44 protein-coding genes, 2 tRNA genes, 1 pseudogene, 1 riboswitch and 1 other annotated feature (1 of these 49 running past the window's edge) are annotated in these 57,671 nt (G+C 32.4%); of the genes and pseudogenes, 39 read left to right on the plus strand and 8 right to left on the minus strand.

Annotated elements, in window-relative coordinates:
• The 6 genes from dnaA to gyrA all read left to right on the plus strand — a co-directional run bounded on the left by dnaA (position 1) and on the right by gyrA (position 9,237).
• Positions 1 to 1,359 (plus strand): chromosomal replication initiator protein DnaA, encoded by a 1,359-nt coding sequence (gene dnaA, locus PYW31_RS00005; protein ID WP_046837919.1) that lies wholly within the window; start codon positions 1 to 3, stop codon positions 1,357 to 1,359.
• Between the two features lie 241 nt (positions 1,360 to 1,600).
• Positions 1,601 to 2,734, plus strand: a complete 1,134-nt coding sequence (dnaN, locus tag PYW31_RS00010; RefSeq protein WP_082104729.1) for a DNA polymerase III subunit beta — start codon at positions 1,601 to 1,603, stop codon at positions 2,732 to 2,734.
• Between the two features lie 502 nt (positions 2,735 to 3,236).
• Positions 3,237 to 3,470 (plus strand): S4 domain-containing protein YaaA, encoded by a 234-nt coding sequence (yaaA, locus tag PYW31_RS00015; protein ID WP_176721603.1) that lies wholly within the window; start codon positions 3,237 to 3,239, stop codon positions 3,468 to 3,470.
• A complete protein-coding gene (gene recF / locus PYW31_RS00020; protein WP_046837922.1) occupies positions 3,467 to 4,582 on the plus strand; it encodes a DNA replication/repair protein RecF in 1,116 nt (371 codons plus the stop codon). Before yaaA ends, recF begins: the two co-directional genes overlap by 4 nt.
• Positions 4,583 to 4,594: 12 nt before the next feature.
• Complete coding sequence (gyrB, locus tag PYW31_RS00025) at positions 4,595 to 6,526, plus strand: DNA topoisomerase (ATP-hydrolyzing) subunit B (protein WP_177165123.1); 1,932 nt, start codon at positions 4,595 to 4,597, stop codon at positions 6,524 to 6,526.
• 35 nt (positions 6,527 to 6,561) lie between these two features.
• Complete coding sequence (gyrA, locus tag PYW31_RS00030) at positions 6,562 to 9,237, plus strand: DNA gyrase subunit A (protein ID WP_063410218.1); 2,676 nt, start codon at positions 6,562 to 6,564, stop codon at positions 9,235 to 9,237.
• Between the two features lie 71 nt (positions 9,238 to 9,308).
• Here gyrA and PYW31_RS00035 read toward each other — a convergent pair whose 3' ends face one another.
• Entirely contained in the window at positions 9,309 to 10,121 is an 813-nt protein-coding gene (locus tag PYW31_RS00035; RefSeq protein WP_046837671.1) for an NAD(P)H-hydrate dehydratase, read from the minus strand.
• A 534-nt stretch (positions 10,122 to 10,655) separates the two neighbouring features.
• Here PYW31_RS00035 and hutH point away from each other — a divergent pair.
• From hutH to PYW31_RS00085, 10 genes are all read left to right on the plus strand, one after another.
• Positions 10,656 to 12,164: a histidine ammonia-lyase gene (gene hutH, locus PYW31_RS00040; protein WP_046837670.1), complete on the plus strand. Its 1,509-nt coding sequence runs from the start codon at positions 10,656 to 10,658 to the stop codon at positions 12,162 to 12,164.
• Positions 12,165 to 12,232: 68 nt separating this feature from the next.
• Positions 12,233 to 12,422: a binding site (T-box leader), on the plus strand.
• A 68-nt stretch (positions 12,423 to 12,490) separates the two neighbouring features.
• Positions 12,491 to 13,765, plus strand: coding sequence for a serine--tRNA ligase (serS, locus tag PYW31_RS00045; protein WP_046837669.1), 1,275 nt, complete (start codon positions 12,491 to 12,493; stop codon positions 13,763 to 13,765).
• Between the two features lie 351 nt (positions 13,766 to 14,116).
• Entirely contained in the window at positions 14,117 to 14,812 is a 696-nt protein-coding gene (locus tag PYW31_RS00050) for an AzlC family ABC transporter permease (protein ID WP_046837668.1), read from the plus strand.
• Entirely contained in the window at positions 14,809 to 15,138 is a 330-nt protein-coding gene (locus PYW31_RS00055) for an AzlD domain-containing protein (RefSeq protein ID WP_046837667.1), read from the plus strand. The genes PYW31_RS00050 and PYW31_RS00055 overlap by 4 nt, the downstream gene beginning before the upstream one ends.
• 127 nt (positions 15,139 to 15,265) lie before the next feature.
• Positions 15,266 to 15,366, plus strand: a riboswitch (SAM riboswitch).
• Between the two features lie 57 nt (positions 15,367 to 15,423).
• Positions 15,424 to 16,392 (plus strand): homoserine O-acetyltransferase MetX, encoded by a 969-nt coding sequence (gene metX / locus PYW31_RS00060; protein WP_046837666.1) that lies wholly within the window; start codon positions 15,424 to 15,426, stop codon positions 16,390 to 16,392.
• A 237-nt stretch (positions 16,393 to 16,629) separates the two neighbouring features.
• Positions 16,630 to 17,541: a DUF2232 domain-containing protein gene (locus PYW31_RS00065; protein ID WP_046837665.1), complete on the plus strand. Its 912-nt coding sequence runs from the start codon at positions 16,630 to 16,632 to the stop codon at positions 17,539 to 17,541.
• 14 nt (positions 17,542 to 17,555) lie between these two features.
• The gene (locus PYW31_RS00070) at positions 17,556 to 19,523 is read left to right on the plus strand and encodes a DHH family phosphoesterase (protein ID WP_046837664.1); all 1,968 of its coding nucleotides are present in this window, start codon (positions 17,556 to 17,558) and stop codon (positions 19,521 to 19,523) included.
• Positions 19,520 to 19,966, plus strand: coding sequence for a 50S ribosomal protein L9 (rplI, locus tag PYW31_RS00075; protein ID WP_046837663.1), 447 nt, complete (start codon positions 19,520 to 19,522; stop codon positions 19,964 to 19,966). The genes PYW31_RS00070 and rplI overlap by 4 nt, the downstream gene beginning before the upstream one ends.
• A 31-nt stretch (positions 19,967 to 19,997) precedes the next feature.
• Positions 19,998 to 21,395 carry a replicative DNA helicase gene (dnaB, locus tag PYW31_RS00080; protein WP_046837662.1) on the plus strand — a complete coding sequence of 466 codons (1,398 nt, stop codon included), beginning with the start codon at positions 19,998 to 20,000 and terminating at the stop codon, positions 21,393 to 21,395.
• Between the two features lie 289 nt (positions 21,396 to 21,684).
• A complete protein-coding gene (locus tag PYW31_RS00085; protein WP_046837661.1) occupies positions 21,685 to 22,974 on the plus strand; it encodes an adenylosuccinate synthase in 1,290 nt (429 codons plus the stop codon).
• Positions 22,975 to 23,078: 104 nt separating this feature from the next.
• On the opposite strand, the gene PYW31_RS00090 is transcribed toward PYW31_RS00085, so the two are convergent.
• Complete coding sequence (locus PYW31_RS00090; RefSeq protein ID WP_046837660.1) at positions 23,079 to 24,287, minus strand: macrolide family glycosyltransferase; 1,209 nt, start codon at positions 24,285 to 24,287, stop codon at positions 23,079 to 23,081.
• A gap of 331 nt (positions 24,288 to 24,618) precedes the next feature.
• On the opposite strand from PYW31_RS00090, the gene PYW31_RS00095 reads away from it, so the two are divergent.
• From PYW31_RS00095 to PYW31_RS00160, 14 genes are all read left to right on the plus strand, one after another.
• A tRNA-Glu gene (locus PYW31_RS00095) sits at positions 24,619 to 24,693 on the plus strand.
• Positions 24,694 to 24,700: 7 nt separating this feature from the next.
• Positions 24,701 to 24,773, plus strand: a tRNA-Asp gene (locus PYW31_RS00100).
• Between the two features lie 153 nt (positions 24,774 to 24,926).
• Positions 24,927 to 25,388: a MarR family winged helix-turn-helix transcriptional regulator gene (locus PYW31_RS00105; protein ID WP_046837659.1), complete on the plus strand. Its 462-nt coding sequence runs from the start codon at positions 24,927 to 24,929 to the stop codon at positions 25,386 to 25,388.
• Positions 25,389 to 25,830: 442 nt separating this feature from the next.
• Positions 25,831 to 27,237 (plus strand): DHA2 family efflux MFS transporter permease subunit, encoded by a 1,407-nt coding sequence (locus PYW31_RS00110; protein WP_046837658.1) that lies wholly within the window; start codon positions 25,831 to 25,833, stop codon positions 27,235 to 27,237.
• 336 nt (positions 27,238 to 27,573) lie between these two features.
• Positions 27,574 to 28,275: a response regulator YycF gene (yycF, locus tag PYW31_RS00115; protein ID WP_046837657.1), complete on the plus strand. Its 702-nt coding sequence runs from the start codon at positions 27,574 to 27,576 to the stop codon at positions 28,273 to 28,275.
• A 13-nt stretch (positions 28,276 to 28,288) separates the two neighbouring features.
• The gene (gene walK / locus PYW31_RS00120; protein WP_046837656.1) at positions 28,289 to 30,121 is read left to right on the plus strand and encodes a cell wall metabolism sensor histidine kinase WalK; all 1,833 of its coding nucleotides are present in this window, start codon (positions 28,289 to 28,291) and stop codon (positions 30,119 to 30,121) included.
• Complete coding sequence (locus PYW31_RS00125) at positions 30,111 to 31,448, plus strand: YycH family regulatory protein (protein ID WP_046837655.1); 1,338 nt, start codon at positions 30,111 to 30,113, stop codon at positions 31,446 to 31,448. The genes walK and PYW31_RS00125 overlap by 11 nt, the downstream gene beginning before the upstream one ends.
• Positions 31,449 to 32,231, plus strand: coding sequence for a two-component system regulatory protein YycI (locus PYW31_RS00130; protein WP_046837654.1), 783 nt, complete (start codon positions 31,449 to 31,451; stop codon positions 32,229 to 32,231).
• 202 nt (positions 32,232 to 32,433) lie between these two features.
• On the plus strand, positions 32,434 to 33,873 hold the full coding sequence (locus tag PYW31_RS00135) for an MFS transporter (RefSeq protein WP_235602255.1): 1,440 nt from the start codon (positions 32,434 to 32,436) through the stop codon (positions 33,871 to 33,873).
• Positions 33,874 to 33,888: 15 nt separating this feature from the next.
• Positions 33,889 to 35,817: a right-handed parallel beta-helix repeat-containing protein gene (locus tag PYW31_RS00140; RefSeq protein ID WP_046837653.1), complete on the plus strand. Its 1,929-nt coding sequence runs from the start codon at positions 33,889 to 33,891 to the stop codon at positions 35,815 to 35,817.
• A 411-nt stretch (positions 35,818 to 36,228) separates the two neighbouring features.
• On the plus strand, positions 36,229 to 37,029 hold the full coding sequence (locus tag PYW31_RS00145; RefSeq protein WP_101117797.1) for an MBL fold metallo-hydrolase: 801 nt from the start codon (positions 36,229 to 36,231) through the stop codon (positions 37,027 to 37,029).
• A gap of 749 nt (positions 37,030 to 37,778) precedes the next feature.
• The gene (rlmH, locus tag PYW31_RS00150; protein ID WP_046837651.1) at positions 37,779 to 38,258 is read left to right on the plus strand and encodes a 23S rRNA (pseudouridine(1915)-N(3))-methyltransferase RlmH; all 480 of its coding nucleotides are present in this window, start codon (positions 37,779 to 37,781) and stop codon (positions 38,256 to 38,258) included.
• 53 nt (positions 38,259 to 38,311) lie between these two features.
• Positions 38,312 to 40,474 carry an AAA family ATPase gene (locus tag PYW31_RS00155; RefSeq protein WP_082104726.1) on the plus strand — a complete coding sequence of 721 codons (2,163 nt, stop codon included), beginning with the start codon at positions 38,312 to 38,314 and terminating at the stop codon, positions 40,472 to 40,474.
• A gap of 694 nt (positions 40,475 to 41,168) precedes the next feature.
• Positions 41,169 to 41,483 carry a hypothetical protein gene (locus tag PYW31_RS00160; protein ID WP_235602256.1) on the plus strand — a complete coding sequence of 105 codons (315 nt, stop codon included), beginning with the start codon at positions 41,169 to 41,171 and terminating at the stop codon, positions 41,481 to 41,483.
• 825 nt (positions 41,484 to 42,308) lie between these two features.
• On the opposite strand, the gene PYW31_RS00165 is transcribed toward PYW31_RS00160, so the two are convergent.
• Complete coding sequence (locus PYW31_RS00165) at positions 42,309 to 42,899, minus strand: hypothetical protein (protein WP_046837650.1); 591 nt, start codon at positions 42,897 to 42,899, stop codon at positions 42,309 to 42,311.
• Positions 42,900 to 43,102: 203 nt separating this feature from the next.
• On the opposite strand from PYW31_RS00165, the gene PYW31_RS00170 reads away from it, so the two are divergent.
• The 8 genes and pseudogenes from PYW31_RS00170 (at position 43,103) to yidC (ending at position 51,958) form a co-directional block, all read left to right on the plus strand.
• On the plus strand, positions 43,103 to 45,889 hold the full coding sequence (locus PYW31_RS00170; RefSeq protein ID WP_046837649.1) for a type I restriction endonuclease subunit R: 2,787 nt from the start codon (positions 43,103 to 43,105) through the stop codon (positions 45,887 to 45,889).
• A 97-nt stretch (positions 45,890 to 45,986) separates the two neighbouring features.
• Entirely contained in the window at positions 45,987 to 46,562 is a 576-nt protein-coding gene (locus tag PYW31_RS00175) for a restriction endonuclease subunit S (protein ID WP_046837648.1), read from the plus strand.
• Entirely contained in the window at positions 46,563 to 48,119 is a 1,557-nt protein-coding gene (locus PYW31_RS00180) for a type I restriction-modification system subunit M (protein ID WP_046837647.1), read from the plus strand.
• Positions 48,112 to 48,811: pseudogene (locus PYW31_RS13725) on the plus strand (restriction endonuclease subunit S); the annotation flags it as partial. The gene PYW31_RS00180 and the pseudogene PYW31_RS13725, both read left to right, overlap by 8 nt.
• A gap of 20 nt (positions 48,812 to 48,831) precedes the next feature.
• Positions 48,832 to 49,362 (plus strand): restriction endonuclease subunit S, encoded by a 531-nt coding sequence (locus tag PYW31_RS13730; protein ID WP_412548984.1) that lies wholly within the window; start codon positions 48,832 to 48,834, stop codon positions 49,360 to 49,362.
• Positions 49,363 to 49,412: 50 nt separating this feature from the next.
• On the plus strand, positions 49,413 to 49,790 hold the full coding sequence (locus PYW31_RS00190; protein WP_046837645.1) for a hypothetical protein: 378 nt from the start codon (positions 49,413 to 49,415) through the stop codon (positions 49,788 to 49,790).
• A 213-nt stretch (positions 49,791 to 50,003) separates the two neighbouring features.
• Positions 50,004 to 51,107: a helix-turn-helix domain-containing protein gene (locus PYW31_RS00195; protein WP_046837644.1), complete on the plus strand. Its 1,104-nt coding sequence runs from the start codon at positions 50,004 to 50,006 to the stop codon at positions 51,105 to 51,107.
• On the plus strand, positions 51,107 to 51,958 hold the full coding sequence (gene yidC, locus PYW31_RS00200; protein WP_046837679.1) for a membrane protein insertase YidC: 852 nt from the start codon (positions 51,107 to 51,109) through the stop codon (positions 51,956 to 51,958). Before PYW31_RS00195 ends, yidC begins: the two co-directional genes overlap by 1 nt.
• Before the next feature lie 140 nt (positions 51,959 to 52,098).
• On the opposite strand, the gene PYW31_RS00205 is transcribed toward yidC, so the two are convergent.
• On the minus strand, positions 52,099 to 54,111 hold the full coding sequence (locus tag PYW31_RS00205) for a P-loop NTPase fold protein (RefSeq protein WP_046837643.1): 2,013 nt from the start codon (positions 54,109 to 54,111) through the stop codon (positions 52,099 to 52,101).
• Between the two features lie 666 nt (positions 54,112 to 54,777).
• Between PYW31_RS00205 and PYW31_RS00210 the strand changes: the two genes are divergently transcribed.
• Positions 54,778 to 55,074: a hypothetical protein gene (locus tag PYW31_RS00210; protein WP_046837642.1), complete on the plus strand. Its 297-nt coding sequence runs from the start codon at positions 54,778 to 54,780 to the stop codon at positions 55,072 to 55,074.
• A gap of 226 nt (positions 55,075 to 55,300) precedes the next feature.
• Here the strand turns inward: PYW31_RS00210 and PYW31_RS00215 are convergent, their stop codons facing one another.
• From PYW31_RS00215 to PYW31_RS00230, 4 genes are all read right to left on the minus strand, one after another.
• Positions 55,301 to 56,002 (minus strand): hypothetical protein, encoded by a 702-nt coding sequence (locus PYW31_RS00215; protein ID WP_053042485.1) that lies wholly within the window; start codon positions 56,000 to 56,002, stop codon positions 55,301 to 55,303.
• A gap of 5 nt (positions 56,003 to 56,007) precedes the next feature.
• Positions 56,008 to 56,181, minus strand: a complete 174-nt coding sequence (locus PYW31_RS00220) for a hypothetical protein (protein ID WP_017723552.1) — start codon at positions 56,179 to 56,181, stop codon at positions 56,008 to 56,010.
• Between the two features lie 590 nt (positions 56,182 to 56,771).
• On the minus strand, positions 56,772 to 57,026 hold the full coding sequence (locus PYW31_RS00225) for a class I SAM-dependent methyltransferase (RefSeq protein ID WP_046837641.1): 255 nt from the start codon (positions 57,024 to 57,026) through the stop codon (positions 56,772 to 56,774).
• A 20-nt stretch (positions 57,027 to 57,046) separates the two neighbouring features.
• A protein-coding gene (locus PYW31_RS00230) for an MFS transporter (protein WP_046837640.1) crosses the window boundary here: on the minus strand, positions 57,047 to 57,671 show its 3' portion. It continues 497 nt past the right edge of the window; only the last 625 of its 1,122 coding nucleotides appear in the window; its start codon lies beyond the right edge, outside the window; it ends in the stop codon at positions 57,047 to 57,049.

Below are 57,671 nucleotides of genomic sequence, written 5' to 3' on the forward strand. Positions count from 1 at the left end.
ATGTCTGAACAAGAAATTTGGGAAAAAGTCCTTACCTTGGCTCAAGAAAAAGTGAGTTATCCTAGCTATCAAACTTTTCTTAAAGATACAACGCTACATTCATTACAAAATGATGAGGCAGTTATTGTTATCGATGATCCTTTTGTTGCCAATTGGTTAAAAACGCATTACGTTGAAATTATTCAAACCGCATTATACGAGGCAATTGGTCATGAAATCATGCCCGTTTTCTATTCTGAGGATCAATTAGAAAGTGTTACATCTGGAGAAGATCAAAATGCTAATCAAGCTAAAAAAGCTTATACTCCAGGCGTTGATGAAGCTGTTATTGGTGGCGAACAATTCAATACACATAATACTTTTGAAACATTTGTCATAGGACCTGGCAATAGGTTTCCTCATGCTGCAAGTCTTGCAGTAGCGGAAGCACCTGCACAAGCATACAATCCATTATTCATTTATGGTGGCGTAGGATTAGGTAAAACACATCTTATGCATGCAATTGGTCACTATGTATTAGCAAATAATCCTGATGCAAAAGTAATTTATACATCAAGTGAAAAGTTCACGAACGAATTTATTAAATCAATTCGTGACAACAAAACTGAAAAATTCAGAGAGAAGTATCGTAATATTGATGTGCTCCTTATTGATGATATTCAATTCATACAGAATAAAGAGCAAACACAAGAGGAATTCTTCCATACCTTTAATGAATTGCATCAAGCAAATAAACAAATTGTAATTTCTAGTGATAGACCTCCTAAAGAAATCGCAAAGTTAGAAGATCGTTTACGTTCTCGCTTTGAATGGGGACTAATCGTTGATATTACACCACCTGATTATGAAACAAGAATGGCAATTTTACAGAAGAAGATTGAAGAAGAGAACTTAAATATTCCAACTGAAGCGTTAACTTATATCGCCAATCAAATTCAATCAAATATCCGTGAACTTGAAGGCGCATTGACTCGTGTTTTAGCATTTTCAAAACTCCAAGGACAACCTATCACTACTGAATTGACGGCGGCTGCGCTCAAAGATATCATTCAAGCACCTAAGTCTAAAAAGATAACAATTCAAGATATCCAGAAAATTGTTGGTCAGTATTATAGTGTCCGCATTGAAGATTTTACTGCTAAAAAACGCACAAAATCGATTGCTTATCCAAGACAAATAGCAATGTATCTATCGCGTGAACTTACTGATTTCTCTTTACCAAAAATTGGTGAAGAGTTTGGTGGCCGTGACCATACTACAGTTATTCATGCACACGAAAAAATTATAAAAGATATTAAAAATGATCCAACGTTTAAACAAGAAGTTGAAAATCTAGAAAAAGAAATTAGAAATCAATAAAAATTCTGTACTACAACAGATTAATCGTCAGTAAATGAGGATATAATGATACAAGGGATATTTTCAATATTGTGGATAATGTGCAAAAGTAATACACACTACACACAAGTTATACACAGCCATTAAATATTGTGGTGCTTGAGCTTTTTTGAGTTATCCCCTAATCCACAAGCCCTACTACTATTACTACGATTTTAAAACCTATATAATTTATATATAAACGACTGGAAGGAGTTTAAAAATGATGGAATTCACAATAAGAAGAGATTATTTCATTAATCAATTAAATGACACACTTAAAGCCATCTCACCAAGAACAACATTACCCATATTAACAGGTATAAAAATTGATGTTAAAGATAGCGAAGTAATACTTACTGGATCAGACTCAGAAATCTCAATAGAAATAACAATACCTAAACAAGTTGATGGTGAAGAGATTATTGCAGTTGCAGAAACAGGTTCAGTTGTACTCCCTGGTCGTTTTTTCGTAGATATTATTAAAAAGTTACCAGGTAAAGAAGTTAAACTTTCTACAAATGAGCAATTTCAAACTTTAATAACTTCAGGTCATTCTGAATTTAATTTAAGTGGATTAGATCCTGATCAATATCCATTATTGCCACAAGTTTCTCGTGATGATGCAATTCAATTATCTGTAAAAGTACTTAAAAACGTGATAGCACAAACGAATTTCGCAGTGTCCACCTCAGAAACACGCCCAGTACTCACAGGTGTCAACTGGCTTATACAAGATAATGAATTAATATGCACTGCCACAGATTCGCATCGCTTGGCTGTAAGAAAAGTAGCTCTAGAAGATAATTCTGAGAATAAAAATGTCATCATTCCAGGTAAAGCATTATCAGAATTAAACAAAATCATGAGCGATAGTGAAGAAGATATTGATATTTTCTTTGCATCTAATCAAGTTTTATTTAAAGTTGGTAACGTAAACTTTATCTCACGTTTATTAGAAGGACATTATCCTGATACTTCACGTTTGTTCCCAGAGAATTATGAATTTAAATTAGGTATAGATAACGGAGAATTCTATCACGCAATTGATCGTGCATCATTATTAGCACGTGAAGGTGGCAATAACGTTATTAAACTAAGTACTGGTAATGAATTAGTAGAATTATCTTCGACGTCTCCAGAAATCGGTACTGTAAATGAGGAAGTTAGAGCAAGTAATGTTGAAGGCGGAAACTTAAAAATTTCTTTCAACTCAAAATATATGATGGACGCATTGAAAGCAATCGATAACGATGAAGTTGAGATTGAGTTCTTTGGCACAATGAAACCATTTATTTTAAAACCTAAAGACGATGATTCAGTGACACAATTAATTTTACCAATTAGAACATACTAAGCCATTGATGATTTGGGCCTAGACAATGTATTTTGTCTGGGCTTTTTTTTATGTGAAAAAATTTTAAAAAGTAATTGATTGTTTATAAACGTGTATAGAAATAAAACCTTAAAGAAATCACTTCTAAATGTAAAAGTTATATAAATCACCTCATATCAATTTTAAGGCTACTCAGAGGCTATTCTTGATACGACAGTTTAAAATATAGGTAAAACACCACAAAATAGTTATATGTGCTTTAAAACATCTTAAAATGGCTTTCAAATTCAAAAGAATTGATAAGTTAACACGTTAGAAATAATAAATATTTAAATAAAATTCTAATTTAGGAATAAATGTTTGATATAATATTATTAGTAAAACAGTCACTAAAGACACGTTTGAAAATAATTATTGAAAATAAATCAAAATAAGTAGAAAGAAATCGCTTTCTAACTGTATTTTACATGAAATTTTCTGCTAAAAAAGGTATAATATATTAATGAGTTTATAAAGAAATGGAGTGATTGATTTGGTTGAAGAAGTAATTGTTGATGGAGACATCACACTAGGACAATTTCTTAAGACAGAAGGTATTATCGAATCTGGTGGACAAGCAAAATGGTTCTTACAAGACTTCGAAGTCATGATTAACGACGAACGCGAAACACGTCGTGGTAAAAAATTAAACCATCAAGATCGTATTGAAATACTAGAAGTCGGTTCATTTTTGATTTTACATCAAGGTGAAGAATGAAATTAAAGACACTCCAGCTAGAAAACTATCGTAACTATGAATCAATTACCTTAAATTGTCATCCAGAGGTAAATATATTGATTGGTGAAAATGCCCAAGGGAAGACGAATCTCCTTGAATCTATTTATACTTTAGCATTGGCTAAAAGCCACAGAACATCGAATGACAAGGAACTTATACGTTTCGATAGTGAATATGCTAAAATAGAGGGTGAACTTAGTTATAGATATGGTGAGATGCCTCTAACGATGTATGTAACCAAAAAAGGCAAGCAAGTAAAAATCAATCACTTAGAACAAAGTAGACTGACACAATATATCGGTCACTTGAATGTCGTATTGTTTGCGCCTGAGGATTTAAATATTGTCAAAGGCTCGCCACACATTAGACGTCGATTTATAGATATGGAACTTGGACAAATTTCTGCAGTTTACTTAAATGATTTGTCACAATACCAACGCATTTTAAAACAAAAAAATAATTATTTGAAGCAATTGCAATATGGTCAAAAGACAGACAGTACAATGCTGGAAGTCTTAAATCAACAATTTGCAGAGTATGCGCTCAAAGTTACGTTAAGACGTGAACATTTTATTAAAGAACTTGAATCACTAGCTAAACCTATTCACTCAGGTATCACAGATGAGCGAGAAGTATTGTCATTAAAGTATTTACCAAGCATTAAACGCTCTAAGGAAGAAAAGAATGAGACAGAACGCTTAGAGGAAGTCTTAACATTGCTTAACGACAATATGGAACGTGAAAAAGATAGGGGGATTTGTTTGTACGGTCCCCATAGAGATGATTTAGGTTTCGATGTAAATGGTATGGATGCCCAAACGTATGGCTCACAAGGCCAACAACGTACAACGGCTTTATCGATTAAACTCGCGGAAATAGAGTTGATGAATGTCGAAGTAGGGGAGTACCCAATATTACTGCTAGATGATGTATTGAGTGAATTAGATGATTCGCGTCAATCTCATTTATTAAGCACAATTCAACATAAAGTGCAGACTTTTGTCACTACAACATCGGTAGACGGAATAGATCATGAAATTATGAAGAATGCTAAACTTTATCGCATTAACAAAGGCGAAATTATAAAGTAACGGAAAGTGAAGGTGGAAGCATTGTCAGATGTGAATAACACGGAAGATTATGGTGCTGGACAGATTCAGGTATTAGAAGGTCTAGAAGCGGTGCGTAAAAGACCAGGTATGTATATAGGTTCAACTGCAGAAAGAGGTTTACATCACTTAGTTTGGGAAATTGTCGATAATAGTATTGATGAAGCACTCGCTGGATATGCTGACAAAATAGAAGTGATTATTGAAAAAGATAATTGGATTAAAGTTACAGATAACGGTCGTGGTATCCCTGTAGGCATACAAGAAAAAATGGGGCGTCCAGCTGTTGAGGTTATTTTAACTGTACTCCATGCTGGTGGTAAATTCGGCGGTGGCGGATATAAAGTTTCCGGTGGTTTACATGGTGTTGGATCATCTGTAGTTAATGCATTATCTGAAGATCTTGAAGTATACGTACACAAAGATGAAAAAATCTATCACCAAGCATATAAAAAAGGTGCGCCGCAATTTGACTTGAAAGTCATTGGCGAAACAGACGAAAACACTGGTACTGAGATTCGCTTTAAAGCTGACCCTGAAATCTTCACAGAAACAACAACATACAACTATGAAACATTACAACAACGTATTAGAGAGCTTGCCTTTTTAAATAAAGGTATCACGATTACGTTAAGAGATGAACGTGAAGAAGAAGTAAGGGAAGATTCATATCACTATGAAGGTGGTATTAAATCTTACGTTGAAATGTTAAATGAAAACAAAGAACCACTTCACGATGAACCGATTTATGTTCATGAATCAAAAGATGATGTAGAAGTTGAAATTGCATTGCAATACAACAAAGGTTATGCAACCAATTTATTAACCTATGCGAATAATATCCACACGTATGAGGGTGGTACACATGAAGAAGGCTTTAAACGTTCGTTATCTCGTGTATTAAATAGCTATGGACTTAATAGTAAAATTATCAAAGAAGATAAAGAGCGACTTTCAGGTGAAGATACGCGCGAAGGTTTGACTGCAATTGTGTCTATCAAACATGGTGATCCTCAATTTGAAGGACAAACTAAGACGAAATTAGGCAACTCAGAAGTACGTCAAGTTGTAGATAAATTATTCTCTGAGCTTTTTGAACGCTTTTTATATGAGAATCCACAAGTGGGTCGTATTGTCGTTGAAAAAGGTATTATGGCATCACGTGCGCGTATTGCTGCGAAAAAAGCGCGTGAAGTTACACGTCGTAAATCAGCCTTAGAAATTTCAAGTTTACCAGGTAAACTTGCCGATTGTTCTAGTAAAGATCCTTCACGTAGTGAGATCTTTATCGTCGAGGGTGACTCTGCCGGGGGGTCTACAAAATCAGGCCGTGACTCAGAAACACAGGCGATTTTACCATTACGTGGTAAGATTTTAAATGTTGAAAAAGCACGTTTAGACAGAATCTTAAATAACAATGAAATTCGCTCAATGATTACTGCATTCGGTACAGGTATCGGAGGAGAATTTGATTTAAGTAAGGCACGTTATCATAAAATTATTATTATGACGGATGCCGACGTTGATGGTGCCCATATTAGAACATTACTGCTAACATTCTTCTATCGTTTTATGAGACCTTTATTAGAAGCAGGCTATGTTTATATTGCACAACCACCATTGTTTAAATTGACACAAGGTAAACAAAAATACTATGTGTTCAATGAGCGTGAATTAGAGAAACTTAAAGCAGAGTTAGACCCTAGTCCTAAGTGGTCGCTCTCTCGTTATAAAGGTCTTGGTGAAATGAATGCGGATCAATTATGGGAAACAACAATGAATCCTGAAAACCGTGCAATGTTACAAGTATCACTAGAAGATGCTATAGAAGCTGACCAAACATTTGAAATGTTAATGGGAGATGTTGTTGAGAATCGTAGACAGTTTATTGAGGAAAACGCAGTCTATGCTAACTTAGATTTCTAAAACAATGAACTGAATTTTTGAAGGAGGATATCTTGATGGCTGAATTACCTGAATCAAGAATTAATGAACGGAATATAACGAGTGAGATGCGCGAATCGTTCTTAGATTATGCGATGAGTGTTATCGTCTCACGTGCTTTACCAGATGTTAGAGATGGTTTGAAACCAGTACATCGACGTATTTTATACGGAGTAAACGAACAAGGTATGACACCTGATAAACCATATAAGAAATCAGCACGTATTGTTGGGGATGTAATGGGTAAATACCATCCCCATGGTGACTCATCTATTTATGAAGCAATGGTAAGAATGGCACAAGACTTCAGCTATCGATATCCTTTAATAGATGGACAAGGAAACTTCGGTTCAATGGATGGTGATGGTGCGGCTGCCATGCGTTATACAGAAGCACGTATGACTAAAATAACGCTAGAAATGCTTAAAGATCTTAATAAAGATACGATTGACTTTATTGATAACTATGATGGTAATGAAAGAGAGCCGTCAGTCTTACCATCAAGATTCCCTAACTTACTTGTGAACGGGGCATCAGGTATTGCGGTTGGTATGGCTACTAATATTCCACCACATAACTTAACTGAAGTTATCAATGGTGTGTTGAGTTTAAGTCATAATCCAGATATTACAATTGCAGAATTAATGGAAGATATTCAAGGTCCTGACTTTCCAACGGCGGGCTTGATCTTAGGCAAGAGTGGTATCCGTCGTGCATATGAAACTGGTCGTGGATCAGTTCAAATGCGTGCGCGTGCAGAAATCGAAGAACGTGGCGGTGGTCGTCAACGTATCATAGTTACTGAAATTCCATATCAAGTCAATAAAGCACGTATGATTGAAAAAATTGCAGAATTGGCACGTGATAAAAAGATAGAAGGTATCACTGATTTACGTGATGAAACAAGTTTACGTACCGGCGTACGTGTCGTTATCGATATACGTAAAGATGCGAATGCGAGTGTCGTACTAAATAACTTATATAAACAAACGCCATTACAAACTTCATTCGGTGTTAATATGATTGCCTTAGTTAAAGGTAGACCGAAACTTATAAATCTAAAAGAAGCTTTGGTTGAATACTTAGAACATCAAAAGATTGTTGTTAGAAGACGTACGATATACAATCTAAAAAAAGCACAAGATCGTGCGCATATCTTAGAAGGATTAAGAATTGCATTAGATAATATCGACGAAATTATAAGAGTGATTCGTGACTCAGATACAGATAAAGTTGCGATGGCAAGCTTACAAGAAGACTTCAAATTGTCTGAACGTCAAGCACAAGCTATTCTGGATATGCGTTTAAGACGTTTAACTGGTCTAGAACGAGGCAAGATTGAAGAAGAATATAATAATTTAATTGAATATATTAAAGAGTTAGAAGCTATTCTTGCAGACGAGGAAAAGTTATTACAAATTGTGCGTGATGAACTTATGGATGTTCGTGAGCGTTTTGGTGATGATCGTCTGACTGAAATTCAACTCGGTGGTTTAGATAATATTGAAGATGAGGACTTAATTCCTGAAGAACAAATTGTAATTACATTAAGTCACAACAATTATATTAAACGTTTACCAGTTTCAACATATAGAGCACAACATCGTGGTGGGCGTGGCGTACAAGGTATGAATACGTTAGAAGAAGACTTTGTCAGTCAACTTGTAACATTAAGTACCCATGATAATGTTTTATTCTTTACGAATAAAGGCCGTGTATACAAACTTAAAGGTTACGAAGTGCCAGAACTCTCACGTCAGTCTAAAGGTATCCCAGTTGTAAATGCGATTGAATTGGATAGCGATGAAGTGATTAGCACAATGATTGCCGTGAAAGATTTAGAAAGCGAAGAAGACTACTTAATATTTGCGACTCTTAAAGGTAGAGTGAAACGTTCAGCGTTAAGTAACTTTGCACATATTAATAGAAACGGTAAGATAGCGATTAGCTTTAAAAATGACGATGAATTGATAGCAGTTCGATTAACAGATGGTCAGCATGATATTCTGATTGGTACGTCACATGCATCACTTATACGTTTCCCAGAAGATTCATTACGTCCACTTGGTCGTACCGCAGCAGGTGTAAAAGGTATTACACTTAGAGATGGCGATAAAGTTGTAGGACTAGATGTTACGCAATCTGATAGTGACGATGAGATTTTAGTTGTGACAGAAAATGGTTACGGTAAACGTACACCAGTTAATGACTATAGATTATCTAACCGTGGCGGTAAAGGTATTAAGACGGCTACAATCACAGAGCGTAATGGTAACATCGTATGTATTACATCAGTGAATGGTCAAGAAGATTTAATGGTTGTGACCAATTCAGGTGTTATCATCCGTATTGATATCCAAGACATTTCTCAAAATGGACGTGCTGCACAAGGTGTAAGATTGATTAAACTTAGTGATGATCAATTTGTTTCAACTGTAGCGAAAGTTAGTGAGGAAGATAAGGCAGCTGAAGAAGCCGAAGATTTAGAAACTGATAACGAAGCGCTAGAAATAGCACAAACGGAACAACTTACTCAAGAAGAGTCGGTAAATGAAACAGTTATTGAAGATGATGTTCCAGGCAATGCTATACACACTGAAGACGACGCTGATGAAGATGGTCGTCAAGAGGTAAGACAAGACTTTATGGATCGTGTGAATGAAGATATTGATCATGCAGACGATGAAGAATAAAGTGTTATTACAAAAATAGGCATAAATTAAGACCCACCTCTTAAGAGGTGGGTCTTTTTTAAGGTGGATGATTAATCCTCTAATGTTTTCATAATGTGTGGAATTTCGCTAATAAGTCTTGATGGTGGCACAACATACATTGTTTCTGCTAATTTCTCGCCGATGAAACTATGTGCATAAACTGCGCTCGTTACAGCTTCTTGCATGTCATTAAACTGACCTACAAAGCTTGTAATCATGCCAGCTAAAGTATCGCCCATTCCACCTGTAGCCATTGCAGGCGTACCAATAGGTAATTTATACTCATTATCTTTGAAATAAATTTCTGTGCCATGTTTTTTTAATACAATTGTGGCACCAATACGGTCAGCTGCTTCACGATTACGCTCATCAGTTTGTTCTTCTATTGGAATATTACTTAAACGTTCCCACTCTTTTTGATGTGGTGTGAAAATCACTTTACATGTTGGTATGGCAGGTTTCAATTTGCTGAAAATGGTTATTGCATCTCCATCTACAATAAGCGTTTGGTGAGGTTGGATATTTTGTAGTAAGAAAGTAATTGCATTATTACCTTTAAAATCACAACCTAATCCAGGTCCGATAAGGATACAATCTGTATTTTCAATCATTTTAGTTAACATTTTTGTATCATTAATATCAATAACCATCGCTTCAGGACAACGCGAGTGAAGTGCAGCGTGATTAGTTGGATGTGTTGCTACTGTGATTAATCCACTACCACTATATACACATGCACGTGCAGCAAGCATGATTGCGCCCCCTAAATTGACATTGCCTCCAATTAAAAGAATCTTACCATAATCACCTTTGTGCGTTTCATCTTTACGTTTTGGAATGCTGACTGATGACAAAATTTCCAATTTGAAACCTCCTTTTAAAGCTAATAATCTTCTATGTGTGTGCTTATAATTTTTATAATATGATTTATGATTGCTTGAAAAAAATAGAAGTAAATCACTTTAATATCATAAAGGAATTACTTAAGAGGTTGAGACAAATGTATTTTATACAATGGCAGACCGATTTGCGGCATCCGAAGTACGTTGTCACAAAATTTACCCGACTCATTCAAATTTAAGAAATAATTTGTGTGTCGACCAATTTTGTTTAAAACATAAATACTTTTATCCCGACCTCTTTAAATGTCATATTTTTTATTAGTTTTTCAAATACAATAGAGTATATTATACCTGCTTTGCACTTTAGTCAATAGTTAAAGAGATGAAGACATTATTTATAGTTATAAAAATTTAAGTAAAGACTCCTTTATCCCATTAAAACAGTAATTTAATACCATGTTACGGATGTGCGTTATGCTATTGTTCTATTAAATTTGTAAGCGTATACTCGGATTAATTGAAGAGAAATTATAAAACAAACAAGGAGATGGGTATATGACATTACAACTTAATGGAGACATATTAACAATTAATGATATAAAGAGATTTTTATATGAAGAAGACAGCGTAGCGATTACAGAAGATGCTTATGAACGTGTGAAGAAGAGTCGAGCAATAGTCGAAAATATTATTAAAAATAAAGAAACTATTTATGGTATTACTACGGGATTTGGATTATTTAGTGATGTCCGTATAGATGAAGGCGAATATAATCAGTTACAAGTTAATTTAATTCGCTCACATGCGTGTGGTATAGGTAAACCATTTTCAGAAGAAGTTTCATTAGTGATGATGATATTAAGATTGAATACATTATTAAAAGGCCACTCTGGCGCCACTGTAGATTTAGTAGATCAATTAGTTTACTTCATCAACCAACGTATCATACCAGTTGTTCCGCAACAAGGTTCACTCGGTGCTTCTGGTGATTTAGCGCCACTTTCACACTTAGCATTAGCTTTAATCGGTGAGGGTAATGTATTTTACCAAGGCGAAGAGGTAGACAGTAGATATGTCTTAAAAAAATTAAATCATAAAGCATTAGAACTACAAGCTAAAGAAGGTTTGGCATTAATTAACGGTACACAAGCAATGACTGCACAAGGTGTTATAAACTATATTGAAGCAGAGAATTTAGGCTATCAAGCTGAATGGATTTCTGCACTTACACACCAAGCTTTAAATGGTATTACAGATGCTTATAATGAAAATGTACATAAAGTACGTAATTTCCAAGAACAAATAGATGTTGCAGCACGTATGTTGGATTGGTTGGAAGGATCTGAGTTAACGACGAAACAAGGAGAAGTACGCGTACAAGATGCTTATACATTGCGTTGTATTCCTCAAATACATGGCGCTAGTTTCCAAGTCTTCAATTATGTTAAAGAAAAGTTAGAGTGCGAAATGAATGCAGCTAATGATAATCCTTTAATATTTGATGAAGGTGATGAGAAACTTGTAATTTCTGGCGGTAACTTCCATGGCCAACCTATTGCCTTTGCCTTAGACTTCTTGAAACTTGGTGTGAGTGAGCTTGCAAATGTTTCAGAACGTCGTCTAGAACGCCTTGTGAATCCTCAGTTGAATAATGGGCTACCTGCCTTCTTAAGCCCACAACCAGGTTTACAAAGTGGTGCAATGATAATGCAATATGCAGCAGCAAGTTTAGTATCAGAGAATAAAACACTTGCCCATCCAGCGAGTGTGGATTCTATTCCATCTTCAGCAAATCAAGAAGATCATGTTTCTATGGGGACTATTGGTGCACGCCATGGCTATCAAATGATTGAAAATGCACGCCGAGTTTTAGCAATAGAAACAATCATTGCATTACAAGCGGTAGAATATAAAGACATTGATAAACTATCACCTAAGACATATGAAAAATATCAATCCTTACGTCAACTTGTCCCTTCAATTACTGAAGATAGACAATTCCATAAAGATATTGAAGCAGTATCACAATATTTACAAGATATGGCATATAGTGATGAAATATAATTAGGACAATAGTATCTCTCTTGAAAATAGTGATGTTATTTGCTATATTTAAAGCAAGTAAATAAGTCATTGTTCGTAGGATAAGTAATATTAATTGCTTGATTTCAGAGAGCTTGTGGTTAGTGAGAACAAGTAATCGGCATTAATATGAATCTACCTACTTTATAGAGAACAATCGGTTTTAGCCGTTATTTTAGTGAGAGAGCAGTCTGATTTGACTGTTAAATAGGGTGGCAACGCGTAGACCACGTCCCTTGTAAAGGGGGACGTGGTCTTTTCTATGCGTTTTTATCCAATAATTTAAAAAATGAAAGGATGGAAATAACATGTTAGATATAAAAGTTTTCCGTAATGAACCAGATTTCATTAAAGAAAAAGTCAAAAAACGTGGTATGGATGTAAAAGTTGTAGATGATGTATTGGAATTAGATGAGCAACGTCGTCAGTTAATTAGTAAAGCAGAAGAAATGAAAGCAGAGCGTAATAAAGTAAGTGGAGAAATTGCTCAAAAGAAACGTAATAAAGAAGATGCCGATGATGCAATTACAGCAATGCGTAATCTTGGTGATGAAATTAAAGCATTAGATGATACTTTAAACCAAGTTGATCAAGAGCTTAATGACAAATTATCTCGTATTCCAAATATCATTCAAGATGAAGTGCCAGAAGGTGCTACAGAAGATGATAATGTAGAAGTTAAGCGTTGGGGCACGCCAAGATCATTTGACTTTGAAGCCCAAGCACATTGGGATTTAGTAGAAGCGTTAAAAATGGTCGATTTTGAACGTGCTGCTAAGGTTTCAGGTGCGCGATTCGTATTCTTAACAGGTGAAGGTGCACAATTAGAAAGAGCGTTAATGAATTACATGATTACAAAACATACAACACAACATGGTTATACTGAAATGATGGTGCCACAATTAGTAAATGCAGATTCAATGTACGGTACAGGTCAATTGCCTAAATTTGAAGAAGATTTATTTAAAGTTGAAAAGGAAGGCTTATATACAATTCCAACAGCTGAAGTACCACTTACGAACTACTATCGTAATGAAATTATTGATCCAGACGTGCTACCAGCTAAATTTACAGCACAATCAGCATGTTATCGCAGTGAAGCGGGTTCTGCTGGACGTGATACAAGAGGCCTTATTCGTTTACACCAATTCGATAAAGTAGAAATGGTGCGCGTAGAAAAACCTGAAGACTCTTGGCAAGCACTTGAAGAAATGACGGGACATGCAGAAGCAATATTAGAAGAACTTGGTTTACCTTATCGTCGTGTAAACTTATGCACAGGAGATATTGGATTTGGCGCAAGTAAAACTTATGATTTAGAAGTTTGGTTACCGAGCTATAATGATTACAAAGAAATAAGTTCTTGTTCAAATATTACTGATTTCCAAGCGCGTCGAGCTAATATTCGTTTCAAACGTGATAAAAATTCAAAACCAGAGTTAGTCCACACACTTAATGGTAGTGGTTTAGCAGTTGGACGTACATTTGCCGCTATAGTTGAAAATTATCAAAATGAAGATGGATCAGTAACAATTCCAGAAGTATTGGTTCCATTTATGGGTGGTAAAACAGTTATTCAATAAGTTCAATAAATATAATAAAGTAACACTAAGAATCGCATGACAACAAACTTTGTCATGTGGTTTTTTGTTTTATAAGGTAGGGTAGGGGAGGTGTAAATAAAGAAAAAATTATAAAAATATTAAAAACAAAGCGGCGAATCAGAAGAGAAATAGATGAAGTGCTAGAGAAAACGAGAGGGATGTCTAAAGATTTAAAGAAAATTCTGAAACTATAATTAGGTTGTTAAATCAACGTCTTTACACATCCGTTTGTCTTCTGTCACACAAACGGATGTGTAAAGACGTTGAATGATGTTTATACTTTATATTAAAATACAGCTATTATTTTAGTTAGTATAAAGGAGTGAGACTGTGGAGGCACATGTAACGTTTAGACAAGGTGTTAAAGAATGCATACCTACGTTGTTAGGGTATGCAGGGGTGGGATTGTCATTTGGTATTGTGGCAATAGCCTCAGGTTTTAGTTTGTTGGAAATCGTTTTGCTCAGTCTTGTCATTTATGCTGGTGCAGCGCAGTTTATTATTTGTGCGTTAGTCATATCAGGAACACCTATTTCGGCGATTATTTTAACTACTTTTATTGTTAATTCTAGAATGTTTTTACTGAGTATGACGCTTGCACCAAGTTATAAAAACTATGGATTATTTAACCGGCTAGGTCTTGGGACGTTAATTACAGATGAAACGTTTGGTGTCGCGATTACGCCACATCTAAAAGGGGAAAAAATTAATGACCGCTGGCTACATGGATTAAATATTACTGCATACTTATTTTGGACGCTTGCTTCGATTGCGGGCGCAGTTTTTGGTAAATACATACATAACCCAGATGCATTAGGTCTCGATTTCGCAATTACTGCTATGTTTATCTTTTTAGCAATTTCCCAGTTTGAAACTATTCAACGCTCACACATTAAGACTTATCTTGTATTAATCGTGTGCGTCATTATTATGATGCTTTTATTTAGTTTGATAATGCCGTCATACATAGCAATTATTCTTGCAGCTACACTAACGGCTACTTTAGGGGTGGTGATGGATCGATGACAACTACAATACATATGCTAATGATTATCTTATTGTGTGGTATTGTGACATGGCTTACACGTGTAATACCATTCGTTATGATATCCAAGATACGTTTATCTGAAAAGACAGTAAAATGGCTATCTTTTATTCCTATAACATTATTTACAGCGTTGGTTATTGATGGAGCAATAGAACAACATGAAGGTAGCATGGGTTATAATTTGAACGTGCCATTCTTAGTCACGATGATCCCAACCATTTTGATTGCACTATACACCAGAAGTCTAACGATTACGATCATTAGTGGAATTGTTATTACAGCAATTATACGATGGTTCTTTTAATTATTTCATTGATGTAAGTCGTAATATCCGTTAGAATGACAATAATTAGAAAATTATGAAATTTATTTCACGTATGTTTATTAGGCAATGACATTTAGTACACTGAGACATATACAATTAAAATCAAATCTTATTTCGAGAAGCTGAGGGATTTGGCCCCGTGAAGCTTCAGCAACCGGCTAGTTTAAGTACGGTGCTAAAACCAACGAGAGACTCGAATGATAAGTATTATTAACTTCTTACTTATAATGAGTGAGGAGTTTTTTATTAAGTGGGGGGTAAATCATGACGGATTATACGGTTGATACATTAGAATTAGGGCCATTTACAACAGAGTCAGGTGAGACAATCTCTAACCTAAAGTTACGATATGAGCATGTTGGATTAACAGGACAACCGCTTGTCGTAGTATGCCATGCGTTAACAGGAAACCATTTAACTTATGGAACAAGTGAAAATCCCGGTTGGTGGAGAGAAATTATTGACGGTGGTTATATGCCAATACATGATTATCAATTTTTAACATTTAATGTAATAGGTAGCCCGTATGGTTCAAGTTCAGCGCTAACTGATGAAGATTTTCCACAACATCTTACGTTACGTGATATTGTACGCGCCATAGAATTGGGTATTGAAACATTAGGACATCAAAAAATTAATATTCTTATCGGTGGGTCTTTAGGCGGCATGCAAGCAGTGGAATTATTGTACAACCGTAAATTTGTTGTTGAAAAGGCTGTGATTCTTGCAGCTACAGATAGAACTTCCTCGTATAGCCGTGCCTTTAATCAAATTGCGAGACAGTCTATCCATTTGGATCGCAAGGAAGGCATGAGTATTGCAAGACAGCTGGGGTTCTTAACGTATCGTTCATCTAAAAGTTATGATAAGCGTTTTACACCAGACCAAGTCGTGGCTTATCAAAAACACCAAGGCGATAAATTCAAAAATTACTTTGATGCAGCTTGCTATTTAACACTACTGGATGTCTTGGACAGTCATGACGTAGATAGAGGGCGTGATGACGTGGACGCCGTGTTTAGGCAATTAGATACGAAAGTAATGACTATGGGATTTACAGATGACTTGCTTTATCCAGATGACCTTGTACGTGCAGTAGGGGAGCGCTTTAAATATCATAAACACTTTTTTGTGCCAGATAATGTGGGGCATGATGGTTTCTTACTTAATTTTAATGACTGGGCACCTAATTTATATCATTTCTTAAAAGTTTCTCAATTTAAAAGAAAATGATATGGCCTGAGTGAGCTAAATAAAATGACTTATAGGACGAGAAGTAGTAACTATACTAGGCATATTTCATGCATGGTTCTTACTTGTCGTCCTATTTTTATGTGAATGAACCATAAGCAACTACAGACTAATACAATTTATTTTAATCTTTAATTAATATGGGCGACAAAATTGTGAAAAAGTTTTAAAGAGGTTAAAATAGAAGTTATAGTCAAAAATAGTATGGGAGTGGCGAATTTGTTTTCAAAAATATATCCTAAGGCAGCTATCCTTGGTACATTAGCACTAATCATAGTCGCTTTAGCTTTACATATATTACCACCGCTTGGACTGGTATTAAGTCTCTTTGCAACAATACCGGGCATTATCTTATGGCATAAATCTTTAGAAACATTTGGCATAACAGCGGTTATTACAGTTATTTTAACAACTTTATTGGGTAATATTTTTGTATTAACTATCATGGTCCTCGTACTCGTCTTGAGTTTCGTTGTAGGCCAATTATTAAAAGAACGTACGTCTAAAGAGCGTATACTTTATATTACAACTACATATATCAGTATAGTCTCATTAGTTGCAGTTATGGTCTTACAAGTATCTGATAAATTACCAAAAGCAACAACAATTATGAAGCCAGTGAAACAACAATTGTATCATCTTATTTCAGAATCTGGAGCAAGCGCAGACTATAAACAAATGCTTGCAGAAGGCTTCCGTCAAGTTTCAGTGCAACTACCGAGTTATGTAATTTTTGCAGTATTTCTACTCGTATTAATCAATTTAATTATCACTTTTCCAATTTTACGTAAATTCAAGATTGCTACACCAATATTCAAACCATTATATGCATGGCAAATGAAGCGTTCATTATTATTTATTTATATAATTGTATTGCTTTGTGTTATGTTTGCCGCCCAACCGGGTACATTCCAAAGTACCGTATTAAATTTAGAAATTGTGTTATCATTATGTATGTATATTCAGGGATTAAGTGTTATTCACTTTTTTGGTAAAGCAAAATCCATGCCACCTGCACTTACAATTGTATTGATGGTGATAGGGACAATATTGATGCCAGTCACACACATTGTAAGTTTGCTGGGTGTTATAGATTTATGTGTTAATCTAAAAAGTATCATTAAAAAATGATTTGAGGTGGAAGAATGAACCGTCAATCCACTAAAAAAGCTTTGGTTTTACCATTTATTATTATGGCACTAACAGCAATTGCACTTGTCGTTGTATGGTTTATATTTAATCAATTGATTGCAGGTATTGCAACGGTTGTATTAGTGTTTGTAATTATCGGGACAGCATTTATGGTAAGGCAAGCTTTACAGAAATTAGACAACTATGTAAATAATCTAGGTGGGAAAATTTCAGCAGGCAATAACATAACGATTAAGAATTTACCTATTGGAATGATCATTCTAGATGAGAATGAAAACATAGAGTGGATGAACCAATTTATGTCGGAACGTTTAACTCGTAATGTGATTTCCGATCCAGTTAATGAAGTATATCCTAATATCTTAAAACAATTAGAAAAAACGCAAGAAATTGAAATTCAAGAAAATGATTACCATTATCGTGTGCGTTATTCAGAAAACGAACATGTATTGTATTTCTTCGATATAACTGAAGAAGTCCAAACACATGAATTGTATGAAGAATCTAAACCGATTATTGCAACACTTTTCTTAGATAATTATGATGAAATTACTCAAAATATGAATGATACACAGCGTTCAGAGATTAACTCTATGGTAACGCGTGTCATTAGTAGATGGGCCACAGAATATAATGTGTACTTTAAACGTTATAGTTCTGATCAATTTGTTGCTTATTTAAATCAGCGTATTTTAAATGAAATTGAGGCATCTAACTTTAGTATTTTGGGACAATTACGAGAAAAAAGTGTAGGTTACCGTGCGCAATTAACGTTAAGTATCGGTGTCGGAGAAGGTTCAGAGGACTTAATTGACCTTGGAGAACTTTCTCAATCAGGTCTAGATTTAGCACTCGGTCGCGGTGGTGACCAAGTTGCGATTAAGCATATGAATGGGAACGTCCGTTTCTACGGCGGTAAGACTGATCCTATGGAAAAACGTACCCGTGTAAGAGCACGAGTGATTTCACATGCTTTAAAAGATATCTTGATGGAAGGCGACAAAGTTATCATTATGGGCCATACACGTCCTGACTTAGATGCGATAGGTGCTGCAATTGGTGTATCACGTTTTGCAATGATGAATAATTTAGATGCTTACATCGTATTGAATGAATCAGACATAGATCCAACGTTACGCAGAGTCATGGAAGCGGTGAATGAAAAACCCGAGTTGAAAGATCGATTCATTACTTCAGATGAAGCGTGGGATATTATGACGTCTAAGACAACTTTAGTTATTGTCGATACGCATAAACCAGAAATGGTTATTGATGAAAATATTTTAAATAAAGCTAATCGTAAAGTCGTTATTGATCACCATAGACGTGGTGAAAGTTTCATTTCTAGTCCATTGTTAATTTATATGGAACCATACGCGAGTTCCACAGCAGAACTTGTAACAGAACTTTTAGAATATCAGCCAACAGAACAACGACTGACACGACTAGAATCGACTGTAATGTTTGCAGGTATTATTGTCGATACACGTAACTTTACTCTACGTACTGGTTCGAGAACGTTCGATGCTGCGAGTTATTTACGTGCGCATGGTGCAGATACTATTTTGACCCAACATTTCTTAAAAGATGATATCGATACTTACATTAATCGTACTGAGTTAATTCAAACCGTGAAATTGCAAGAGCATGGTGTTGCAATCGCTTATGGTTCAGACGAAAAAATCTATCATCCTGTTACAGTTGCACAGGCAGCTGATGAACTGTTAAGTTTAGATGGTGTAGAAGCATCATACGTAATTGCTAGACGTGAAGATAATGTCGTAGGTATGTCTGCACGATCACTGGGTGCTGTTAATGTACAATTAACAATGGAAGCGCTAGGTGGTGGTGGCCACTTGACTAACGCAGCCACACAACTAAAAGATGTGACTGTCGATGAAGCGATTGAGCAATTACAAGAAGCAATCACAGAACAAATGAGTAGGAGTGAAAATTCATGAAAGTAATATTTACACAAGATGTAAAAGGTAAAGGCAAAAAAGGCGAAGTTAAAGATGTACCAGTGGGTTATGCAAATAATTTCCTGTTAAAAAATAACTATGCTGTAGAAGCAACACCTGGCAATCTAAAACAATTAGAAAGAAAAAATAAAGCTGCAGAAGCAGAACGTCAACAAGAAATTGATGATGCCAAAAAATTAAAAGAACAACTCAGCAATATCGAAGTCGAAGTATCTGCTAAAACAGGTGAAGGCGGCAAATTATTTGGTTCAGTAAGTACAAAACAAATCGCACAAGCATTACAAGAGCAACACAATATTAAAATTGACAAACGTAAAATGGATTTACCAAACGGTATCCATGCATTGGGTTATACAAATGTACCAGTTAAACTAGACAAAGAAGTTGAAGGTACAATTCGTGTGCACACAGTGGAACAATAATAACGGATTGAGTATATGAGGTGTAATCGTAATGGATGGAATGTATGAACAAAATCAAATGCCACATAGCAATGAGGCTGAACAATCTGTCTTAGGTGCCATTATCATAGATCCAGAATTGATTAACACAACTCAGGAAGTCTTACTTCCTGAGTCCTTTTATAGAGGCGCACATCAACACATCTTTAGAGCTATGATGAATCTCAACGAAGACAATAAAGATATTGACGTGGTAACAATCATGGATCAGTTGTCACAAGAAGGACGATTGAATGAAGCGGGTGGACCACAATATCTTGCTGAGTTATCTAGCAATGTACCAACAACGCGTAATATCCAGTACTATACAGAGATTGTTTTTAAACACGCAACTAAGCGTCAATTAATTCAAACTGCTGATAGCATTGCAAATGATGGTTACAATGATGAACTGGAACTTGATACGATACTTAATGATGCAGAACGACGTATATTAGAATTATCATCGACACGTGAAAGTGACGGTTTTAAGGATATTCGTGATGTGCTTGGTGACGTATATGAAAACGCAGAGTTATTAGATCAAAATAGTGGTCAAACACCTGGAATACCTACTGGTTATAGAGATTTAGACCAGATGACAGCTGGGTTCAACCGTAATGATTTAATTATTTTAGCAGCCAGACCTTCTGTAGGTAAGACTGCCTTCGCACTTAATATTGCGCAAAAAGTAGCCACACATGAAGATCATTTCTCTGTAGGCATCTTCTCACTTGAGATGGGCGCCGATCAGTTAGCAACACGTATGATTTGTAGTTCGGGTAATGTCGATTCCAACCGTTTGAGAACGGGGATGATGACAGAAGAAGACTGGAACCGTTTTACAATAGCAGTAGGTAAATTATCACGAACAAAGATATTTATCGATGATACGCCAGGTATTCGTATTACGGATATTCGTTCGAAGTGTCGACGCTTAAAGCAAGAGCATGGGTTAGATATGATCGTAATTGACTATCTGCAGTTAATTTCTGGTAGTGGATCACGCTTTTCAGATAACCGCCAACAAGAAGTTTCTGAGATTTCTCGTACGTTAAAAGCGATAGCCAGAGAATTAGAATGTCCAGTTATTGCATTGAGTCAGCTATCTCGTGGCGTAGAACAACGTCAGGATAAACGACCAATGATGAGTGATATTCGTGAATCGGGTTCTATTGAGCAAGATGCGGATATCGTTGCCTTCTTATATCGTGATGATTATTATAATCGTGGCGAAGACGAAGAAGATGATGATTCAAATTATGAACCTCAAACAAATGACGATAATGGTGAGATTGAAATTATAATCGCCAAACAGCGTAACGGCCCAACCGGCACAGTGAAGTTACACTTTATGAAACAATACAATAAATTTACCGATATAGATTATGCTCATGCAGAGATGGGATAAAAAAAGATAAAAAATAATTTTACCGTACAATAATACTTAAATATGTTTTATTGTACGGTTTTTGTTTGCATTCAGTTCGTTTATTTCAATGGAAGTATGTATCGTAATCTTATGATAATTAAAGGTAAAAGGTTGGTATGACTAGGTCTATAGCGTGTTTGTGTAGTTTTTAAGAATTTCAAAAAGTTGTAAAATGATAAAAAATCAATGTTCGATTTTTGTTTGCATTATGCCTTTTGTATTGGTAGAATACGAAATGGTTAATTGAGAAAAACTTGGAGGTGCTCATATGTCATCAATCGTAGTCGTTGGGACACAATGGGGAGACGAAGGTAAAGGTAAAATTACGGATTTCTTAGCAGAACAAGCAGATGTTATTGCACGTTTTTCAGGCGGTAACAATGCAGGCCACACAATTAAATTTGGTGGAGAAACATATAAATTACACTTAGTACCATCTGGTATTTTCTATAAAGAAAAATTAGCAGTTATCGGAAATGGTGTAGTTGTAGATCCAGTCGCATTATTAAAAGAGTTAGACGGTTTAAATGAAAGAGGTATTTCAACAGATAATTTACGTATTTCTAATCGCGCTCAAGTTATTTTACCTTATCACTTAAAACAAGATGAATATGAAGAAGAACGCCGCGGAGATAATAAAATCGGTACAACGAAAAAAGGCATCGGTCCAGCTTATGTAGATAAAGCACAACGTATCGGTATTCGTATGGCTGATTTATTAGACAAAGAAACATTCGAAAAACTATTAAAACAAAATATTGAACATAAAGAAGCTTATTTCAAAGGTATGTTTGGTAAAACGTGCCCGTCATTTGATGAAATTTTTGAAACATATTATGCTGCAGGTCAACGTTTAGCATCATTCGTTACAGACACAGCTAAAGTATTAGATGATGCATTTGTTGCAGATGAAAAAGTATTATTCGAAGGCGCTCAAGGCGTTATGTTAGATATCGATCATGGTACATATCCTTTCGTTACATCAAGTAACCCAGTTGCAGGTAATGTTACTGTAGGTGGCGGTGTAGGTCCAACGTTCGTGTCAAAAGTGATTGGCGTATGTAAGGCATATACATCTCGTGTTGGTGATGGCCCATTCCCAACAGAACTATTTGACGAAGATGGTCATCATATCCGTGAAGTTGGTCGTGAATATGGTACAACTACAGGACGTCCACGCCGTGTAGGTTGGTTTGACTCAGTTGTATTACGTCACTCACGTCGTGCAAGTGGTATTACAGATTTATCTATCAATTCTATCGATGTATTAACAGGTCTTGAAAATGTGAAGATTTGTACTGCATATGAATTAGATGGTAAAGAAATCACTGAATACCCTGCAAACTTAAAAGACTTACAACGCTGTAAACCAATCTTTGAAACATTACCAGGTTGGACTGAGGATGTTACAAGTTGTCGCACTTTAGAAGAGTTACCTGATAATGCACGTAACTATTTAGAACGTATTTCTGAGTTATGTGATGTGAAGATTTCAATCTTCTCAGTAGGTCCAGACCGTAATCAAACAAACTTATTAGAAAATTTATGGGAAGTATAAATCACATAAATTTAGCATGTTAGGATACTCAAAAAAATACCTTGTAGCTGTTGCCAATATTGGCGCATCTACAAGGTATTTTTGTTTATCTTAAATTGTATGAATTACTTACAATTTTGGTCGCGAAATGCGAGTATGCGATCTACGGCCAATTCATAACCTGGACGCTGATTTGTTTCAGTATCTCTAATTTGGTCTATATTGTGTTGGTAATATTCCAAATTGCCTAACATGTCTAATACAGTTTGCTTTAATATTTCAGGTGTCATCGTTTCTGCATTTAATTGTTGTCCTAAATTTAAGTCTTCAATTTGTTGAGCGACAACTGGTTGATCGGCACTCTGTGGAAATGCAAGCATCGGAACACCCATCATCATAGATTCATTTGTACTGTTCATCCCTGCGTGAGTTAAGAATAATGAAGTATATTGTAAGAGTTCGGTTTGAGGGACATATGCTTTAATTATAAAATTATCTGGAATGTCTTCAAAATCTTCTAAACGATTTTCATTTCCTATGGAAACAACTACAGTTACATTTAAATCTTTCAATGCTTTAAAACATTTATTGAAAAAGGCAATATTTTGATTGAAAATAGTTCCTAGAGAAATATAAATGATAGGACGAGAACGATCAATTTCATCCATAAAACCAGACGGTTGTGGCTGGATCACTGAAGGACCTGCAAAGTAATTGCGCTCTGAGTCAAAAGAAGCATAGTCTATTTGAAATTTTTCCATGACATAAGATAGGTTTAAATCACCTGGGTTATTCATAACTTCAAAGCGAGAAGGAACATCGACGTTATATGTATATTCAACGTGTTGCTTCAATTCATCAAACGCTGCATTTGCGTTATCAACTTCATCTTGAGTAAGCGTTGTTGCTAAATTTTTCGTAAAATCATCAAACATTTGTGTGGTTTGGTTAAACGATGTAACGGTCGATATAGTAGGGATATTTAATTTTTGTGACACTAAGTGGCCGCAACCAAACATAGAATCATGGATGAGATAATCATAATGTTCATGTTGTACGTCTTCTAATATTTGTGGCAATATAATGTCTGTTGTTTTTAAAAGGCCATTAATGACATTAAAGAGATGATTCATACCATATGTAGTAAAAGCCTCCACGATAGGTTCTGAAGGGATTATACGCAGTTCTACGCCTGTACCACTTAATTTTTCTTTATAATGATCGTTAGCATAAAACACAACATCTTCGCCACGTTCTACTAATGTCTTGCTGACTGCTACAGCTGGGTTGAGATGCCCTGATGGTCCTGGATTAATAAATAATACTTTTGCCAATTGTCTTCCTCCTAAAATGTGTTATTAGATAAGTTTATCAAATATCTTTGTAAACAAAAAAGATTTAAATATTAATAGTTTTTATTTGTATTATAAATTGTTTTGTATTAATTAAGGATTAAGATAAAGAAGAAAATGAGAAGCGTTTATTATAATTGCAAAAATAGATGTTTTTAAGAAGATTTAAAGTTCGAAAAGATGTTATTTTCTGCTATAAACCACCTTTTTTCTCACTTTATACAATTTATAAGGAAAATTATACTAATAAAATTTAAAAAATAGCTTGTCATCCCTAGCGAGAGTTGATATAATTTATCTTGTGCTTAAGACAGGCTCCTTGGTCAAGCGGTTAAGACACCGCCCTTTCACGGCGGTAACACGGGTTCGAGTCCCGTAGGAGTCACCATTTTTTAGGTCTCGTAGTGTAGCGGTTAACACGCCTGCCTGTCACGCAGGAGATCGCGGGTTCGATTCCCGTCGAGACCGTATTGCCCATCCAATAGGATGGGCATTTTTTTATGCCTAGTTTTGCAATGCTTGAAGGGCCTGATTGTGGAAATTATATGTGTGTAATGCTTTTTTTATGAAATTGAAATAAAAAGCGTTAAAATGATAGAAATGAAGTTAAGGAGTGTAACAATGTTTGAAAATGTGGACTTAAAAGCGTTAGATGTAATAGATACCTTAAGTGAGAGACATGGGACTATGAGAAACATAGTAGAGTCTAAAACCAATCAAATAAACGATATAAACGTGAATAGCTCTGAATGGTACATCATGGCGATGATATACAACCAAACTTTAACATTTTCAGAAATTGCACATAAGGTTAATTTAACAAGACAAGCTATTCATAAATCTGTTAAGCAACTTGAAAAAAAAGAATTGGTTATCATTGATAGCATGACAAATAATAAAAAAGAAAAATGCGTAACATTGACTTCTTATGGCAGCGCGTGCTTTGACAGTTACATTTCATGTAAACAAACTTTGGAACAACATATTGAATCAATTATAGGTAAAGAACAATTTCAAATATTTAAAACAATCTTACAACAAGATTGGCATCTGACTGAATTTAAGAATAAAAATGAAATATAGCGTTTCATTGATATAGAGCGTTGGTTTAATACTTATCTTTTTAGAGAGAAACAAACGCTCAAATTTTTCGCCTTAAATATTGTCAACCTAGTTGACAATATTTAGAGGTTTTTGCTAAAGTAAGTAAGTCGTCTTTTTAGTGCATATTATTTTTAGACAGTTAGATAGTACCTAGTAAGTACTTTACTTAATGACTATATGAGTGGTACTGACTTTTAATATTTACTGTTCTAATAATACAGATAGGTAAGATAAAAAAGACAAATATGTGAATTGAAATACAGGAATAAGTGATAAATAATTTTAAAGATCATTGTAGTAAAATGGCCTGCCAATAAACAGCAATTTATGAGTTATTAATATTTTATTTCAAGAATAACTTACTTAATATCTTTCAATTATACTTATACTTCATTTCGTCATTAACAAAGGAGTATAGCAAATGACACAACAAGTAATAGTAAAAAACCCAAAAATGTACGCATTTGTATTAATGATTAGTGGTTTTATGGGTCTATTTAGTGAAACAGCATTGAATATGGCGTTAACAGATATTATGCAGGACTTTCAAGTACCAGCGGCAACGGTGCAATGGTTAACAACAGGATATTTACTTGTGATGGCATGTTTAGTGCCTGCATCGTCTTATTTAATCAAATGGTTTAATACGAAGTCTCTCGTCATCACAGGAATATTGTTATCTTTAGCAGGTGTATTAATAGGTGCTGTTGCTCCAAACTTCGGCGTATTATTATTCGGACGTATTATTCAAGCATTAGGAACAGGTATGTTGTTACCTATTATGATGACAGTATTAATGTTCATCTTCCCAGTAGAAAAACGTGGCGCTATCATGGGCATTATGGGTCTCGTGATAACGGCCGGGCCGGCGCTTGGTCCCACTTTATCTGGAATTATTATTTCAGCATTAAGTTGGCATTTTATATTTTGGATTAGCGCAATGCTATATATTGTGGTATTAATCTTAGCTTTTTGGAGAGTTGAAAATGTAGGCGAAATTACAAGACCTAAAATTGATATTATCTCTATCTTTTTATCAACCATTGCTTTTGCAGGATTAGTGTTTGCATTAAGTACTATGGCAGAAGCAGCAGTGACAAATGTCATCGTTTGGTTGCCTTTAGCGATAGGTATTGTGAGTTTAGTAACATTTATTATACGTCAATTTAAATTAGAATCACCTATGCTTAATTTGAATGTATTTAAATATCCAATGTTTGTACTTGGTGCAGTCATGGTATTTGTTACTATTTTATGCGTTTTATCAACGGGTATTTTATTACCATTATATTTAAAAGGTGCATTACTTTATAGCGCCGTTATTGCTGGTTTGATATTATTACCAGGCAATGCAGTCAATTTAGTATTATCACCAGTGATAGGATCTTTATTTGATCGCTTTGGTGCAAGATACTTTGGAATCATAGGCTTCTTGTGTATCTTAGTAGCGGCTATCATATTTGCAGTCATTATTTCTGCTTCTACACCGGTGTGGGCAATCATCCTTACCTTCATGATTCTATTTGCAGGCATATCACTTGTTATGATGCCAGCACAAACGAATGCGTTAAATCAGCTACCACGTGCCCTATATGCTGACGGCTCAGCGACGATTACGACGTTAATCCAAGTTGGTGGCTCTGCAAGTACTGCGCTATCCATAACGCTTTACACGGCGAGTATGAACATGTTTATGAAAGGCCATGCACACACGACTAATGAAGTGGCAATCGCCCACAGTGTACAATATGTCTTTTATTTCATTATTGGTTTAGCAATAATTGGATTGATTTGTGCATGCTTTGTGAAAAAGCCTAAAGCAATATAATTTAAATCATTAAAAATAATATAGAAAAAGATACAGATAAGTATTCATTTTAAAGATAAATAATGAAACTTAAATGTATCTTTTTTTATTTTAAAAAAGTTACAAGCAATTATTTCGTAAATAGATTGAAAAATTTATACAATTAATACATATGTGAAACATCACTTTAGTTACGAAGTGTGTAAAGACATGGTATTATTATACAATCTACAAATATAACTTTTTATTTACAACAATAGAATTAGCACTGCATAAATGGTAAATTAGATAATAAGGAAATGTGTATGTAGATGCTTAAATAAAAAGTACTACAATAAAGAAATGAGGTTTATAAATATGGCTAGAAAAGTTGTTGTAGTCGATGATGAAAAACCAATTGCTGATATTTTAGAATTCAACTTAAAAAAAGAAGGTTATGAAGTATTCTGTGCTTATGATGGTAATGACGCAGTAGATTTAATATATGATGAAGAGCCAGACATCGTGTTACTAGACATCATGTTACCTGGCCGTGATGGCATGGAAGTATGTCGTGAAGTACGTAAAAAATATGAAATGCCAATTATCATGTTAACTGCGAAAGATTCAGAAATTGATAAAGTATTAGGCCTTGAACTTGGTGCAGATGACTATGTAACGAAACCGTTTAGCACACGCGAATTAATTGCACGTGTAAAGGCAAACTTACGTCGTCACTATTCACAACCTGCACAGGAAGTAAACGATGCTTCTAATGAAATTTCTATTAAAGATATCGTAATATATCCCGACGCTTATTCAATTAAAAAACGTGGTGATGACATAGAATTAACACACCGTGAATTCGAGTTGTTCCATTATTTGTCTAAACATATGGGCCAAGTAATGACACGTGAACACTTATTACAAACCGTTTGGGGTTATGACTATTTTGGTGATGTGCGTACTGTAGATGTAACAATTCGACGCTTACGTGAAAAAATTGAGGACGATCCATCTCATCCTGAATATATTGTGACACGTCGTGGTGTTGGATATTTCCTCCAACAACACGAATAAAGGGCAATGATAAATGAAATGGCTTAAGCATTTTCAATCCTTACACACGAAGCTTGTAATCGTCTATGTGTTGCTAATTATAATCGGTATGCAAATTATCGGTTTATACTTTACCAATAGTCTAGAAAAAGAATTAACACAAACATTTAAAAATAATATTTCGCAATATGCGAAACAAATAGAAATTAATATAGAAAAAGTCTATGACGAAGACAATTCGGTAAACGCTCAAAAAGAAGTTCAAAACTTATTAAATGAGTATGCCAATAGACAAGAAATTGAAGAAATACGTTTTATTGATAAAGACCAAATCATTATGGCAACATCGAAGCAGTCTACGCGTAGTCTAATTAATCAAAAAGCGAATGACAATTCCATTCAAAAAGCATTATCTTTAGGTGAAATCAATAGCCATACGGTGCTCAAAGATTACGGTAGCGGAAAACAACGTGTGTGGGTATACAATTTACCAGTTAAGACTTCAAATAACGGTACAATCGGTGACGTCTATATCGAAGCAGACATTAATGATGTGTATAACCAGTTAAGCAATATTAACCAAATCTTTATTGTCGGGACAGGGATCTCATTACTGATCACTGTTATTCTAGGGTTCTTTATTGCGCGTACGATTACAAAGCCAATCACAGATATGAGAAATCAAACTGTAGAGATGTCTAAAGGTAACTATACACAGCGCGTGAAAATCTATGGGAATGATGAAATTGGTGAGCTTGCGCTAGCCTTTAACAATTTGTCCAAACGTGTTCAAGAAGCACAAGCCAATACGGAAAGTGAGAAGCGCCGTCTTGACTCCGTGATTACCCACATGAGTGATGGTATTATTGCAACCGACCGTCGTGGGCGTGTACGTATTGTTAACGACATGGCATTGACGATGATGGGAATGATGAAGGAAGATATCATCGGAGACTACATGCTAAATGTGCTGAACTTGGAAGAAGATTTTTCACTAGATGAAATTCAAGAGAATAATGACAGCTTCTTGTTAGACATCAATGAGACAGAAGGTATTATTGCCCGGGTTAACTTTAGTACGATTGTGCAGGAAACAGGCTTTGTAACAGGTTATATTGCCGTGCTGCATGATGTCACAGAACAACAACAAGTTGAACGTGAACGCCGTGAATTCGTTGCTAACGTTTCACATGAACTACGTACACCGTTAACATCTATGAATAGTTACATTGAAGCCTTAGAAGAAGGTGCTTGGAAAGATGATGATTTAGCGCCACAATTCCTTTCGGTAACACGTGAAGAAACAGAACGAATGATTCGTCTTGTTAATGATTTACTTCAATTGTCTAAAATGGACAACGAGTCAGATCAAATTACGAAAGAAATTGTCGACTTCAATATGTTTATCAACAAAATTATTAATCGACATGAAATGGCAGCGAAAGATACTACATTTATTCGTGAAATTCCAAAACAAACCATTTTTACAGAAATCGATCCAGACAAGATGACACAAGTATTTGATAACGTTATTACCAATGCAATGAAATATTCCCGCGGTGACAAACGCGTAGAGTTTCACGTGAAACAGAATGCACTCTACAACCGTATGACGATTCGTGTGAAAGATAATGGTATTGGTATCCCAATCAATAAAGTAGATAAAATCTTTGATCGTTTCTATCGTGTAGATAAGGCACGTACAAGAAAGATGGGTGGCACAGGATTAGGTTTAGCGATTTCTAAAGAAATTGTTGAAGCACACAATGGTCGTATTTGGGCCAATAGTGTGGAAGGCCAAGGGACGTCAATCTTTATCACGCTTCCTTGTGAAGTTTTAGAAGATGGTGATTGGGATGCGGAGTAAAGAGTTAATCAAATCTATGATCCTATTCCTACTTGTATTAATGAGTGTCGTTTTAACCTATATGACATGGAATTTCTCGCCAGATTTAGCTGACGTTGATAAGCAAGAGCATAGTGATGAATCTAAGCCGAATACTATTGGCAAGCCGTTGAATCAAGGTATGAATCAAGTCATAACACCTTACCAAGTCATTTATTCAAAAGGTGAAGACACTAAAGGGATGGAAGCCACACGTAGTAATATCAATGAAATGACGAAACCATTGAAGAATCAACGTGTAATTCAGTCAGAACAAATGCACAGTAATCATAATTTGATTATTCCAGACTTGAGTGATGATTTTTTAGTACTTGATTTTACTTATGATATGCCATTAGCAACATATTTAGGTCAAGCGTTGAACATCAATGCTAAAGTACCAAACAACTTTAAATTTAATCGTTTATTAGTTGATAGAACGAAAGATGGCAAGGTCAAACTGTACGCGATTAGTAAAGATCGTCACAATGTCGTGCGCATGATGACAACAGCTAAACAAGACAAATTCACACAAAAACTAGAATCGCTGCGTAAAAAAATGCAGCCTTATACAGAAATTATTACAAATAAAGATACGATTGATAAGGCTACACATATATTCGCACCAAGTGCACCGAAGAACTTGAAGTCATACCACACGATTTATAACCGAATCAGTGTAGATACGATGAACTCCATTTTATTTAATGATTCAGTCGTCGTGCGCAGTTCGAAGAGTGGTACGACAACCTACAATAACAATACAGGTGTCGCCAACTACAATGACGATAGTGAAAAATATCGTTACACAAATCTTTCAGAAGATGAAAATCGTTCAACGAATATGCAAGACAGCATACCAAGCACGTATGATTATATTAATAATCATGGGGGCTTTACAGATGATTACAGACTATTTAGTACAGACAATAAAAAAGGCGAACTTACTTACCAAATGTTCTTAAACGGTCGTCCTACATTTAATGATGATGACCTGAATAATATTAAGGTCTCGTGGGGCAATAAAGGTGTCTTCAGTTATGCACGTGCACTATTGAAAGCCAATGTAACGATTGATAGTGGTGAAGATGAACAAGATTTACCTGGCGCCGAATCCGTTCGTTCAGAATTAGCGAATAATCCGAATATCGATTTTGAAAAAGTGACGAATATGACAATTGGTTACAAAATGGAAAATCAACCAGATAAAAGTGATATTGAAATTCAACGCAACAGTGAATTCAAACCACAATGGTATGTTGAGTATAATGGAGAATGGCTCACGTACAAAGATGGGGGGCTAGAATAAATGAACTGGAAACGCGCAAAGACATTATTTATTTTCGTATTTATTCTAGTTAATATTGGTCTGGTCATTATTTATATTGATAAAGTGAATAAATCACATATCAATGATAGTGAAGATGAAAACGCAGTGAATTTTAAACAAGAAGAAATTAAAATTCCAGACAATCTCCCGAGTGTGAAAAATCTAAAAATGCAATTATTGACGGCAAGATCTAATGATTTTTCAGACTATGTAAAAGGACATGACCATCTTTCGAGCGCGCAGTCAGGCTCTTTGCTTAAAGGTGACATTAGTAGCCCAATTGATGTGAGCAATGATCAATATACAGACTTAAAATCTTATGTAAAAGATAAAGTCTACAAAGGTTCAAATTATGAAATGAGTCAGATTAATAATAAAAACGTCACTTTTGAACAGACGTATAACAATTATCCGATTATGAATAATAATAAAGCTCGCTTGCAATTTAACGTGAATGATAATGGGAAAGCCTCAAGTTATAAACAAACCGCTATGAAATCTATCGAGCCTTCAGAGGGTGCAAATAACGATGAGAAACAAGTTATCACAGCAAGACGTGCTATTGAAGCACTTTACTACAATCAATATTTAAAACGAAATGATGAAGTAATGAATACACGTCTAGGTTATTACACTGTAGTAAAAGAACCGAATGTACAAGTGTTAGAAGCTAACTGGGAAATTAAAGTCAAACACCACAATAAAATTACAACATATTATGTAGAAGCAGTCTCCGATAGTCCAAAGATTATTGAAGAATAGCTTTAATCAAGAAACGCACATCTCTTAAGTAGATGTGCGTTTTTTTGTATCAAAAACACATAAGCAAAGATAATTTCAAAACAAGAGCCCTTTACACATATAAGAAAGCGTTTACAAAAAGGAGTTATAATGGTAATATTTCACTTAAGTTGGTTGGTTAGTTAAATTAACAAACTAACAATAGAGTGTAAGGGGGGATTTAATGGATAAAATAACAAGTATGGAGAACCATTCTGCTATTGATGAACATCAAAGTATGAGTACTACTAAGTTACGCACTTCCGAAAAAGTAATATTTGGGGTAGGGGATTTTGGTGCTAATTATAGTTGGACCTTTATTGCCTCTTTCATCATTATTTATATGACTGATGTAGTAGGCATTGCTGGTTCAGTGATTGGGACTATTATACTTTTTTGTCGTTTTGCAGATGGATTTTCTGATGTTTTTATGGGGAGTATCATCGATAATACAAATAGTAAAATGGGTAAAGCCAAACCGTGGGTCTTTTGGACCGCACCTGTATTAGGAATTTTAACTTTTATGTTATTTAATGTTCCAGATTTTCTTAGTTATACAGGTAAAATTGCATATATTTTTATAGTATATTTTTTGATTTCAGTTATTTTTTACACAGCGAATAATGTCGCTTATTCATCATTAGTATCATTTATGACTAAAGATGAAAAAGATCGAGTTGCATTAGGCAGTATACGCTTTATATTTTCTAATCTAAGCGTGTTATGTATAACAACTTTCACGATCTATTTTGTAACAAATTTTGGCGATAATCAGCAAGGTTGGACATACACCTCGGCTATATATGGGTTGTTATGCGCAATACCATTAATGATTACTGGATATTTTGTAAAAGAAAGAAATGTAGCCGAAAAGCAATATCGTGAAGTTAAAAAAACACAGCGTATTCCATTTAGTTTAATTATTAAATCTTTAATAACTGAAAAATATTTTTTGATTACAATAGTCTTATATTTATTGTGGTATTTGAGACAAACGGATAATAGTATGAGAATCTATTACGCAACGTACATTTTTAATGACGCAAATGTAATGGCAATTATGAGTATAGCAACACTATTACCTACCATTTTAGGCTTATTAGTAGCACCTCAATTTGCCGAAAAAGTAGGTATCAAAAATAGTATTATCATCGGATTAATTCTATCTATTATTTCGTATATTATGATGGGCATATTCTCAGAGAACTTAATACTTTTAGTCATTGGATTAATTATTCATGGCATAGGATTAGTACCTTTTACAGCAGCATTAAGCGGTATTGTAGCAGATGTTGGAGATATCATTTATTGGAAGACCGGCGTACCAGTGCAAGGTTCTATATTTAGTCTAGCTAGTGCTGGCATGAAGATTGGTTCAGGTTTACAATCAGCAATTGTTGGTTGGTCATTATCGATAGGTGGATACGTTGCAGGGGCATCCGTTCAATCAGAAGGTACTATTTTTGCTATCAAATCTATGCAGATTTATTTTCCGTTATTAGCAGTAGCAATCGTAACGATAATCACTTTATTTTTGAATTATGAAAAATTTATTAAACATATAAAAGCACAAATTAGAACAAATAACGTAGGTGAAATGAGAGACAAACAAATATATAAATAAAGAAGAGGGATTATTATGACTAATTATATTCATGTAGATAAAAAAGGTTCAGACTTTGGATTAGGTAATGGTGAATCACCATTCTTAACAATAGATAAAGCAGCTTCAGTTGCACAACCTGGAGACAGTATCATTGTGCATGAAGGCGTATATCGTGAAGAAATAACACATATAAACACAGGATTAAGTGAGTCTAGAAGAATTTCATTTGAAGCAGCCAAGGACGAACGGGTGATTATTAAAGGCTCGGAAGAAATAACAGAATGGCAACAAATCGATGACAGTATATGGAAAGTAGAAATAGATAACAAGATATTTAAAGATTTTAACCCATTTGCTACCAAATTATTTGGCGATTGGTTAGTGGTGGATAACGATAAGAGTTTAGGTCAAGTCTATTTAAATGATCAATCGCTTTTTGAGGTAAGCGAATATGAACAATTGATTGAACCAAAAAAGATTGAAGAAACATTAGATCATTGGACAAATAAACAAGTTACTTATGACTATAAAGATGAATCAATCTATGTGTGGTATGCCAAAGTAGATAAGGATATAACAACGATATATGCGAATTTTCATGAATTTAATCCAAATAATGAAGTAACGGAAATAAATGTTAGGCAAAACGCATTTCGTCCCTTCAAAATGCATACCAACTATATTACAATAAGAAATTTTGAAATTGCGAATGTTGCAACACAATGGTCCCCTCCAACTGCAGCACAGACAGGCATGATTGATACACATTGGAGTAAAGGTTGGATCATCGAAAATAACATACTTTATAATGCTATGTGTAGTGCAATTGCTATAGGTAAAGAAATTTCAACAGGTGATAATTTAAATACTTATAGAAAAGATAAGCCAGGTTATCAATATCAAATAGAAACCGTCTTTAAGGCAGTGAATAGTGATTGGAATAAAGAAACGATAGGCTCACATATTATTAGAAATAATGAGATACATGATTGTGGACAGAATGCAGTAGTAGGACACTTAGGAAGCGCATTTAGTAAAATATATAATAATCATATTTACAATATAGGCAATAAGAGAGAATTCTTTGGTCATGAAATTGCAGGTATAAAGTTGCATGCTGCAATAGATACACAAGTGTACAATAATTACGTTCATAATTGCTCCCTTGGTATGTGGTTTGATTGGCAGACACAAGGAACAAGAATAAGTAAGAATATATTTAACGATAATACTAGAGACTTGTTCGTGGAAGTAAGTAGCGGTCCGTATGTTGTGGATAACAATGTATTAACTGCTGACTATGCTTTAGACAACCATGCCCAAGGTGGTGCATACGTTAATAATATTATTAATGGCGAAATAGTACATAGGTTAATGTTGGATAGAGCAACGCCATACCATGTACCACACAGTACATTAATAGCAGGATTTGCACCAGTTTACGGTGGTGATGATAGATTTTATAACAATATTTTTATTGGGAAAGCGAATATATCAAACATCGGTACAGATATATATAATGAATATACAACTTCATTATTAGAATATAAAGAAAAGGTCGCAAAGGAAGAAGGAGATCACGAAGCCTTTCATAAAATCAAGCAACCAGTATTTATTGATGATAATGCATATTTGAATCAAGCACATCCATTTAATAGAGAACATCATTATTTCAAAAATGATAGTTTTAATCCTAATTTATCAATAATTGAAGAAGGGAAAGACGTGTTTTTAAATATTGATGTGCCGGATAATTTTTTGGATTTTAAAGGTGAAATCCATGATACAGAAACATTACCTAAAGTACGTCTTGTCGATGCAAACTTTGAAGATGCTAATGGAAAACCACTAACTATTAATACAGATTTAATTGATGACATTAGACAAAAGCAGTCTCTCATAGGACCACTTCAAAGTTTAACTGTTGGAAGTAATAAGGTGAAAATTTGGACTAAAAAATAATCCACGATAATATCCTATTTTAGTGACCTACGATAAATTTAAATAGCATAAAGTAAAAGATAAAGATTTGTTTCCTTTAGTATTAGGAGATGAATCTTTATTTTGTGGTCAGTATAAATTCACTTAGAGATATTTCTCATATTTAATCAGATGAATTAGTTATGAAGTATGTTAAAATTAAATACTGTTAAACAGAGTAATTGAAGAAGTGAGAAATGATTCGATATAGTATAATATAAGTGATACTTTAAAACGTGCTTATAGGGATTTATGGAAGAGCAATGATCTCATAATATTGAAGCACAGACTTTATATAAAATAATAAATTAGACAGAGGGCATATTGAAGGCACATAAACCGAAGTCTGCCCCATAGCCATTTGGGCTAAACAGTGTTTATAGATTAGAAAGGGTGAATCGCTTGATACGAATGAGTGTATTGGCGAGTGGTAGTACTGGAAATGCCACTTATGTGGAAAGTGATAAAGGAAGTATACTTGTCGACGCAGGTTTGACAGGTAAGAAAATGGAAGAACTATTCGGACAGATTGATAAACAAATTAAAGATTTAAACGGTATATTAGTCACACATGAACATTCTGATCATATTAAAGGTTTAGGTGTGTTAGCACGTAAATACGGCTTACCGATTTATGCCAATGAGAAAACATGGACAGCTATTGAAAAGAAAGATAGTAAGATTCCAATGGATCAAAAGTTCATTTTCAATCCATATGATACGAAATCTATAGCTGGATTTGATATAGAATCATTTAATGTGTCGCATGATGCGATTGATCCTCAATTCTATATTTTCCATAATAACTATAAGAAATTCACAATTATTACAGACACAGGCTACGTTTCAGATCGCATGAAAGGTATGATTCAAGGTAGTGATGCTTTTATATTTGAAAGTAATCACGATGTGGATATGTTACGCATGTGCGCTTATCCGTGGAAAACCAAACAACGTATCTTGAGTGATATGGGCCACGTTTCCAATGAAGATGCAGCACACGCAATGACAGACGTCATCACAGGTAGCACTAAACGCATTTACCTGTCGCATCTATCACAAGATAACAACATGAAAGATCTTGCTCGCATGAGTGTGGGACAAGTCTTAAACGAACATGATATCGATACAGAACGTGACATATTGCTGTGTGATACAGACAAAGCCAAAGCAACACCTATATATACTTTATAAAGACGCTTTACCTCTCTGAGGTACAGCGTCTTTTAGTGTCATAACAGCAATATTATATTATATCGAAAATTAACGTAGCAATTGGGCATGTGTGTGGGCGTTTAATGTATTACATTCAGCAGACCAGAGACCAGAACAATCGATAACTATAATACCAAGGTTAGAGCTTTTGAATGCGATGTTAGGCGGACTTATAAAGATGTATTGGATTGTGTGCATTGTGCAAGTGTAGTGAGCGGTTGTAAACATATAAATCATTTAACTTATCCAGTCTATAATTCATCATGAAGCATACGCTAGTGTATTTAAAGGTTGATTGTTAGATACAAAAAAGAGAACAGTGAAAATTTTATTAGGTATACAAACCGATGTCTTAATTTAGAAACGGAATATACAGTTAGGGGATAAATAATAAGCAGTGGATAACTTGAGGATTTTCAAGCGTTATCAGCATATAATTGTAAAAAGAATGTAAAATTTGTGAATAAGTATGTAAGACGACCTTCAAGTTATCCACGTTTTTGTGCACGGTTATCCAGAGATGTGCACAATTCACAGGTAAATACCCACATTATACACAGAGTTATCCACAAAAAGATGACATATTACTGAATTTTTGTGAATAAAGCGTAATTTATATTAATTTTTAGTATACAATCTTGTTATAATAAGAGGGAAGAGTGTGAATAAGTTGATAACTTGTGGATAACTATAATAACTTATTACATTTATAAACATGGAGGCTCATAATGAAAATTACAATACTCACAGTAGGTAAATTAAAAGAAAAGTACTGGAAACAAGCAATTGCAGAATATGAAAAGAGACTAGGTGCATACTCCAAAATTGAAATAATTGAAGTCTCAGATGAAAAGGCACCAGAAAATATGAGCGACAAAGAAGTTGAACAAGTTAAGGACAAAGAAGGCCAACGCTTATTAGCAAAAGTAAAACCACAATCCACAGTCATTACTTTAGAAATTAAAGGGCATATGTTGACTTCAGAAGGATTAGCTAAAGAACTGGAAGGACGCATGACTAGAGGACAAAGTGACTTCACCTTTATTATCGGTGGATCCAACGGCTTACATAAAGATGTGCTAGACCGTAGCGATTATGCATTATCCTTCAGTAAAATGACCTTCCCACACCAAATGATGCGCGTCGTGTTGATAGAGCAGATCTACCGTGCATTTAAGATTATGCGAGGAGAAGCTTATCATAAATAAAACTAAAAATAAGTTGTATATAATGTATTTTAAACATAAAAAGGGCTGATTTGATGTTAAATAAATTAGAAAATGTTAGTTATAAATCATTTGATAATTACACTAGTAACGATAATTTGACTAAAGTAAATATATTCTTTGGAAGAAATGGGAGTGGAAAAAGTTCATTAAGTGAGTGGTTAAGAAGATTAGATAATGAAAAAAGCGTTATTTTTAATACTAGTTACTTAAAAAGTAACATTGAACAAGTTGAAGAAATCGGTGGTGTGAGTTTGGTTATTGGAGAAGAATCTATAAATCATAGTGACCAAATTAAACATTTAAAGGGTGCTATAAATAATTTAGAAAATTTTATTACTCGGAAAGATAATGAAATTATGCATTCAAAAAAAAGAATTTACGATAAAATGAATATTAGACTAAATGAAGCTAGAAAAAAATTTGAAATCGGTAGTAATGTGGTTAAGCAGAAGAAGAATGCTGACAAAGATCCTGTTAATGCTTTTTATAGTTGGAAGAAAAATGCTAACGATATAATTGAAGAGACGACTATAGAATCTTTAGATGAATTAGAAGAAAGAATAACCAGCAAAGAAGTTTTATTAAATAATATAAAAACGCCTATTTTAGCTTTTGATTATGATGAGTTTAGTAATATGGTAAAATTACTGATGAAAGAAGTAATTAAACCTACAAGTAGCGTAAGTTACAAAGTTTCTAAATGGCTAAAAGATGGCTTAGAAATTCATAACATGCAATCAAAAGAGGAAGCATGTGAGTTTTGCGGTAACATATTTGATGTAGAATTGCTAAAAGAAAGTATAGATGTAAGAATAAAAAATGAATATAATTATTTAATTGGAAATTTAAATAATTATAAAACAAAAATAAATAAATCATTAAGTAATTTAGAAGATTTAAATATAGATATTGACTTAGTAGATTACTCAAATCAAAAAGAAGAACTTATTAGACTGTTACATATATTGGAAGATAAGGAAGTAAAGACATATGAACATCTTGAGTACCCTATGGATAATTGGGAATCAATAAATATAATAGATAATATCGTTAATAGTTATATTGAAAATTTAAAAAAAGAAATACAAAATGATAAAAAGATTAGAGATTCAATTGCGGATTTTGTGAAATCATGGATTGGCAAGAAGCTAAAAAATGATGAAGAAATTCAAATGGAAATTTCTAACATTAATAGTAATAGCAAACAAATAAAAGAATCAGAAGAATGTATAACAGAGAATAATGATTGGATAACAAAGTTGAAAACAAACTCATCTAACTTGAAACAGTTTAGTGAAATAGTAAATAAGAGATTTGAAACACTTGATATAAATATTGAATTAGAGCCTAATATTGAAATTAAGAGTTATAGAGTTTTACATAGAGTAACAAAAGAAAAACTTAAATTAGTTGATTTAAGTGAGGGGGAAAAACGATTAATAGGTTTCTTACATTTTTATTATAACTTATTTATGATAGCAGATAGTGAGATGAAAGAAAATATTGAGTATATAATCATAGATGATCCGATTACTAGTTTAGATACAGAAAATAGATATCATTTAACTAAAATTATCAATCAATTTATTGAGCTTTCCAAATCTGTAAATAAACAGATTTTTGTGTTTACACATTCGTCTTTTGATTTCCATAATTTTGCTTTTAAAGGAAAGAATAATACCAAGGAAACTTCCTATTGGTATATTGAAAAAATTGATGGAATTAGTAAAGTAAATAAATTATCTAAAGAAGAGTTAAGCAATTATAGTGATTATTATAGGACAGTTTTTAACGAAGTAATGTCATTTGCTATAAAAGGTAAAAGTAAAGTCAATAAGATAGATAATTATATTAAATATGCAAATAAAGTGAGATTTATTTTAGAATCGCATGCTAGAAGCCATTATAAAATAGAATATGCGACGGCTGCTTCAGCTATTGAATTATCAAAATATTATGATATACCAAATGAAAGCATTGAAGACTTAAAAGAAAGTCTAGATATTATTAATAGTCTTTCTCATGGAATATCATTTATAGATAATCATTATAATGATTTATCTGTCACAGAAGTTCATGAGGCAATAAGAAAGGTGATTGGAATAATTTATAATAAAGATAAACAGCATGTAAGTGCAATATGTAGTGGAGTTTTAAATAAAGAAAATAAAGAAGAACTTCAAAAGTGGATTTAATAATATAGGTATAAATGTATATGAAATGTGATATGAATATTATGACAAAAACTAACTTTAGAACAAGAATACAAAAAACGTATACCAAAAAAGACCTTGAGAAAGCTTTAGGTTTAAAAAATAAGGGGCAGTTACAAAAAGAATTGATAAATAAGGTAAGTTAATAGAGAGGAGTGAATTAATAATTAATTTAGAAAATATTGGGACAATAGTAGCTATAATATCTGGGATTATAACAATTATTTCGCCATTCCTTGCATTTTTTAAGGAAAAGAAACAACGAAACCTAGAAAAACTATTAATTGTTTTAGAAGATAATAGTTCAAATCAATATAACATTAGACAAAATAATACTGAGATTAATGAGATTGAAAAAGAAATAGAACAAACAAAAAGTTCTAGAAATACAAACATCAAAGTATTGCTCACTCTTATCAATAGTTTATTTATAATATCATTAATTCTTAACATAATTTATTTTTATAACCATAAATTTATTAAAATAAATATGTATACACTAAACATAAATACAGTAGACGAAGTATCATATACTATATTTAATATGATTTTATTCACCCTAAAAAATAGTGTTTTAAATTTATTAATTGCAAGCATAGTTATAGGCATTAGTGCTATAATTTTAAGCATATTCTTTCATAAAAATAAAATAAGGGATAGTATAGCAAGCATTATAATGATAGGTACAAATATTATTATATGGTTCAATGTAAATAAATTAAGTGAAAATGTATTGGAAGTATCTCAAGATCCAAATTGGCAAAGATATTTAATATTGATATTTTTAATGATATCTTTTGGAATTATAGGTTTTAATAACATACCATTAGTTTCATACTTGTTTAACCATCCAAATTACAGCAAAAGCTTTAATGATTCAACAAAACGATTCCTATATATTGTTTTACCATTACCTATATTTTTCATAATCAAATGGATTATTGTTGATAATGGTTATTTACACATACTAGATTTTCTCTCTAACTTATAATTTACAATGAAAGTCTTATCATTAATAAAAGTAGTATAATAAAAAACAAAGAAATACTAAATATGTTTTTTATTCAATTATAAATAAACTTAATTAAATTAAAATAAATATATCTGTAAATTAACAACATTAATCTACTTTTCTAAAAGATATCCATGATAATAATAAATAACTACAAAAGTATATTTCTGAAAATGACCTTTGAATTCAAGGGTCATTTTTATTTCGCAATCTTCGACATTAAAACTTGCCTAATTTTCTTGGATTCTAAATAATTCCAAAAGGATTCGGCAATTCGACCAAATTTCTCCAGATTTTTTAATAACATATTATCTTTTAAAATTTATAATATATATAATAAATTTTAAGCTAATAAAAATTTGATAAGCATTTGTAAAAATTAATCATTAAGTAGAAGCGTATCATAAATGATGGGTCGAAATTTTATTTTTATATCAATGTACCATAACTTAATGTATTTCTGAAATAATAAAAACAAAAGAAAATATGAGATTTTATAATATTTACTATTAAGTCTTGTTGAGGTTATTCGCCCATTATAAAGAAGAAGTTAATTACGTTGCAGTGTTAGGTAAATTAGTTGAAGTATCTTTTATAATGCGAGATAAAGAAAAGACTAAAAAAGCTATCGAATTAATATATCTATAAATCAGTAAATTTGATAATTATATAAAACATTGTTAATTCGAGATTATCCAATATTTTATCAAAACAGAAAATCCCATTAAGAAAAAGGATAGATGATATGAAATATGATTTATAGATTATCTTTTAAAAGAAAGGTTAAAAAGTTTAATTAGAAAACTATAAATTAATGTTATAGTTTTTAAAAATCACTCTTAGCCTTTTCCTTTTATTTATATCAGGTGTCCTAATAAATGTTAAATTACTTCTTCTGATGTTATTTAATGTGTCTAAATCAATGTTAGTATTGTATCTTGCCCATTCAAACATTTTATCTGTCATATTTTTATGGCTAAGCGTTTTTAAATACATTTTATCTGAGGGCGGGTTATATTTAGATGTATTTGTATACATTGAGTCTTTATTGTAATTTATGAAAATACATTTGTTATTCTCAATGATATCTTCTAATTTTAAATAAAAATCTTCTAAGCTGCGATCTATAGAAATAGATTTTAATAAGTTAGATGAAATACCAGCTAAATATTTAGAAGTGAAACTATTTTCCATTATATTTAAGGTTGTTAAATAGTAGTCTAAATTGTCATGAATAATGAGTTGGAAATTGTAGTTGTTGTCATCCCATGCATCAAAATAAATATGTATTTGTACATTATTAAAAGTGCCATTATATTTAATTGCTGTTGTTTCCCTTGGATTATTAAGACTAGCATAATCATTTAATAACCTTTCAAAAGTAGTTGTATTCATTATTTATCCCCTTTTAACTAAATTATAGTATAAATAAGTAATATGAAGAAATAATAAACGGAAAATTTATATAAAAGAGGTATTTACCTTTCTTCTATAAAGCATGTGGATAGTAACTATTGAACAATTTATAAAAATAATGAATAATTAGACTAAATAAGTGTTTGTAAATTATAATTTAGTATTTAAATGGGGGATTTTGTTTGGGATACCAAAGTGAATATGATTTAGAAGAAAATGTAGTTAAACAGCTACAAGATATTGGTTATGAGCGTGTAACACTGAGAAACGAGACACAACTGATAGAGAACTTCAGACATATTTTAAATGAAAGAAATACAGATAAATTAGAAGGTACGCCTATATCAGATAGTGAATTTAAACGTATTATGATTGATATTAGTGATAAAAGTGTATTTGAAAGTGCTTTAATATTAAGGGATAAATATGTATTAGAACGTGACGATGAAACAGTAGTTTATTTGAGTTTAATGAATACACAAAAATGGTGTCAAAATAAATTCCAAGTTACGAATCAAGTGAGTGTTCAAGATACATATAAAGGTCGTTATGACGTAACAGTTTTAATTAATGGGCTACCTCTTATTCAAATTGAGCTTAAACGTAGTGGGGTTGCGATTACAGAAGCTTTTAATCAAATTGAACGCTATCGTCGACAAAACTATACGGGGCTATTTAGATTTATACAAATGTTCGTTGTGAGTAATAAAATGGAAACGCGTTATTACGCTAACAGTGATCAAAAAATCATGAAAAGTAACATGTTCTATTGGAGCGATGAAAAAAATGAGCGCATTAATGTCCTTAAAGACTTCATCGAATCTTTTTTAGAACCTTGCCATATTGCTAAAATGATTAGTCGATACATGATTATTAATAAAACAGATAAAATGTTAATGGCCTTGAGACCGTATCAAGTCTATGCAGTGGAAGCTTTATTAAATCGTGCTATAGAAACTAATAACAATGGTTATATTTGGCATACGACGGGGAGTGGTAAAACCCTCACGTCATTTAAAGCGAGTCAAATCTTAGCGCAAGAAACAGATATTAAAAAGGTTATATTCTTAGTCGATCGTAAAGACTTAGATGGTCAAACTTCAAAAGAATTCAATAAATTCGAGTCAGATTCTGTTGATAAGACGTCTAATACTAAGAAATTACTCGAACAAATGGGTGATCCCACACGAAAACTGATTGTAACTACGATTCAAAAAATGGATCATGCAATTAAATCTGGTGATCCAGCTATGGAACGCTATAAGGAAGATAAAGTTGTTTTCATTATTGATGAGTGCCATCGAACACAGTTTGGTTCAATGCATCGTATCATAAGGCAACATTTCGGAAACGCCCAATACTTTGGTTTTACAGGAACACCTAGATTTGAAGAGAATGCGAGTCAAGATGGACGCGCGACTGCAGACATTTTCGGTGAGTGCTTACATCATTATTTGATTAAAGATGCGATTAGAGATGGTAACGTGCTAGGTTTTTCTATTGAATATATGAATACGTTTGATCGTAGTGAAAAAATTACTGAAGATGAATATGTTAATAAGATTAATGAAGCAGAGATTTGGATGGCAGAAGAACGTGTTCAAAATGTGGCGAAACATATTATTGCGAATCATAATAAGAAAACACGTGATCAAATGTACACAGGTATGTTGACTGTTCAAAGTATTCCAATGGCAATTCAATATTATCGTATTTTTCAAAAGTTAAGAGAACAAGGTCTACATGACCTTAACGTTACTACAATATTTAGTTACCAAGATAATGAAGATCCAGAAGATCATATGAATGAACAAACGAGAAAAGATATATTAGAAGATATCATTCAAACATATAACCAGACCTTTGATAAAAATTTCTCAACGGATACGTTTGATGGTTACTTTAATGATGTTTCTGACCGTGTCAAACAAGGATTACCCGATCAAAAATTAGATATCCTTATCGTTGTTGATATGTTCTTAACAGGTTTCGATAGTAAAAAACTTAATACGTTATATGTTGATCGTAATTTGCAACATCATACGCTTATTCAAGCTTATTCACGCACCAATCGTGTGGAAGAACCAACGAAACCCTACGGAAATATTGTTGCTTATAGAAACTTAAAAGAAAAAACGGATGAGGCTATTGAGCTCTTCTCTAAAACGGATAATACAGATACGGTATTGAGCTTATCGTTCCAAGCGTATTTAACGAAATTCAAACAGACCCTGATTGAACTATTTGAATTAGCTGAAATACCTCAAGCTGTAGACCAATTAGAAAGCGAAGAAGACCAGCGTGACTTTGTAATTGCTTATCGTGAGTTAGCGAAGCATATGCAAAAGTTAAAAACGTTTGATGAATTTGCATTTGATAAGGAAATATTAGGTATTGATGAACAAACATATGAAGATTATAAAGGTAAATATTTAGATATCTATGATAAAGTGATACGACCTGATAGGGAAACTGCAGAAGGTGAATCTATATTAGAGAATATTGACTTTAATATAGAGATATTACGCAATGATTTGATTAATGTTCAATATATCTTAGATTTATTAAACCAAATTGATTTGAGTGATATAGAGCAACAAGAAAAAGATATTAAAGAGATTCGTAAAGTGCTTGATAAAGCTGACGATGATCAATTGAGATTGAAATCTGATTTAATTCGAACATTCCTAGATAAAGTCGTACCGAACTTAAATGAAGGAGATTCAATTGATGATGCTTATTATAATTATGAATCGAAAGTGAAGGTCGGGGAGTTAGAACAATTTTCTGAGGAAACGGATTATCCGTTAGAATTATTGAAATCATTGGTTAAGGAATTTGAGTTTAGTGGTCATTTAAATAATAACTTAATTGAAGAAGGCGTTTCAGGCGGTCTTTTAATACGTACTAAAAAAATAAAGCGTGTTAAATCATTTATCAAAGACATGGTTAAAAAATATAGTGTTTAACGTAAAACAAGTGTAGTTTTTGAAAACTACACTTGTTTTTATTTTGGAGAGATGGTATATTTGTTATGTAGAAAAACATAACTACAGGAGGTTTGGTATGTTAAAAGATTATGTCAATTATCAAAGTGGTTCATTAATACAACGTTTAGAAGTTGATGAGAGCGATTTAGGTAAACATTATATGGTATATGATCAAAACATGTTAGACATTGATTTAGGTCTAATCATAGACGATGCATATCAACCAAGAGTCATCAAATTAAAAGATACATCACGAGCAACGGTTATACGTAAAAACGATATTGTGATTAGTATGATGACAGGTGAATGTACTTTAGTGAGTTCGAAACATGACGGTTCAATTTTACCTTATAACTATACAAAAATTGAAGTTACGTCTGAATTATTGGATCCTGCTTTTTTAGTCTATTGGTTTCAATTAGCGCCAGAAGTGAAATCGCAATATAAGCAATATATGCAGGGTGGTTCAACAATTAAAAAATTAACGCATCAACAGTTAAAATCACTCCATATTACCTTGCCTTCAAGTGAACGACAACGGTTGATTGGGCAAATTGGTATTAAAGAAAAACAATTAAATATATTAAAACAAAGACAAAGTCGATTAAAAAAACAATTCTTATCCAACACTTTATTCAAGGAGGACAATTAAATGTCTATTACGGAAAAACAACGCCAACAACAAGCTGAATTACAAAAAAATCTATGGTCCATCGCTGATGACTTACGGGGCAATATGGATGCCAACGAATTTAAAAACTATATTCTAGGTATGATTTTCTATCGTTTCTTAAGTGAAAAGATTGAAGAACAAGCAGAAATACTCTTAAAAGATGATGATATAGATTATGAAACTGCAATGGCAAATGAAGAATACCGAGAGGTATTAGAACAAGAATTCATTTCTCGTATTGGTTATGTCATTGAGCCACAGAATCTATTTAGTCATTTAGTTAATAAAATCGAGAAACAATCATTTGAGATGGAAGATTTAAGTAATGCGATTAAAAATATTGAAAATTCCACACGTGGCCATGATAGTGAAGATGATTTTAATAACTTATTTGATGATTTAGATCTCAATTCTTCACGCTTAGGTAACTCTAACGCTGCACGCACAAAATTGATTTCAAAAGTAATGATGAAGATATCTACATTACCATTTGTTCATAGTGATATGGAGATTGATATGTTAGGTGATGCTTACGAGTACTTAATTGGTCAATTCGCAGCAAGTTCAGGTAAAAAAGCCGGAGAATTCTATACACCCCAACAAGTTTCAACGATTTTAGCTAAAATTGTAACCGCAAATAAGAAAGATATTAAGAGCGTTTATGATCCTACATGTGGATCAGGTTCGTTACTCCTTCGTGTCGGTCGTGAAGCTAATGTTCGTCAATATTATGGTCAAGAGTACAACAGTACAACGTATAACTTAGCACGTATGAACATGTTGTTACATGATGTGAACTATGCGAATTTTAAAATTGAAAATGGAGACACGATAGAAGATCCAGCCATTTCAGACGAACGTTTTGAAGCTGTCGTTGCAAATCCTCCTTATAGTGCGAAATGGAGCTCGGATGCACAATTCCTAGAGGACCCACGTTTTAGTAATTATGGAAAATTAGCGCCTAAATCAAAAGCTGATTTTGCGTTTATTCAACATATGATCTATCACTTAGATGATAACGGGACAATGGCTGTTGTTTTACCACATGGTGTATTATTCCGTGGCGCAGCTGAAGGTGTCATTCGCGAATACTTAATTAAAGAAAAAAACTATTTAGATGCGGTCATCGGTTTACCATCAAACTTATTCTTCGGTACCTCTATACCAACAAGTATACTTGTCTTTAAAAAATGTCGTGAAGATGATGAAAATGTGTTATTTATTGATGCATCGCAATCATTTGAAAAAGGTAAAAATCAAAACCATTTAACAACTGAAGATGTTGAAAAAATTGTTGAAACTTATAAAAATAGAGAAACATTAGATAAATATAGTTATGCAGCAAGTTTAGAAGAGATTGCAGAAAATGATTATAACCTTAATATTCCAAGATATGTGGATACATTTGAAGAAGAAGAACCTATTGATTTAGAACAAGTCCAAAAAGATTTGAAATCAATAGAAGAAGAAATTAAAACAGTTGAACAAGAGATAGATGGCTACTTAAAGGAATTAGGAGTGGTGACACATGACTAATGATGTAAAGAAGGTACCAGAATTAAGATTTCCAGAATTTAGTGGTGAATGGGAAGAGAAAATGTTAGGAGATGTTCTTACTATTTTAGATGGTGACAGAGGTAAGAACTATCCTTCTGGCTCAGATTTTCTAGAATATGGCCATACATTGTTCTTAAATGCATCAAACGTAACTAAAAATGGATTCTCATTTACACTAAAACAATACATTACAGAAAAAAAATCCATTTCAATGGGAAATGGAAAATTAGTAAAAAATGATGTAGTTTTAACAACAAGGGGCTCTATAGGAAACATAGGATGGTATGACGAAGAAATATATAGAAAAACTCCCTATGCTAGAATTAATTCGGGAATGTTAATATTAAGAAGCAATAATAAAGATATGGCTTCTTTTGTAAGTCAGTTTTTAATGTCAACAAAAGGTAAAAGACAAATTGATCGTATTAGTTTTGGTTCAGCTCAACCTCAATTAACAAAAAAAGATATTAAGTTATACAGAATAGATTTTCCTCAAATTAAAGAACAACAAAAAATCGGTGATTTTTTCAGCAAACTCGATCAACAAATCGAATTAGAAGAACAGAAATTAGAGAAGTTAGAAGAACAGAAAAAGGGATATATGCAAAAGATTTTCTCTAAAGAACTTCGATTTAAAGATGAAAATGGAAATAATTATCCAGAGTGGGAAGAAAAAAATTTAAAAGAACTGATAGATGTAAGAGATGGTACCCATGAAAGTCCAAAACCTAGTAAAGATGGGTATTTATTAGTTACTTCAAAGAATCTAAAAAATAGTAAACTAGATCTTTCTGAGTCATATTTTATATCTAAAGAAGATTATGAGAGTATTAACCAGAGGTCTAAAGTAGAAATTGGAGATATTTTATTTGGCATGATTGGTACAATCGGAAATCCTATATTATTGGAAGAATGTGATTTTGCTATAAAGAATGTGGCATTATTAAAAACTAACGATTTACTAGAAAAATACTACATACTAAATTTTTTAAAGTCTAGTAATATTTCAAAGCAATTTTACAGAATGAATGCAGGAGGCACACAAAAATTTATAGCTTTAAGTACTATAAGAGATTTGAATATTGACATGCCTTCTTCTGAAGAAGCTATCAAAATTGGTAATTTCTTTAATAAAGTTGATAATTTAATTGAAAATCAATCAAATAAACTTGAGTTATTGAAAAAACGTAAACAAGGCTTTTTACAAAAAATGTTCATATAGGTTCTTATAACGGCCTATTATGTAAATTAAATTAGTAAAGGGGAAAAATAATGATAGACAAAGAATTAAAAATCATTTTATTAGATATTTTATTAAAAAGAGATACATTTAAGCATTTAGAAGATAGTGTTTTCAGCAAAGAAGAACTATCACAAATATTAAAATTACTTGTTAACGGAAATAAAATTTATGAAATTCAAGATATATATGCTAGTGATAATACGTATTTAATACCAAATAAATATTATCTAGCTTCGGAGACTATAGAATTTTTAAACCAATCAGAGTCTTTATACACATATAATGACCAAAAATATTATAAAGTTCATATAAATGAATCACAGAGCATTGTATCTATACCGGTTACTGAAGAATATTTTGATAGAGAAAATGCAATACTAATACCTTTTGAAGTTGTAGAATCTTAATCAAAAATTCTTATAGATATTATGAATTTAAAACGATTATTATTAAGACACAATTTAAATTTAAAATGTTTATGCCACACATCTTTTAAAAATTTGTGTGGATTTTAATATGTCATTGTTTCTCATATGGAAATTTTATTTCTGTAAGTTGTCATATGAGAAATATACCTTACTCAAGTTTTCTAGTATCATTTAAAACAAGAGGTGTTATTAATGATTCAAATAGCTAAGACAATTAAAAAAGAGCGATTAAGACGTGGAATGACGCAAGAAGCATTAGCTGAATATCTTAATACAACGAAAACAACTATTTCCAAATGGGAAAACGCATCACTTTATCCTGATATTACAATGCTACCTAAATTAGCAAAAGTTTTTAATATTTCAGTTGATGATTTGCTCAATTATAGTATTACTATGACGGATGAAGAAATAAAAAAGATATCGATATCACTGTCTAAAACGATTAATCACACAAGTTATCCTGAATATTTAGCTACTCTGAGAGAATACTATATTACGCATTGTAATGAATTTAAATTTCTAAATTCGTTATTAGGTATTTTATTAAACAACATTTTATATTGCGAAAATGAATTGCAACTAAAGGAAACAGCCTCACTAACACACGAAATTATTAAGACTACAGAAGATAATTCAGAATCAATTCATTTGAAAAAACATGCACAAGGATACAAAACATTGCTATATATGTTTGAAGGTGATTACTCTTCTGTCATAGAAAACACTCCAGATTTTGATTTAAAAATTGGTGAAAGTGCGACATTAACATTAGCTTATTTACAACAAGATAATATTTCAAAAGCTAAAAATGTGATCCAAACGGATATGTACCAATCTTTAATGATTTTCATGCATGATTTTGCTTTGATGCTTTCACGTGACTTACACTCTGTTTCGATAGAATCATTAGAATCGAAGCTTTACCATTTAAATCAAGCTTTTAACGTGGATTACTTATACCCACATCTAAGTATTAATTGTTATTATCAGTTCGCCTTATATTACACTGAGAAGACTGATAGTCGTGCTATTGATTATTTAAAAAAATACTGCAAATGCTTTGATTATTTAGTCAGAGATTTTGTATATCAAAAAGATGATTTCTTTAATGAGATTGATGAATGGTTAGATACATTAGCCTTAGGTGAAAGGTTACCAGCTAATTACGAAAACACCATAAATACTGTATATTCACTAGTTACGGAAAACGAACACTTTAATACCTTAGAAAATTTTGAATATATAAAGAAAGATTTACTTAGTATTTATAACAAAAAGGGTGAATCTAATTGATACATAAGAAAAAGGTAATGATATTACTATTAATATCATTACTTACTTTATCCGGTTGTGATTATTCAAAATCAGAAAATAAAGATAGTTTTTTCTATAATATATTTGCAGTTCCGATGGATAACCTTTTACATTGGTTAGGTTCAACGTTTGATAATAACTATGGTTTAGCAATTATTGCAATCGTATTAATCGTTAGACTTATCATGTTACCGTTCATGTTATCTCAATCTAAAAATGGACACTTGATGCGTAAAAAGATGGGCATCGTTAAGCCAGAAATGACTAAAATACAAGATGAAATTAAAAATGCAAATACTCAAGAAGAGAAAATGGCTGCGAACCAAGAAATGATGGAGAAATATAAAGCATACGGTATGAATCCTATGAAGACGATGTTAGGATGTTTGCCACTTCTTGTACAAATGCCGGTCTTATACGGGCTATACGTTTCACTGAAATGGCCTTCTAGTGGGGGAATAACAGACCATGCCCATTTTCTTTGGTTTAATTTAACGCAACCTGATATTTGGGTTACTCTAATCGCTGGTATTTTATACATCATCCAACCATTAATAAATATTGAAAACATGCCAAAAGAGCAGCGTTCTATCGGTTATATGATGGCAATTATTTCTCCAATATTTATCATGTATATATCAATCACATCAGCTTCCGCCTTGGGATTGTATTGGACAATTAATGTTGCATTTTTAATCGTTCAAATGTTCTTTTCGAATAAATATTATTCTAAATTAGCGAGAGAAGAAGCTAATCAGTTAGAGAAAAAAATTCAAAGTAATCATAGCCAAAAGAATGAAAGTAAGCGAACTTTGTCTGAAAATACGTAGTTTGTTAAATGTTTGATTTTCAAACATTTAAGACACGTCTTTTAAAAAGGCGTGTCTTTCGTATATATAGCTTCTTATAACCATTGATTGTTTTATATGAAGGTGTTTGATTTTGAGAGAGCCACATCATTCTAATACTATTACTTAATAAGAATATCTTTAATAATATTCTGTTTTTCATCATCTAATTGATCAATTTTATTCAAAAAAGCTTCTTTAAACTTTTCATTAAAACAAACATCGTTCACTCTTAATTCTTTTGTATATTCAACTTTTTTACAACTACTAGTAGTTGTAATATGATTTACTAATCTCTCATAGATAAATTTAAAAAATTTAATATCTTCAAGTTCTAACACTCTATATAGTTCATTTTCTATATCTGTATAATTTTTTAATTCTTTATAATATACAGTATAAAATTGATAAACTAATATAGGTTTACTCATGCTAATTAAATTTTCCCAAGAAATATCTTGAATGATTTTCTTTACTAAATTTATTTGTTCTTGTTTTTCTTTATCAGAATTATTAGGAATAAAAACAGCAAGTAGTTGTAACTTTTGAGATATATCTATTTTATTATTGCGCAATACAACTTCTTTATATTGACAATTGGCAACAAAACCGTGAATTAAACTCAATTCATTTTTCACTTTATATATTAGACTATCAATATAGCTTATCGAGAAAATTAAATTCTTATCTCCATATTTACCGTGAAATTTGTAATATATTAATTTATTGAGTAATGATAAATATTCTTGTTCATCTGAATTTTTATTCCTTATTCTATTAATTATTAAGATATAAAGTCTTTCGAAATCTTTTTCGGTTAACTTAGCTAAAATAGCAGAAGAATCATTTAGATTAGCTTGAAGATAATTATTTAATGTTTCTATACTGACAGATGAAGTTTCAAAATGTCCGAGTTGATATTGTGTATAATTTAACCTTTCACTAATACTTGGATAATAAAACCCTGTACCATTATTATTATGAAAAACATTGTATATAAAATTAATAATAGCTTTTGGTAATTCTACATTATTTTCCATTAAAATATTTTCTATATTACCTCTTATCTTTCCATGGTCGTAAGACCCTTCCAGTCTCATATCGTCTCCATATATTACATCTAAATTATTGTTAATAATTTCATATACTTGATTATAAAATTGATAAATGTAGTTTATCGCTAAAGCTTGGCTTGGATTGATTTTTTTCTCTCTTATTTCGACATATTCAAATTCAAAACTGTTTAATAATTGCTTTGCTTCTCTAAACGTTCTATGATCTGCTACAAATTGTTCCCTTATATCACTAAAAAGAAAATCATCAGAACGGGTTTTATTTGAAGTATCTATTAATTCTTCTATTTCTTTTTCTACATAATAACCCCATATACTTATAGATTTTGTTTTTAAAGGCATATGCTCAACGTTATTTAGAATCTTTTGAGTGAAAACGTTGTCGGTACCTTCTATTAATTTGTTGTGTTCTCCCACTACAATAATTAAAGACTTTTTAAATAAATTAACTTCTGACAAATGATGAAACAAATCATCCTTTGCTTCATTATCTATTCTATCGAAATCGTCAAAAACCAGAATTACATCATGCTTTTTTAAATATTTAACTAATTTTTTCTTATACTTATTTTCTTCGGAATAGTTGTCCTTCGCAAAAGTAAGTGTTCCGCTCACTACAAATAAGATAAACCATGTTATCAATCCCATTATTATCATGTTATTATCCGGTAAGTGCTGCATGTCTTTAAACATAGATATTACGAATTGAACTAAAACTAGTAAAAATTGAACTGCCGATAAAATAATTACCCACAGCAAAGGATTGAATTTATGCCAAGCATACATATTCGGTTTTAATTTTGAATATAAATAAGTGTAAAATTTCGTTTGATTGTTTTTATCCCAATAATCAAGCCATACAAATTTTTTATCCTTATTTGTTTTTTCTTCTATTTGCCTTAAATAGCTTGTTTTACCGATCCCCCATTTACCACTTAAGAGTACTGATCCTTTGTAATTACTTTCAATATATTTGTTTATGAAGGTATCAGCGTCTTTACCTAAACCTAATCTATCTTCATTGCTATTTTCTATTTCAAAATCTTCTCTAATTGTTATCACCTCATATCTTTTACTTATTTAATATCCTTCACCTTACACTAAATTTGCATACTCACTCTAGATTATTCACATAAGTACATAGTGTTTCACCCTTAGTATCCCTTTCTTGAATAATTAAATCTAACTCAATTAGTTTATCTGGTGCTAGTATATAAAGTAAGAGACTATATATTCAAATCATTTTTTAAGGATTCATTGTAAGTGATACAAAATATATTATTATCATTATCAACAAAACCAATTTTGGAATCACTAATTTTATTTAACAATTTATACCTATCATCAATAAATATTCTCGTCGTGAATACGTCATCTTACTATAATACATTCTAGTAGAAATAGTAAGAAGTATTAATTGAAAGATAAATCATTTATTTATTCATTGATTTAAAGCTTATATAAGTTCTTAAAAGGCAAATATGAAACAAGTAAATATATTTTAATTTCACAAACAAAGTTCGCGTCGGATTGCTTAGTCGCAATCTATTTATATGTAAATTAACATGTGAAAACGAAACAATAATATTTTTTACCTCTAATTGAAACTATTTTCAATAGTTTAATAAATAGTGGCTTTGAAATTGAATGTGTTAAGGACCTTGGACAATCAAATGACGCTAAACAATTATTAGAAATATATAGTCATGAAAAGGAGATTGAGTGAATTTGAGTAATTTATTAACATTTGCACCAGCTATTTTATATGCCGTATTATTTGCTATACAGTATTTTTTATCTAAGACAGGAAATAAGATAATAGGTGGAATTGTACCCGTATTATTTATAATAGCATTAGTATTTTTATATACAACGGGTAAATTAGGATTAAATATTTGGGGAACTCTTATTTTTGGTATAATAGGTTTATTATTCTTATTAGGTCAGTGGAATAGTGCTCAAAAAGATAATAAAAAGAAAGAACAAAAAGAATTAGATAAAATGATTGGCAAAGATTTAAAGTGAATTTTAAGATAACTCTATCGCCCTTAACAAAAAGTGGTGGAGTTATGTTGTGTATTAATCATCAACAGGATCGTTATTAAGACGATATTAGATTTTCAAACGATTAAGAGACTCCTTATTGAAAAAGGAGTCTCTTTTAATCTATTTTCTAATAATCATCACTTATATAAATAAAAGAGGATAATTTTTAATTCACATTATTATGTGTGAAGAATAATATGTTTATTTAATGATGATGGTATTTAGTACTATGCCCAATAATACTAGAGCATGCTGCAGCCTTAGCTTTAATATTACAATAACTGTGACCATAACATTTAGTGCTTCTAAGTAGAGCTTTGTCACAGTCACTTCCAGCAAAATTCACCATAGCCTTTGGATTACTTTTGGCATAATGTACATTATCGCTTTGTGGACCATTAAACCTATTACAATGCACCCATTCTCCTTTTTTATATTTTTTTCCATAACCTGCTTCTTGAGTTACTGTGTGAGTCCCTTTATCCATATTATCTATAATTTGGTTTGCATTTATATCAAAAGTTGCGGTTTTTTCTCCATTATTACTAACAACAGTAGCTCTGTTTTCATTTTTACCATCACTTGATATGTTTAACTTATCATTTTTTATATTATCTACTTTAACAATACCATGGCTATTTATTTCATGCTTTTTTCCATTTATGTAAACATCGCCTTCTGATAAATTCACATCACGATAAGCACCTTTTTCTGTAATATTCCAGCCACTATTTTTATATTCTTGTACTACTTTTTCGGGCATTTTTTTTATAGGATATTCAATAAACTGCTTAGATTTTATATGTATTTCATTTTGCGTTTGTGCATTAGCCTTATTTTTAAGAGTATTTACTCCTACAGGTAAAAGTATTAAAAAAACTAATGCTAATTTCAATATTTTTTTCATTTAATTCATCCTTTTTTTATATTTTCTGGAGGTGTTAAAAATAAAAAGTACACAACTATAAATACTATTAAAAATAGTATTATGAAACCAATAGATTTAATAAACTTATTAGATTTTAAGAAACCAAATATTAATAAAGAAATTGATATAACCCCTAATAATAATAAGATTATTGACATAGAATCCCTCCTTTTATGATATTATTAGCAAACCAAACGATACCACAAACCAATATTAATTTAAACAATTATATAAAAAATCATAATTTTATATAATTGTTATTTAAAATTTCAGTGTAATATATTACGTAATGTAAAAATAAATATGCAAAGTTCTCTATTTTAATGTGCTTTTCAAACGTTCGTTTTTGACACAAACCCTCTTACAATAAAAGTTAGAGGGTTTTCTTACGTATTTTAGTTTCTATACTTGTGTTATAAACAAAGTATCATAAATGTCAAAAAATCATGTTTTAATACAGTTTTTTTACTGCTTAACACGATTAAGGCGTTTTTCTAAACAGGGCTAATGTAGAGTTACCAAAGGATTCTGTATCTTTTTCAAAAGTTTCTACTACTTCGGATCCAAAGCATGTAATTTCTTTTATTAGATCTGTCTTTGACTTTTCTAAATAAGGAATAATTTTTAATGGTATTTTTATTTTTTCTCCATTTACTCGGACTATTCTATCTATATAGTTTTCTTTATGAAAATCTTTTAATTGTTCTTTAACTTGTTCATAATCTTCTATTGTATGAAATCCTTTTCCCTATTCTGATTTACAATGATCAACTAAGAAGTAGCCGCCGGTTTTTAAAATTCTTGAAACATTTTGTAGATGACATAATCTATCTGAATTTTTATTAATCATGTGCAGGCAACCCATATTCATAGCTAAGTCGAAAGTTTCGTCTTCATATCTATTTAAATAAAGAACATTTCTAGTGCTAAATATAGACTTTTCTTCATTAAGGTTTTCAATTTTTTCTTTTGCTTTTTCAATCGCACTGCGAGAAATAAACATTGTTATAAATATCTTTACTTTCAATTAAATAATTTTTCATTCGTAGTGGTCCTTTCGTGATGGTCAATTTTCAACAAAAGCATTAAGACAATTAATAAAATAAATGATGGTAACCAAACAAAGTTTAAATTTAATATACTTAGATAAATACAGAGTGCAAGAACTGGGAGGCCTAAAGCATTTCCCAGGGAATAAATGCGTTTTACAGTATGACTCGTGTATGCTGTAACAATGGTTTTCCTGAAAATAATTCTAGCGCCGCCAAAAGTGAAACCGAACAATAACATTAATAGCAATTTAACTACAAAAGCGTCTTCAGCCAAATACCACAAGACAGTGGTAGAAATACTTACAATAAAGAATAAGTGCAACCAATTATTGGATAGCCATTTACTGAGTATCATCCCAATCAAAGCCATTCCTAGACCTAAAGCACAGTCCAATAGTGCGACTTCATGAACTTCTCCACGCTTAAAATTTGTAAAGGTAGGCAACATGAAGTTGATAGTCCCTAATATTGGCCACATAAGCATACTTATGAAGTAATGTGTGAATTTTACAGATTCTTTATTATGTACTTCATCACCTTTGGAAAGAAGCTTATTACCCTTATTTTGTTTCCTAATGACAAAGTAAAGAAGTAGA

The organism is Staphylococcus succinus (assembly GCF_029024945.1).
GTDB lineage: Bacteria > Bacillota > Bacilli > Staphylococcales > Staphylococcaceae > Staphylococcus > Staphylococcus succinus.

Coding starts and splice junctions, on each gene's coding strand:
- rplI (WP_046837663.1), top strand. CDS start 19,520: ATGAAAGTAATATTTACACAAGATGTAAAAGGTAAAGGCAAAAAAGGC.
- PYW31_RS00175 (WP_046837648.1), top strand. CDS start 45,987: ATGTTAAAAGATTATGTCAATTATCAAAGTGGTTCATTAATACAACGT.
- PYW31_RS00110 (WP_046837658.1), top strand. CDS start 25,831: ATGACACAACAAGTAATAGTAAAAAACCCAAAAATGTACGCATTTGTA.
- PYW31_RS00070 (WP_046837664.1), top strand. CDS start 17,556: ATGAACCGTCAATCCACTAAAAAAGCTTTGGTTTTACCATTTATTATT.
- PYW31_RS00140 (WP_046837653.1), top strand. CDS start 33,889: ATGACTAATTATATTCATGTAGATAAAAAAGGTTCAGACTTTGGATTA.
- hutH (WP_046837670.1), top strand. CDS start 10,656: ATGACATTACAACTTAATGGAGACATATTAACAATTAATGATATAAAG.
- PYW31_RS00195 (WP_046837644.1), top strand. CDS start 50,004: ATGATTCAAATAGCTAAGACAATTAAAAAAGAGCGATTAAGACGTGGA.
- PYW31_RS00180 (WP_046837647.1), top strand. CDS start 46,563: ATGTCTATTACGGAAAAACAACGCCAACAACAAGCTGAATTACAAAAA.
- PYW31_RS00085 (WP_046837661.1), top strand. CDS start 21,685: ATGTCATCAATCGTAGTCGTTGGGACACAATGGGGAGACGAAGGTAAA.
- PYW31_RS00160 (WP_235602256.1), top strand. CDS start 41,169: ATGATAGGTACAAATATTATTATATGGTTCAATGTAAATAAATTAAGT.
- rlmH (WP_046837651.1), top strand. CDS start 37,779: ATGAAAATTACAATACTCACAGTAGGTAAATTAAAAGAAAAGTACTGG.
- PYW31_RS00165 (WP_046837650.1), bottom strand. CDS start 42,899: ATGAATACAACTACTTTTGAAAGGTTATTAAATGATTATGCTAGTCTT.
- serS (WP_046837669.1), top strand. CDS start 12,491: ATGTTAGATATAAAAGTTTTCCGTAATGAACCAGATTTCATTAAAGAA.
- recF (WP_046837922.1), top strand. CDS start 3,467: ATGAAATTAAAGACACTCCAGCTAGAAAACTATCGTAACTATGAATCA.
- walK (WP_046837656.1), top strand. CDS start 28,289: ATGAAATGGCTTAAGCATTTTCAATCCTTACACACGAAGCTTGTAATC.
- PYW31_RS00130 (WP_046837654.1), top strand. CDS start 31,449: ATGAACTGGAAACGCGCAAAGACATTATTTATTTTCGTATTTATTCTA.
- PYW31_RS00220 (WP_017723552.1), bottom strand. CDS start 56,181: ATGTCAATAATCTTATTATTATTAGGGGTTATATCAATTTCTTTATTA.
- dnaN (WP_082104729.1), top strand. CDS start 1,601: ATGATGGAATTCACAATAAGAAGAGATTATTTCATTAATCAATTAAAT.
- PYW31_RS00125 (WP_046837655.1), top strand. CDS start 30,111: ATGCGGAGTAAAGAGTTAATCAAATCTATGATCCTATTCCTACTTGTA.
- dnaA (WP_046837919.1), top strand. CDS start 1: ATGTCTGAACAAGAAATTTGGGAAAAAGTCCTTACCTTGGCTCAAGAA.
- dnaB (WP_046837662.1), top strand. CDS start 19,998: ATGGATGGAATGTATGAACAAAATCAAATGCCACATAGCAATGAGGCT.
- PYW31_RS00155 (WP_082104726.1), top strand. CDS start 38,312: ATGTTAAATAAATTAGAAAATGTTAGTTATAAATCATTTGATAATTAC.
- PYW31_RS00135 (WP_235602255.1), top strand. CDS start 32,434: ATGGATAAAATAACAAGTATGGAGAACCATTCTGCTATTGATGAACAT.
- metX (WP_046837666.1), top strand. CDS start 15,424: ATGACGGATTATACGGTTGATACATTAGAATTAGGGCCATTTACAACA.
- yycF (WP_046837657.1), top strand. CDS start 27,574: ATGGCTAGAAAAGTTGTTGTAGTCGATGATGAAAAACCAATTGCTGAT.
- gyrA (WP_063410218.1), top strand. CDS start 6,562: ATGGCTGAATTACCTGAATCAAGAATTAATGAACGGAATATAACGAGT.
- PYW31_RS00105 (WP_046837659.1), top strand. CDS start 24,927: ATGTTTGAAAATGTGGACTTAAAAGCGTTAGATGTAATAGATACCTTA.
- PYW31_RS00215 (WP_053042485.1), bottom strand. CDS start 56,002: ATGAAAAAAATATTGAAATTAGCATTAGTTTTTTTAATACTTTTACCT.
- PYW31_RS00225 (WP_046837641.1), bottom strand. CDS start 57,026: ATGTTTATTTCTCGCAGTGCGATTGAAAAAGCAAAAGAAAAAATTGAA.
- PYW31_RS00190 (WP_046837645.1), top strand. CDS start 49,413: ATGATAGACAAAGAATTAAAAATCATTTTATTAGATATTTTATTAAAA.
- PYW31_RS00055 (WP_046837667.1), top strand. CDS start 14,809: ATGACAACTACAATACATATGCTAATGATTATCTTATTGTGTGGTATT.